The organism is Nocardia brevicatena NBRC 12119 (assembly GCF_000308495.1).
GTDB classification, from domain to species: Bacteria; Actinomycetota; Actinomycetes; order Mycobacteriales; family Mycobacteriaceae; genus Nocardia; species Nocardia brevicatena.
In genome coordinates, this window is sequence record NZ_BAFU01000017.1 from 1 (window position 1) to 57,671 (window position 57,671).

General features: G+C 66.7%; 36 protein-coding genes and 1 pseudogene (1 of these 37 running past the window's edge). 17 read left to right on the forward strand and 20 right to left on the reverse strand.

Annotation, left to right across the window (positions count from 1 at the left end; translation table 11 throughout):
• On the reverse strand, positions 1 to 2,555 hold a 2,555-nt coding region (locus ON20_RS03310), incomplete at its 3' end, for a family 78 glycoside hydrolase catalytic domain (protein WP_157228666.1).
• Positions 2,556 to 2,760: 205 nt separating this feature from the next.
• Here ON20_RS03310 and ON20_RS03315 point away from each other — a divergent pair.
• The 4 genes from ON20_RS03315 to ON20_RS03325 all read left to right on the forward strand — a co-directional run bounded on the left by ON20_RS03315 (position 2,761) and on the right by ON20_RS03325 (position 5,837).
• Positions 2,761 to 3,255 (forward strand): MarR family winged helix-turn-helix transcriptional regulator, encoded by a 495-nt coding sequence (locus tag ON20_RS03315; RefSeq protein WP_040833414.1) that lies wholly within the window; start codon positions 2,761 to 2,763, stop codon positions 3,253 to 3,255.
• Positions 3,256 to 3,602: 347 nt separating this feature from the next.
• The gene (locus tag ON20_RS36040) at positions 3,603 to 3,746 is read left to right on the forward strand and encodes a hypothetical protein (protein WP_157228667.1); all 144 of its coding nucleotides are present in this window, start codon (positions 3,603 to 3,605) and stop codon (positions 3,744 to 3,746) included.
• On the forward strand, positions 3,743 to 4,918 hold the full coding sequence (locus tag ON20_RS32770; RefSeq protein WP_051161527.1) for a hypothetical protein: 1,176 nt from the start codon (positions 3,743 to 3,745) through the stop codon (positions 4,916 to 4,918). Before ON20_RS36040 ends, ON20_RS32770 begins: the two co-directional genes overlap by 4 nt.
• Positions 4,908 to 5,837 (forward strand): tyrosine-type recombinase/integrase, encoded by a 930-nt coding sequence (locus ON20_RS03325; RefSeq protein WP_245546990.1) that lies wholly within the window; start codon positions 4,908 to 4,910, stop codon positions 5,835 to 5,837. The genes ON20_RS32770 and ON20_RS03325 overlap by 11 nt, the downstream gene beginning before the upstream one ends.
• 17 nt (positions 5,838 to 5,854) lie before the next feature.
• On the opposite strand, the gene ON20_RS03330 is transcribed toward ON20_RS03325, so the two are convergent.
• A complete protein-coding gene (locus tag ON20_RS03330; protein ID WP_245546992.1) occupies positions 5,855 to 8,224 on the reverse strand; it encodes a Tn3 family transposase in 2,370 nt (789 codons plus the stop codon).
• A complete protein-coding gene (locus ON20_RS38495; RefSeq protein WP_245546994.1) occupies positions 8,221 to 8,793 on the reverse strand; it encodes a DUF4158 domain-containing protein in 573 nt (190 codons plus the stop codon). The genes ON20_RS03330 and ON20_RS38495 overlap by 4 nt, the downstream gene beginning before the upstream one ends.
• 374 nt (positions 8,794 to 9,167) lie before the next feature.
• On the opposite strand from ON20_RS38495, the gene ON20_RS03340 reads away from it, so the two are divergent.
• Together ON20_RS03340 and ON20_RS03345 are read left to right on the forward strand one after the other, a co-directional pair.
• Complete coding sequence (locus tag ON20_RS03340; RefSeq protein ID WP_218002422.1) at positions 9,168 to 10,700, forward strand: ISL3 family transposase; 1,533 nt, start codon at positions 9,168 to 9,170, stop codon at positions 10,698 to 10,700.
• A gap of 22 nt (positions 10,701 to 10,722) precedes the next feature.
• A pseudogene (locus ON20_RS03345) lies at positions 10,723 to 11,418 on the forward strand (IS256 family transposase); the annotation flags it as partial.
• An 81-nt stretch (positions 11,419 to 11,499) separates the two neighbouring features.
• On the opposite strand, the gene ON20_RS03350 reads toward ON20_RS03345, so the two are convergent.
• Both ON20_RS03350 and ON20_RS03355 read right to left on the reverse strand, forming a co-directional pair.
• The gene (locus ON20_RS03350; RefSeq protein WP_040833415.1) at positions 11,500 to 12,702 is read right to left on the reverse strand and encodes a site-specific integrase; all 1,203 of its coding nucleotides are present in this window, start codon (positions 12,700 to 12,702) and stop codon (positions 11,500 to 11,502) included.
• A 1,029-nt stretch (positions 12,703 to 13,731) separates the two neighbouring features.
• Positions 13,732 to 14,409, reverse strand: coding sequence for a TetR family transcriptional regulator (locus ON20_RS03355; RefSeq protein WP_083864569.1), 678 nt, complete (start codon positions 14,407 to 14,409; stop codon positions 13,732 to 13,734).
• A gap of 81 nt (positions 14,410 to 14,490) precedes the next feature.
• Between ON20_RS03355 and ON20_RS03360 the strand changes: the two genes are divergently transcribed.
• Positions 14,491 to 15,006 (forward strand): GNAT family N-acetyltransferase, encoded by a 516-nt coding sequence (locus tag ON20_RS03360; protein WP_051161529.1) that lies wholly within the window; start codon positions 14,491 to 14,493, stop codon positions 15,004 to 15,006.
• A gap of 12 nt (positions 15,007 to 15,018) precedes the next feature.
• Here the strand turns inward: ON20_RS03360 and ON20_RS03365 are convergent, their stop codons facing one another.
• Positions 15,019 to 15,459 carry a hypothetical protein gene (locus ON20_RS03365; RefSeq protein WP_040833416.1) on the reverse strand — a complete coding sequence of 147 codons (441 nt, stop codon included), beginning with the start codon at positions 15,457 to 15,459 and terminating at the stop codon, positions 15,019 to 15,021.
• Positions 15,460 to 15,587: 128 nt separating this feature from the next.
• Here ON20_RS03365 and ON20_RS03370 point away from each other — a divergent pair, with 128 nt between their 5' ends.
• From ON20_RS03370 to ON20_RS03395, 5 genes are all read left to right on the forward strand, one after another.
• Positions 15,588 to 16,700 (forward strand): coiled-coil domain-containing protein, encoded by a 1,113-nt coding sequence (locus ON20_RS03370; protein ID WP_245546996.1) that lies wholly within the window; start codon positions 15,588 to 15,590, stop codon positions 16,698 to 16,700.
• A 121-nt stretch (positions 16,701 to 16,821) separates the two neighbouring features.
• A complete protein-coding gene (locus ON20_RS03375; protein ID WP_051161531.1) occupies positions 16,822 to 17,445 on the forward strand; it encodes an HdeD family acid-resistance protein in 624 nt (207 codons plus the stop codon).
• Between the two features lie 367 nt (positions 17,446 to 17,812).
• Positions 17,813 to 18,592 carry a DUF72 domain-containing protein gene (locus ON20_RS03385; RefSeq protein WP_040833419.1) on the forward strand — a complete coding sequence of 260 codons (780 nt, stop codon included), beginning with the start codon at positions 17,813 to 17,815 and terminating at the stop codon, positions 18,590 to 18,592.
• Positions 18,593 to 18,872: 280 nt separating this feature from the next.
• Positions 18,873 to 19,742, forward strand: coding sequence for an alpha/beta fold hydrolase (locus tag ON20_RS03390; RefSeq protein ID WP_040833420.1), 870 nt, complete (start codon positions 18,873 to 18,875; stop codon positions 19,740 to 19,742).
• Positions 19,743 to 19,900: 158 nt separating this feature from the next.
• Positions 19,901 to 20,872, forward strand: a complete 972-nt coding sequence (locus ON20_RS03395) for a site-specific integrase (protein ID WP_040833422.1) — start codon at positions 19,901 to 19,903, stop codon at positions 20,870 to 20,872.
• 232 nt (positions 20,873 to 21,104) lie between these two features.
• Here the strand turns inward: ON20_RS03395 and ON20_RS03400 are convergent, their stop codons facing one another.
• From ON20_RS03400 to ON20_RS03415, 5 genes are all read right to left on the reverse strand, one after another.
• Positions 21,105 to 21,791, reverse strand: a complete 687-nt coding sequence (locus tag ON20_RS03400; RefSeq protein ID WP_157228669.1) for a tetratricopeptide repeat protein — start codon at positions 21,789 to 21,791, stop codon at positions 21,105 to 21,107.
• 244 nt (positions 21,792 to 22,035) lie between these two features.
• Positions 22,036 to 22,359 carry a hypothetical protein gene (locus ON20_RS03405; RefSeq protein ID WP_040833423.1) on the reverse strand — a complete coding sequence of 108 codons (324 nt, stop codon included), beginning with the start codon at positions 22,357 to 22,359 and terminating at the stop codon, positions 22,036 to 22,038.
• Between the two features lie 66 nt (positions 22,360 to 22,425).
• Positions 22,426 to 22,905 carry an OsmC family protein gene (locus tag ON20_RS03410; protein ID WP_040833424.1) on the reverse strand — a complete coding sequence of 160 codons (480 nt, stop codon included), beginning with the start codon at positions 22,903 to 22,905 and terminating at the stop codon, positions 22,426 to 22,428.
• A gap of 49 nt (positions 22,906 to 22,954) precedes the next feature.
• On the reverse strand, positions 22,955 to 23,143 hold the full coding sequence (locus ON20_RS40910; RefSeq protein ID WP_438803373.1) for a helix-turn-helix domain-containing protein: 189 nt from the start codon (positions 23,141 to 23,143) through the stop codon (positions 22,955 to 22,957).
• 88 nt (positions 23,144 to 23,231) lie between these two features.
• Positions 23,232 to 24,119 (reverse strand): LysR family transcriptional regulator, encoded by an 888-nt coding sequence (locus tag ON20_RS03415; RefSeq protein ID WP_040833425.1) that lies wholly within the window; start codon positions 24,117 to 24,119, stop codon positions 23,232 to 23,234.
• A 71-nt stretch (positions 24,120 to 24,190) separates the two neighbouring features.
• On the opposite strand from ON20_RS03415, the gene ON20_RS36050 reads away from it, so the two are divergent.
• Together ON20_RS36050 and ON20_RS32775 are read left to right on the forward strand one after the other, a co-directional pair.
• Positions 24,191 to 24,343: a hypothetical protein gene (locus tag ON20_RS36050; RefSeq protein ID WP_157228670.1), complete on the forward strand. Its 153-nt coding sequence runs from the start codon at positions 24,191 to 24,193 to the stop codon at positions 24,341 to 24,343.
• Between the two features lie 305 nt (positions 24,344 to 24,648).
• Positions 24,649 to 25,191 (forward strand): CAP family protein, encoded by a 543-nt coding sequence (locus tag ON20_RS32775; RefSeq protein ID WP_051161535.1) that lies wholly within the window; start codon positions 24,649 to 24,651, stop codon positions 25,189 to 25,191.
• Positions 25,192 to 25,309: 118 nt separating this feature from the next.
• On the opposite strand, the gene ON20_RS03425 is transcribed toward ON20_RS32775, so the two are convergent.
• A complete protein-coding gene (locus ON20_RS03425; RefSeq protein WP_040833426.1) occupies positions 25,310 to 25,849 on the reverse strand; it encodes a hypothetical protein in 540 nt (179 codons plus the stop codon).
• A 193-nt stretch (positions 25,850 to 26,042) separates the two neighbouring features.
• Here ON20_RS03425 and ON20_RS03430 point away from each other — a divergent pair, with 193 nt between their 5' ends.
• Positions 26,043 to 26,606: a dihydrofolate reductase family protein gene (locus tag ON20_RS03430; RefSeq protein ID WP_245546998.1), complete on the forward strand. Its 564-nt coding sequence runs from the start codon at positions 26,043 to 26,045 to the stop codon at positions 26,604 to 26,606.
• Positions 26,607 to 26,697: 91 nt separating this feature from the next.
• Here the strand turns inward: ON20_RS03430 and katG are convergent, their stop codons facing one another.
• The 5 genes from katG to ON20_RS03455 form a co-directional block, all read right to left on the reverse strand.
• Complete coding sequence (gene katG, locus ON20_RS03435; protein WP_083864576.1) at positions 26,698 to 28,971, reverse strand: catalase/peroxidase HPI; 2,274 nt, start codon at positions 28,969 to 28,971, stop codon at positions 26,698 to 26,700.
• Positions 28,901 to 29,314, reverse strand: a complete 414-nt coding sequence (locus ON20_RS03440; protein WP_438803374.1) for a Fur family transcriptional regulator — start codon at positions 29,312 to 29,314, stop codon at positions 28,901 to 28,903. The genes katG and ON20_RS03440 overlap by 71 nt, the downstream gene beginning before the upstream one ends.
• A 150-nt stretch (positions 29,315 to 29,464) precedes the next feature.
• Entirely contained in the window at positions 29,465 to 30,586 is a 1,122-nt protein-coding gene (locus ON20_RS03445) for a methyltransferase (protein ID WP_040833484.1), read from the reverse strand.
• Between the two features lie 355 nt (positions 30,587 to 30,941).
• Positions 30,942 to 31,580: a TetR/AcrR family transcriptional regulator gene (locus tag ON20_RS03450; protein ID WP_245547000.1), complete on the reverse strand. Its 639-nt coding sequence runs from the start codon at positions 31,578 to 31,580 to the stop codon at positions 30,942 to 30,944.
• Positions 31,581 to 31,600: 20 nt separating this feature from the next.
• Complete coding sequence (locus tag ON20_RS03455) at positions 31,601 to 32,824, reverse strand: cytochrome P450 (protein ID WP_040833429.1); 1,224 nt, start codon at positions 32,822 to 32,824, stop codon at positions 31,601 to 31,603.
• Between the two features lie 979 nt (positions 32,825 to 33,803).
• On the opposite strand from ON20_RS03455, the gene ON20_RS03460 reads away from it, so the two are divergent.
• Positions 33,804 to 52,034, forward strand: a complete 18,231-nt coding sequence (locus tag ON20_RS03460) for a non-ribosomal peptide synthetase (RefSeq protein WP_040833430.1) — start codon at positions 33,804 to 33,806, stop codon at positions 52,032 to 52,034.
• A 1,493-nt stretch (positions 52,035 to 53,527) separates the two neighbouring features.
• Here the strand turns inward: ON20_RS03460 and ON20_RS03465 are convergent.
• The 3 genes from ON20_RS03465 to ON20_RS03475 all read right to left on the reverse strand — a co-directional run bounded on the left by ON20_RS03465 (position 53,528) and on the right by ON20_RS03475 (position 57,075).
• Complete coding sequence (locus ON20_RS03465; RefSeq protein ID WP_040833431.1) at positions 53,528 to 55,072, reverse strand: AMP-binding protein; 1,545 nt, start codon at positions 55,070 to 55,072, stop codon at positions 53,528 to 53,530.
• 8 nt (positions 55,073 to 55,080) lie between these two features.
• Complete coding sequence (locus ON20_RS03470; RefSeq protein ID WP_040833432.1) at positions 55,081 to 56,208, reverse strand: DUF5938 domain-containing protein; 1,128 nt, start codon at positions 56,206 to 56,208, stop codon at positions 55,081 to 55,083.
• A 63-nt stretch (positions 56,209 to 56,271) separates the two neighbouring features.
• Positions 56,272 to 57,075 (reverse strand): SDR family NAD(P)-dependent oxidoreductase, encoded by an 804-nt coding sequence (locus tag ON20_RS03475; RefSeq protein WP_040833486.1) that lies wholly within the window; start codon positions 57,073 to 57,075, stop codon positions 56,272 to 56,274.
• A 211-nt stretch (positions 57,076 to 57,286) separates the two neighbouring features.
• Here ON20_RS03475 and ON20_RS03480 point away from each other — a divergent pair, with 211 nt between their 5' ends.
• On the forward strand, positions 57,287 to 57,671 hold the 5' portion of the coding sequence (locus ON20_RS03480) for a TetR/AcrR family transcriptional regulator (RefSeq protein ID WP_051161558.1). It continues 284 nt past the right edge of the window; 385 of the gene's 669 nt are visible here — the first part of the coding sequence; its start codon is at positions 57,287 to 57,289; the stop codon falls past the right edge of the window.

Here is a 57,671-nt window from a genome sequence, read left to right on the forward strand (position 1 = left end):
GCCACTGTCGTGATCGAGCCGACCATCGCAGGGGCGATGCGGACCTTGTCGAAGGCGACCGCATCGGAATCTTGCTGAATTCCTGCGAGTCCGCGGGTGAACCACGAGGTCAGTCCGCCGAGGATATTCAGATCTGCTACGCCGTGGCTGCCGTCCCATTCCCAGCTCTCCGGGAGTGACGTGGCGCCGCGTTCGAGCCAGTATCCGTAGCTGGGGTAGCTGGTTTGCACAGCGACGTCGTAGAGAACGTCGTGATAACAGGCATCGGTGAGGACACGGACGATCGCGGGTAGACCGATCATCCCGGCGTTGAGGTGGTTCCCGGACCCCCTGATTCGCTCGACGAGCGTGGCCAATACCGAGTCGTGAAGTTCCTGCGGTGGTGCGCCCATGTCGAGGCCGAGCGCTATGGCGGTCTGCGTGCCCGAGGAGTAGGTGGATGTGGCGGGGTCGAAGAAGGTCCGGTGGTACGCGGCCGCGATTGCCTCGGCTTTGTGCTGGTATTCGAGTGCGTGTTCAGGGTGGTTCAAGGCTTGCGCGATGCCGGCCATGGCGGTGGTTATTTTCCAGTAGCCCCATGTCACCGTCATTTCGGGTGGGGTGAAGTGGTCATTGTCGGGATCGAACGGCTGTTGCCAGTGCTGGCCCGGGTACATCCAATCGCCGAAGTAGCCTTGCGTGAAGTCACCCGCAGGGTAGATGCCCTGCTGTTCCCGCGTCTGCAGGAGTCGAAAGTACTGCCGCATTTGCGGGTAGTGGCAGCGGAGCGACGCGGTATCACCGTAGAGGCGGTAGCTTTCATATGCTTGGACGATCGGCGCTCCGCTCCAGTTGATATCGCCGATGTACCAGAAATCGGTGGGATCGGGCACGATACCGGCAAGGTCGCCGTCGCCGCGCTGTGCGTCGAAGACCTCACGCAACATTGCTTGGTTATAGGAGGCGAAGTCGTAGCGGTGTACGCCGCCGAGCGCCACACCGCGGTCGGCCTGCCATCCGGCCTTCTCTCGGTTGGGATCGGCGGGCATGGTCGGCGCGAGCATGGCGCTGCGCATGCTGCGATCGGCTAGTGCGTCGATGGCGTTCAGGAGCGGCTCGGAGCACTCGAACTGGGCGGTGGCGCCGATTGCGGCGCGCACCACGATTCCGGTCACGCTCGAAATGAGCGGCCTGGCCGGCAGCCCGTGGATTTCGATGTACCGGAATCCATGGTAGGAGAAGCGCGGATGCCATGTTTCGATCCCGTGGCCTGCCAACGTGTAGTGATCGGCGACGACCACGTTCGAGACCCATCCGAGCATCCCGTTCTGATCTACTCTGCCGTTGTCGAGGTACCAGCCAGGGAAGAGCGTAATTCGAGTTCCGGCAGGACCTTCGACCTCGATCTCGGGCCATCCGACGAAAGACGTGCCGAAGTCGAACACGTAGATTCCGGGCTCGGGCTCGGTCATCTCGACCGCGCGCAGCCGTTCCGTCTCGGTAACCGCCGGTTCGAACTGGGCGCTGAGCGCCGCGGGGATATCTGTGGCGAGAGCGGCATGTCGCCATCGGGAGTGGTCGCCGTCCGGTTGATCCCAGCCGGGGCGAAGGCGGCGAGCGTCGTAATCCTCGCCCCCGTAATAACCGGAGAATTCGATCGGTCCGTCCTCGACCCGCCAGGTGCAGTCACTGGATACTCGCTGGACGGAACCGTCCTCGTACCGGATCTCCAGTTGCGCGATAGCCTTCGGCTGGCCGGACAGCCGGACCGTTTCCCCGGCGGCGATACCATTTTTCCAGGTCACCGACTCCCAATATCGGCCTTCCCGTTCGGGCACATTGAAGAATCCGTTGCCGACCAGCAGTGCTACGACATTGTCGCCGGGCTGCAGGTGCTCGGCGACATCGTAGGTACGGTACAGCGCCCGCTTGCGGTAGTCGGTGATACTCGGCACAAGAACATCCACACCGACTTTGTGGCCGTTGAGCCGCGCTTCGTACAGCCCGAGCCCCGATACATACAGACGCGCCTGCCCAATCCGCCGCGCGGGTGGCACGGTGAAATGCCTGGCGAAGATCGGCAGCGGAGCATCCTTCCGCGCCGCGGGGTGCGAATCGGTGATCCACTCCGCCGTCCAGTCTGCCGCGTCGAGCAAACCCATCTCCCAACGGCCCACCGGGCTCCATGCCGATACATTGTCACCGGTCGTCCATATCCGAACTTGCCAGAACACCTGTTCACGCGATGACAGGGGGCGGCCGCGGTAGGCGACGTCAACCTGTTGACCGGATGGCACCGGGCCAGAATCCCACAGGTCGGGCTGGTCCAGCGCAAGCCGTTGCGAAGTCGAGGCCGCTCTGATCTGATATGCCGTTTGCGTGATCGCGCTTTCGTCCGACACCAGCCGCCACCCCAGGGCAGGCGTGCGGTCATCGATCCCGCAAGGGTCCACGAGATAGTTCACGGTCAGGCCCGCGACTACCACTCCGGCGACCTCGATGCCGACGTCGGACGGATTATCGTCGTCACTCACCGTGGACGGGCGGTCGTGAACCCCCGCAGTAGTGCTGTCCATTTCAGTTCCTGTTCTCCCTGCGCCTATGCCGTGTTCGGGGTCTGTGTTCAGCGCGCATCGCCGACTACAGGTTCGGCTCGCCCGGCCAGCTCCTCGGCCCGCTGCCCGTCCAGCTCGGCGTCCGCCGGCGGGCAATAGGATATCATTGCGCCATGCAATATTTGCGTGACGCAATTTATTGGAGCGGTCGAAGTGGTGTCAAGCGATGACGAATGAACAGGAAATCGGTCGAGCTGCCGAGTTGCCCAGGAAGGATCTGATAGACCAGATCGTCGACACGCTGCCGGACTGGGTAGCCCAACTGATCCGGCTCAACGCGCTGATCGCCGAGCGAATCGGGGTGGTGCCGACCGATTTCCACTGCCTGCACGCCTTGCATCGCGACGGTCCGACCACCGCCGGCGCACTGGCGGTACGCGTCGGGCTGAGCCCCGGATCGACCACGCGGATGATCGACCGGCTCGCCACAGCAGGCTGCGTCGAACGAGTTCCCGACCCTCACGACCGCCGCCGGGCCCTCGTCCACCCCACCTCGGAAGGACTGGCGCGGATCGCTGCATACTACGACGGGCTTACTGCACGCACCCGCTCAGATCTCACCGGCTTCGACGGCAACGAACTTCAAACCCTTCTCCGCTTTATCGAGGCATCTCGCCGCAGCGCCAGCACTGAAGTGGACCGACTGCGCACCACACCTTGATCACATGGCTCTGATCGAAACCAAACACAGGAAGCCATCAGGATCGAGCTCCTGTCCAACTAGCCTGCCAGCTTAAGGCACCGTCGAATCGTCCGCCGGCGACCGCAACACAGGCACCTCTCGCCATTGGCCGAGAAACCAAGACATCGGACAGGCGGCCGACCGGGAGATAACACGGGTGCACATTCGAGCGGGATCCGGCGCTAACGATCTATCGCAGATAATGACTCATTATCTGCGATAGTTGGGTATTCTGGACGTGCGCGACGTGGCGCGACATCCGCACCGCGCCGGGGCGAATCGGCAAATTATCTGCGGTAGACACAGATAGGACGAGGGAGACCCCGATGGCGATCGACACAGCGAAGCTCATCGAGATCGAGGCGATGCTCGGCGAGGACATCCTCACCGACGCGGACCTGGCGACCCGGCTGCACGAGGCCGGGCTTCCCGAACTCGCCCGTGTGGTCGGGCAGCTCGCGCGGCGATGACCGCGCAGGGCAAGGCCGCGGCCGCGTGGGCGGGCTTGAATCCTCGTCAGCGGCTGTACCTGTCGACGATCCTGGATTTCGACCAGGCGGCCGAGGCCGACATCAAACGGCGGTCGGCGAACTGGGAGACGGTTCCGCCGGCGGCGGAGTGGCGGCAGATCCTCTACGACATCAAGTTGCCGAAAGAGGTGGTCGGGTACTCCTCGGTCCAGTCACGATTGCGGGAAGCCGGCCAGCATGACCCCGGCTCCGGATCGACACTGGCGGCGCTGGAGCGCCGCGATCTGGTGATCGTCACCCATGACCTGGTCTACGTGCCGCAGCTCCAGGCGATGGTGCCCCGGATTCGGGTGCGGCTGAGCACTCTCGGGCGCGCGGCCGCCCGCCACGGTGTCGGCGTCGCGGCCCCGGTGACCCCGCCTCGCGGGTTGTTGTCGCAGGTCTTGTTCAACGCCCTTGCCCTGCTGTACGCCGCCGGACACGACGGTCTGGTCCTGAACGTGAAGGGCGCCCCGAGCTGGGACACCCTCGTGCGGTTGCGCAACCGTCCCTACGATCCCTGGATCGAGGAGTTCACCGGCCCCACCGAGCACGCGGCGCGGGCGAGCCGGGTCCGGACCACCGCGAACGCGCGACGGCATTACCAGATTCACCACGCCTGCTACCGCGAGCTGTATCCCGACATCGACGCACCCGAGCCCGTCGAGGTCGCGCACGTCACCCACGCCGGGCTGGCCGACCACCGTGTCCGCACACCCAAACACTTGCTCGCCGAGGCTGACGTGCGGATCCTGTCGGAGCTGGTGCGCCTGACCGGCGAGGGTAGCTGCTGGCTGCAACGGCTGCTGTTGCGTGACTACCGTGACGAGGCCGAATCCGTGCCGGAGAGTGTGCGGGGGATGCGGCCGGGCCTGCTGCGTAACCAGGTCAAAGACCTCGCCCGCGCCGACAAACCGATCCAGCGCCTGACCGGATGGTCCTCCGGTGCTCTGGCGGAGGTCATCGAACTGACCGACGAAGCCATCACCCGACGCTGGCCCCCCGCAGTATCGCTGCTGGTGCTCACCGACCACGGTGGCGAGCACTACGCGCGCCGCCGCGAGGAATACCGGCAGCTCTATTCCGAACTGCACCTGCCGCCGAGTCTCGTGACCGCCGGTCATGATGGCTGAGCCTGGTCGGGTCCGGTCCCTGCGACCTGGGGTCCGGCTCGCCGACGCCCGCGAGGTCTACCTGAACACGATCGAATCGCCGAATACGCGCCGTGGTTACGGTATCGCGCTGGACGCGCTGGTCGCCGGGTTCGGCGCGGACTCCGATGTCGGGTTGCTGGATCCGGACCGGGTCGATGGCTGGTTCCGGTTCCGGTGGGGCGGGGTGTCGGCGCAGACGTTCAACGTCCGGCTGGCGGCGCTACGGGCGGCGTGCACGTACTGGGCCGCCCAGGGCTGGCTGGTCGGCGACCCGCTGCAACGGCTACGCCCGCGCACGGTGCCCGCCGACCGGTCTCGGGCGATGACCCGCGCCCAGGTGAGCGCGATCCTGGGCCTGGATGTGCCGCTACGCGAACGGGTGCTGTGGACGATGCTGTACGAAACCGCCGCTCGCGCAGAGGAACTGCTCGAACTCGACGTTCCCGATCTCGATACCGCGAACCGGTGCGCTCGGGTGCGGCGCAAGGGCGGGACCACCGATGTGGTGGCGTGGCAGACCGGCACCGCTCGGCTGCTGCCGCGCATGCTCGCCGGCCGCCGGACCGGGCCGTTGTTCCTGACCGATCGGAAGGCGAAACCGCATGTGGCGGTGACCGATACCGATCCGGGTACCGGGCGGGCCCGGCTGTCGTATCGGCGGGCGGCGGAATTGTTCGAGGAGAACACGACCGGGTTCACCGGCGGCCCGTTCACCCTGCATCAGTTGCGGCACTCCCGGTTGACCCACGCCGCGGAGGACGGTGCGTCGACGCCGATGCTGATGACGTTGTCCGGGCACACCTCGGTGCGGTCGCTGGCCAAGTACGCCCGGCCGGGCAAGGACGCCCTGCTGGCCTGGCAGGCCGCCACCGACCCCGCAGCCCAGCGGCGGCGCTGAAAGATCGCCACCGGCGATCAGTCGCCGTCTTCGGCGGCGTCGGGGTCGCGCAAAGGACGGTGCGATGAGCCGAAGTCGGGCAGGTGGAATGCGTAGTGCCCGTCCAAACCGATGTGGGCGCGCACGAATGGTGAGAGCCGGGCGATATCGGCGTCGAGCACCGGATACCGCTGGTCTCGCAGCTGCTCGAGGGCCCGGTTCATGTAGACGGTGTTCCACAGCACGACGCAATTGAGGACCAGGCCCAACGCGGACAACTGGTCTTCCATGCCATCGAGGTAGGCGCGGGTGATTTCGCCTTTGCGGCCGTGGAAGATTCGCCGTGCGAGATCGTGGCGGCCCTCGGTCAGGTTCGACTGTGCCTTGCCCTCGCGCCGATATGGTTCGTCATCGACCAGGCGCAGGATGTGCAGGGTCTTGAAGATCCGCCCGTAGTGGGCGATCGCCTGCCCGAGGTGGGTGGGATTGCCGTCGCGCGACAGCATCCGCGTGACCTCGTGCCCGGACACCTCGCCGGCGTGCATCGACACCGCGATCCGGCACATGTCTTCCCAGTGGGAGGCGATCCGTGCCGTGTCGATCCGGCCCCGCGCCGCCTTGTCGAGGGGCCCGTAGTCGGCAGCGGTGTCGATGCGCCACAGCCGCTGGTCGGGCAGATTCGCCAGCTGTGGCCGGTAGGTGCGGCCCAGCAAGTGCAGCAGTCCGAACACGATGTCGGAGTAGGACCCGGTATCGGAAATGATCTGATCGAGGATCTTGCCGCCGGACTGGCGCAGCACGACATCGACCGCGTGCAGCGAATCGCGTGGCGTTCCGGACAGCACCATCGCCGACAGGCCGGCGGCCTGGTCGTTGATCATGTTCAGCCAGGTCGCGCCCTTCTTGCGGCCGAAGTACTTCGGGTTCGGCCGGGCGTGGTGGGTGCGGACCGGCACCACGAACCGCAGCCCGTCCACCGACGCGACCAGCCCGCCGCCCCATACCTGGGCCAGCTCGATATCGGCCTGGGCGTCCACGAGCACCGCGTTGGCCGCGGCGAGGGTGTCGAACCGCAGGTAGTGCTGGTCGACGTGATGGAGCCGGTCGCGGGTCAGTGCCTCCACGCCCGGGGAGACAACCGGTTTGAACCCGACGTTCATCGCGTGCGCGCACAGCACGGCCGCCACGGACAACCCGAGGTCGGCGACCCGGGCCGGGTTACCGGAGACGTGGGTGAATGCCCCGGTGAATTCCGGCAGCCATGACATCACCTCCAACACCAGCTCCGGCAGATCCACCCGCGGCAGCATCGCCTCCACCCGGATCCGCAGGTCCACCAGCGACGGCGGATCCGGCACCGCGGTCAGCGCGGCCACGTGCAACCGGCCCTCGGCGTCCACGCTGGCCGGAGCGTCGTCACCGAGGCGTTGCACCAGTTCCCGGTAGGCGCCATCGAGTGCAGCGGCGTGCCCGGCCAGCACGGGGTGCGGGTTGTCCGGCAGCCCAAGCGCGTTCATGCCCGCCTCGCGCGACTGCTCCCACACCACCCCCGACAGCAGATGCGCCCGCGGATCACGCCACTTCGACGACAGCTCCGCGAAGATGCTGCGGTGCTTCAGATGCCGGTGGAACTGTTCGAGCACACACAGCGTGTACGCAGCCCGATCCACGGTCTCGGCCGGGCGGTCGCCCGGATACACCAGCCTTGACCAGCCGCCACCGACCAGGTCGTGATCGACACGGCGGGCATCGAGCCAGCGCGCGGGCACACCTCGCGGGCGCGGCTCGGTCAGCAACTCGGCGAGGGTATGCATCGCGGTCAGCACCGGCCGCCCGTCGCTGGTCGCACCGAACTCCACCGTCCGCATCAACGCAGGCAGGAACATCCGGACGGTATTCACCCGGCCGGCCAGTTCCTCGAACCTCTGACTGTCCAGCTCGGCGTCGGTCTGCGGGACCAGATCGTCGACCGTGGCCAGCGCGGCGCACAGCTCGGCGCGGGTCACGGTGTTCTCGATCAGATCCCACACCAGCTCCAGCGACAGCGCCGGATCAGTATCGGTCATCTCCAGCAGCAACCGCACCGCCGCCACGAGCTTGCCCGCGCTGCGTGAGACCCGCGGGTACCGGCGCAGCTTCTCGTCCTTGGACTGGCGTTCGGCCTTCGACATCAGATCGTTGACCATGACCTGGTCGAACAGGTCCAGCACGTCATCGGTCGCCCGCGCCCGCAACGCGACCACGGTCGCGACCAGCACCGCCAGCTGATGCTCCCGTTGCAGCCGCCGCAGTTGGCTCACCCGCCCCGACAACCCGTAGGCCGACAACCCGAGCAGGCGGCGCTGCGGCACCACCGACACGTCCACCGACGCCGGGACCAGTGCGTTCACATCCCGCAACCGGCTCACGCGGTCAGCAGACCCTTCGCCGAGGGCTTGAACACCCCACGTCGCAGCCGCTCCAGGTCGATCACCTTGCGGCGCCCCTCATCCCGCGGCACCAGCATGGCCTGCAACGCACGCCCCGAGGCCGGGTCCAGCTGCCACGCCACCGCACCGTCGAAGATCGCCTTCGGTCCGTCGCCGGTGATCCACGCCTGGTCAGCGATCCACACCGCCAACTCGGCCTCCACCTCGGAGAACGAGGCCAGCTCTTCCGCGCGCTGAATCTCCCACGCATGCTCAAGGCGGGTCTTGTCCCGCTCGACATACGCCTTCACACACGTCGGGTCCTCGATGCCCAACTGCTCGGCCAGATACTCGACCAGCTCCGGTGGCACGGCCAACGGATCGGTCAGAAACATCCCGAGATGACGCACCGTGACCAGCTGCACAGCGAATCCCAGCCGGTTGTAGTCGCGGCGCCGGGACGCGATCAGCCTGTGGTCCTCGTCGTCGAGATGGAAGAACCGCTCCAGCTCCACCCGCGACAACACCCCGAAACGGCCATACCCACCGGCTGAACCCTCATCACGCATAGCCGCCCATGAAACCACCAGCGCCGCAACACCGCTCATAGAGCGGCAAAGCCCTACAGGCTTAGCGCCGGATTTCGTCCATATGCACCACTACCCCCTGCTCCCACCCTCCCCGGCACCACCCGGATCAGGCTGCCCTCAGCTCCGCCGACCTGCTACGACAGGCCCGAGGTCAAGGTCTTTCACCTCCACTCGAATCACAGCGCCTCACGGCGCAAACTAAATTTGTGCCAGATCCAGGATTGGGCTCTGGCGCAGTCTTCGTGATGCCGGTTTCTGAGTGCGGGTCTCGGAGTGTTGGGGGTTGCGGGTAATGATGTCGGGCGTGTTCGGTTGATCTTGTTCGGAAGCTGTTGCCGCACGTGGACGCTCTGGTGATCGGTAGGGTTCGCAGCGAGGGCGATGCGGTGGTCGTCGACGCTGTGGTGGCCGCGTCGAGTGCTCGGTGTCCAGGATGCGAGTCGGTCTCGGCGCGGGTGCATTCCCGCTATCAGCGGAGACTGGCCGACGCCGCGATAGCCGGCCGCATGGTGAGCGTGCAGCTGACGGTGCGGCGGTTCTTCTGCGCGAACAGTGATTGTCCGGCGAAGACTTTCGCTGAGCAGGTGGCCGACCTGACCGTGAAGTGGTCGCGGCGCACGAACCGGTTGACGTCGATGCTGGTCGTGATCGGGTTGGCGCTGGCCGGTCGTGCCGGTGCTCGACTGGCGCGACGATTGGGGCTGCCGGCCGGTCGGGACACCCTGATCCGCCTGGTCCGCCGGTTGCCGGACCCGCCGACCGGTCCGGTCGCGGTGCTGGGTGTCGATGATTTCGCTGTCCGTCGGGGACACCGGTACGGCACCGTCATGATCGATCTCGAGACCAGCAGACCGGTCGACCTCATCGACGGCCGGGATGGTGACGCCCTGGCCGCCTGGTTGGGTGCCAGGGCCCGACCGCGGATCATCTGCCGGGACCGGGCCGGCGGTTATGCCGAAGGCGCGCGGCAGGGTGCACCGGACGCCTTGCAGGTCGCCGACAGGTTTCACCTGTGGCAGAACCTCGGCCAGGCCGTCGAGAAAGACCTCTCGGTGATCCGCCGCGATCTTGCCGCAGCGCTGGCGGCCCAGGCTGCCGCTCAGCGATCCGGCCAGGCACCTTCGGTGGTCAACCATGCCGAACTGAAGATCGTCGGACGCTTCCGGCAACATCACGCCGCAGTCCATCGGCTGCTGCGCCAAGGGCTCAGCAAAGCTGCGATCGGTCGTGAGCTGGGCCTGCACCCGGCAACGGTGCGGAAGTTCGCAAACGCCGCGACAGTCGACTCCCTGATCGCGAAGAACCAGCAGCGCTCGAGCATCCTCGACGGATATCACGAGCATCTGCACCGACGCTGGAACGACGGCATCCGAAACGCTGCCCAACTTACCCGCGAGATCGTCGAGAGGGGATACCCCGGCACCGAGCAGCAAGTGCAACGCTATCTGCGCCGCTTCCGCACCGGAACCAGCCAGATCGCCGTTCCCGCGCCACGGCCTCCGTCGGTCCGGGATATGACCCGGTGGATCATGACCGATCCTGGCAACCTCACCCGAGACGACACGACCGGCCTACGCATGCTTCGCACACGCAGCAAAGACCTGAACCGGCTCACCAACCACGTCCAAGACTTCGCGGTCATGATGACCCGACTCGAAGGCCACCGTCTCGACGCCTGGATCGACACCGCCGAGAAGGACACACTGCCCGCCATCGCCTCGTTCGCCCGCAACCTCCGCCGCGATATCGGCGCCGTCCGCAACGGCCTGACCCTTCCCTACAGCTCCGGCCCCGTCGAAGGCCACATCAACCGCATCAAAATGATCAAACGCCAGGGCCGAGCCAACCTCGATCTCCTCCGCAAACGCACACTGCTACAGAACTGATCACAAAGAGTGCGCCAGAGCCAAGATCCGCGACGGCCAGGTCGCCAACCGACCCATCTATGTCGCGTTGGCGGTCACCGTCGAGGGTACCCGCGACATTCTGGGCTTGTGGGCCGGAGACGGCGGCGAGGGTGCGAAGTACTGGCTGCACGTGTTCACCGGGCTGCGTAATCGCGGTGCCGAGGACATGTGCATGCTCGTCTGCGACGGCCTCAAAGGACTTCCCGAGGCGATCGGACAGATCTGGCCGGCCGCGGTCGTGCAGACCTGTGTGGTGCATCTGCTTACGCGGCCCGCCGGCACTGGGACGCCATCGCCAAAGCATTGAAACCGATCTACACCGCGGCGACGGAATCGGCCGCGCTGGAACGGTTCTACGAATTCATCGAGGCCTGGGGCCAGAAGCATCCGGCGATCGTCAAACTATGGAAGAACTCGTGGGCCGAGTTCGTGCCGTTCCTGGCGTTCGACACCGAGATCCGCAGGGTCGTGTGCTCGACGAATGCGATCGAGTCGGTCAACGCCCACATCCGCCGGGCCGTGCGCGCCCGCGGCCACTTCCCCAAACGAACAAGCCGCGTTGAAGTGTGTCTACCTGGCGATCATGGCCCTCGATCCCACCGGAACAGGCCAGAAACGGTGGGTCACCCGCTGGAAAGCGGCGCTGAACGCCTTCGACATCACCTTCGAAGGCCGATTCAGCGCTGGACGGAAGTAACCCAATCAAACCGGGTTACACCGTTGGCTGGACAGACCCGGCACTTCCCGCCACGGTCCGCCGGAAGGCTTCTCGGGCCGTTTAGAGGCCGAGTTTGGTGACGGCGTTGTCGGCCAGCGGATCGGCGGTGCGGATGTAGCCGTGCACGGTGCGCGGGTTGGACCAACGGCCCTGGCGCATGATCTCGCGGTCGGCGGCGCCACCGAGGGCGGCCTGGGTGGCGAAACCGGCACGCAGGGAGTGGCCGGAGAACAGGTCGGGGTCGAGTCCGGCGCGGGTGGCGTAGCGTTTGACGAGTTCGGCGACCGCGCGACCGGATATCGGGGTGGCACCGAGTCCGCCGTGTCGGGTGATGGCGGGGAATAACGGATGGTCGTGGGGGAGGTCGGGGTCGGGGATGTAGCCGTGGCAACGGTGGATGCGGGGGTTCGGTCGGGGGAGTTGGTCGAGCCAGGTTCGTAGCCTGTGGGTGTTACGGATATGGACGGTGAGCAGGCGTGTCCAGTCGGCGTAGGCACAGACGGGGCAGGTGTGCGGGGACGTGCCACGAGGGAGGGCGACTCGGTGTTCGTGGATGCCGGTGGGGTCGGTTTTGGTGGCGGGGAGGTGGATGAGCAGCATCGGTTCGCCGGTGGTGTGGTCCTGGCCGAGGTGGATATCGCCGACGCGGAGCGCGGCGAGTTCGCTGCGGCGTAGCGCGCCGGCGAAGCCGATGAGCAGGAGGAGCGCGTCGCGGCGGCGGGCGGGTTCGCCGGGATGGCCTGCAGGGGGCAGTTGCGCGAGGAGCTCGTCGAGGGTGTGCAGCAGGATGGGGCGTTTTCGGCGGGGTCGGGTGCGGCGGGCGCGGCGGATACCGCGCAGGGTGAGGCGGACGACGTCTGAGCGGGTGGGGGAGGCCAAGCCGTTGGCGGCATGGACGGCGGCGATGGCGGCCGCCTTGCGTTCGAGGGTGGTGGGCGCGAAGGCGTGGCGGCCGTCGGGTCGCCGGGTGTCGGCGGCCGCGGCGAGGTAGACGGCGATGTCGAGGGGGTCGGCGGGTAGGGCGAGCCGGCCTTCGTCGGCGCACCAGGCGGCCCAGGCGAGCCAGTCTCTGCGGTAGGCGCGGACGGTGTTGGGGGATTGGGACGCGGTGAGGTAGCGGGCGAGGGCCTCGGACTGTTCGTCGTCGAATCGCTCGCGCACCACGCGGAGTGCCGCGGTGTCGATCAGGACGCTGTGGACGCCGCGGCGGAGTTCGGTGCGGACCGCGTCGGGTAGGGCGATGGCTGGGGGGTTGTCGACCATGCGGGCCTGATCCTCTTTCCAACTTGTTTCGTAGCGTTTTCGTTTCGTATTCCGTTTCGAAACGAAAGACGTGGTGTGCGTAGCGGTTACGATTCACCGTACCGTCTGGCCTCCGATAAGGTTCACTTATCGGAGGCCAGAAATCCGGCACCCTTCTGGAGTCTCACATACCTCTTTCGCCATACTGTTTCGTTTAATTCGTTTGTATACAACGAAAAACGCTACGTTTTTCCGGCGGCGGATTGCGGGATACGGGGATCCGGTAAGCAGGCCGGCATGATGCTGCGGTCCCGCCAACGTGTATGCATTGCAACTCGGTCTGCCGTTCCGAGTGAGAGCTCGAGCCGCTTCTCCGGAGCGCGCCCCCGGCGCGAGCATCCGGCGCCGCACTCGCAGACGCAGTAGTTACCCCACCCATGCAGCCTCTCGAATGAGATGGTCACGCTCTGGCACCGAGGCACCGACCGAACGTTATGTTCACTGCGGGCTCCGGGCGTCATCGGCACGTAGCCGACGCCCCATGGCCGCCCGGTCGGTGCCGAGCGCTGAAAGTCCGGCTCGGCGGGACCTCCTCGGCGAACACGATCCCGTCGGCGCCGGCCACATGGCCGGATTCAGAGGAGTAGCCGAACCAGGGGACACGCGGGGAGCCGGCGTCACATCGACGAGGGCAAGCGGCCGAGTTGGCGGACGTCGACGACGTATCGACCCTCCGAGAGCGCGCACAGCAGCTCTTCGATGGTGTGTCGTCGAACGCACGCATCCAGCGCACAGGCCCACGGTTGGTCGCAGACGCGCCCCGTCCGTGGCCGAAGCCGCGCGCCATGACCTCGTCGAGGCCGCCCGTACCCGACGGATGTAGCCTCGGCTCATCACGCGGTCGCTCTCGATCGTGATCGGCCGGTGGCCCTCCTGGTCGACGAAAGAACAGCTGGAGTGCGCCCGAGCCCGGGTGACCACGCCGAGCTCGCAGCATTTCCCGGCCGAACTCCCATCAATTCGGGATAGATCCCGTTCAGACATTCAGCGTCACAGTTCGGGGACCGTGACATGCTCGATCGGCACCGCCACACCGGCGGGTGGGACTGCTTGCCGGTTACATTGCGCTTCGGGACGGTCCGGGCCGTTCAGATGGCGACGCACCGCCGCGCTCGTGCGGTCGAGGTCACCGGTTGCGAGCAGATCGATCAGCGCGCCCCGCAGGAGGGCCAGCACCTGTGTGCGTTGGGCACGTCCGTCGTCTGTGTGTCTGATGTGCTCGGGTTGCGCGGTGGCCAGGATATCGAGCCAGTCCTGGACGGTCTGTCGCGCGAAGCCCGCCCAGGGGCTCTCGGGTTCGACCAGCGAACGAGCATAACCCTCCAGCCATAGCTGGAGCAGAGCGCGGTGTTCGTCGGCGGCGAGCCAGGTCCACAGCCGCTCGGCGACCGGCACCAGTCGATCGGTGTCGGCCGCGGCGCCAATCGATGGCGAGAGGTCGAGGTCGGCGAGCAGGTCGAGTTCCGCGGAACGGGCGCGTGCAAGCAGGGCGCGCACCAATCCTTCTTTGCTACCGAACAGGTACAGCAGCACCCGTGGGCTGGATCCGATCGCCTTCGCCAGTGGTCGCAGCGACAACTCCGCCAGCCCGTGGGTGAGTGCGTACCGGTAGGCGGCCTCGAGCAGTTCGGTTCGGCGTGCGGAAGGGCTTGCGGACACCTCGGTCATGGGTGCATCCTTTTCTCGCTGAAACAGTTGTTTCAGTGGCAGCGTATCGCAGGGGGAAGCACCCCGGTGAGGAGGACGGCCATGACCGGTGCACACGGTGATGCGGACGACGGCCAAGCGGTGACCATCCGCGCGCTCGACCGACCGGGGGATCTGGGCTGGGTGGTGCAGGCCCACGGTGAGATATATGCCGATGAGTTCGGCTGGGATACGGGCTTTGAAGTGCTCGTGGTGAAGATTGTCGCCGAATACGCCACCGGACACGATAGGTCACGAGAAACGGCGTGGGTCGCCGAGTTGGACGGTGAGCGGGTGGGGTGTGTCTTCTGTGTGCGCACCGATGACGATACGGCCAAACTGCGTCTACTGCTGGTACATCCGAAGGCCCGTGGACGGGGTGTGGGGGAGCGCCTGGTGTCGACCTGCCTGGATTTCGCCCGCGATGTCGGCTATCGGCGAATCACGTTGTGGACCAACGATGTACTCGCCGCGGCCCGGCGAATCTATGTGGGCCATGGTTTCGAGTTGGTCGACCGGGACGAGCACTACAGCTTCGGTCGTGATCTGGTCGGCCAGAACTGGGTGCGAGGCCTGTAGGCGGTTGTTCCGTCAGTCCGATATCCAGTTCGCCGGCGCCTGTTCGGCGCGTGGGCGAGCACCGATGAAACTGTCGGCCACCCGGGTCAGCAACTCCGGTCCCGACATCAATGCCAGCTCGGAGTAGGCGATGGGCCTGGCGGCGAACACCACCAGATACTCGGCGCTGTCGGGCCAGAACCCGAATCCGATGCCGTCGGCGACCTCGGTATCCCGGTCTCTGGTGCTGAACGCCCACCGGATCTGCCCCGGTTCGGGTGGCACCAGCATTCCGATGGCATCGGCGTGGGTGACGAGCTGTACCACCGACCGCACCGTCACCGACCGTCCTGCCGCCCACGCCGCCGCGATCGGTGAGACCCGGAACCGCCATCCGTGCGTACGTGCGTCGAACTCTCGGCTCGCGATCTCGTAACGCCGTCGATTTTCCGCATAGTACGCCTTCAGATCCATGGATCCCTTCCACATGCCGCTGATCCGAGGGAGAGGGTACTCGCTGCGTTCCGGCTCGATGGATGGCGATCCGGCCGAGGACGCCCGTGCTTCCCCGATGCGCGGTGGGCGAGTATTACGATTCTGCGGTGCCGAATGTCTGCAACTATCCGGGCTGTGCCCGGCCGATCACCCGCGGCGGGGGACCCGGCCGCCCTTCGGAGTATTGCGACCTGCCCGAGCACACCCGATGGCGGGCGTGGCGGGAACGGCAACGGTTGCAGCAGGAGACTCCCACCCCCACCGACAACGTCACTGTGACGGATAGGGGGCCGGTGACGACGGCCCGGCTGCGCGCCGACGAACTATTGGCCCAGTTCCGAGGTCTGGCCGAGCAGCTCGGCGCCACCCTCGATTCCGCTGTCGCCGAGCTGTCCACCCTGGCCGACCCATCGGCGGCCGAGGCGCAGGTGCAGGCCGTGCAGGCCGATGCCGCCCGACGTATCGCCGAGGCCGAGATGGCCGCGGCCGCGGCCGAACAGGCCCGCCGGGAAGCGGTGGAATCGCGCACCGCGGCCGAGGCGGCGGCCGAGGACGCCGCGGCCACGGCGGAGGCCGCCGAAGCCAGGGTCGTCGAGGCGGAATCGCGCACCGCGGCCGCCCACACCGCCCGCGACGACGCTCTGCGCGAGGTGGAGGCGGTCACCACCCGCGCCGCCGATGATGTCTTCGCCGCCCGCAGCGCCGCCGAGGCCGAGATCCGCGAGATACGGCGCGAATCCGGCGAAGAGATGGAACGGCTACGAGCACAGTGCGCCGAGGAGATCGACCGGGCACGCCGCGGTGCGGACACCGAGATCGAGCAGGCGCGTCGCGCGGCAGACCAACAGGTGGCCGCCGCCGTGGCGGAACGTAATCTGGCCGTGCAACGCGCCGCCGATGCGGACCGCGCGGCGGAGCGGGCGGAACAGGCGGCGGCCGAACGCACCGAGGCGGCACGGGAAGCGCGTACCGAGCTGCACCGGCTGCGCGCCGAATTGGACGCGGTGCGAGCCGAGCTCGGCGACCTACGGCGCACCGCGGTGGCCGACCTGGCTGCCGCGCGGGCGCAGGCCGCCGAGCAGGTGGAGCAGGTGCGCGCGGAGGCAGCCCACCGCATAGAGGCGCTGGAGCAGGCGCGGGCGCAGACCCTGGTGCGCGCCGAACGCGCCGAACGTCAACTCGACGCCCTGGTGACCCCCGGCGACGAAGAGGCGTCCTGAGGGTTCGCCGCGCGGGACCCTCGAGACCCTTCAGCGAGCGTCGTCGACGCAGATCACGACGCCGTAGTGCCATATAGGCAATCTCCCGGCAATCGCCCGGTCTCGGTCATATCATGTCGCTATGTCGACATACGAGCAGGAGGATACGGGCCCTGCACCGGTGTTCGGTCGTGGTGTGCGGCAGGGCGTCATGGCCATGGGAATCTGTTCGGTGCTGTTGGGGATGGCGATCATCGTCTGGCCAGGGAAGACGCTGGCGACGGTCGGCACCCTGTTCGGGATGTATCTGCTGTTCGGCACGGTGACCGTGTGGACGGTGTCCTTCGGGGGGCGGCTCGGGCGCGTGTCGAGGGCGCTGCTGTTCATTGCCGGCGTGGTGTCGCTGGTGGCGTCGGTGCTCTGCTTCGGCAGCGGAAACTGGGTGCTGCTGTTGGCGATGTGGCTCGGACTGGCCTGGGCGGTCCGCGGTATCGCGCACGCCATCGCCGCCGTGTGGGAGGACGACGAGCTCACCGGACGTGGCAGGCAGGAATGGTTCGGCCTGTGGACATTGGTGGCGGGCATCCTCGTCGCCGTCGCACCGTTCGACAGTCTCGATATGCTCGCCACGCTCGCGGGCTGCGGTATGGTCGCCTTCGGCTCGTTGGAGATCTTGACCGCGGTACGGTCGCCGTTTGCGATTCCTTCCGAACCGGAACCCACCGAGGTCGGTTCCGAGACCGCCGCCCGCGTAATGGGCCCATAACCCCCGGCAGGGCGGCGCATCTTCGACCGGCTTCGGGGTATGCGCCGGATATGAACACTCTCCCTGGTCGCCCCTACGATTTCCTCGGTCTCTCCGGCGGCGACCGGCCGGGCTCGGGTGCGCCGCCGCGCCGGTCCCGCCGTGACGATCGCAGCACCGCGGTGGAACCGATTGCGGCCGTAGCGCTTTCGACCACCGGTGTGGACACCTCCCGCGGGATCATGGCCGGCCCGGCTGTCGGCGGCTGGTCGCCACCGGGTCGGTTCGCCGCAACCGAGCGCCCCGAACACCGGCGGCGCTGCCGACACCGTGACAGGCCCGGGTGGGTGCGGACGCCTTCGCCGGCCCGGAGAGATGACGACCGGCCGTGACCCTGTTCGTCGGCACATCCGGGTGGCAATACCGCGATTGGCGCGGGGTGCTGTATCCGCGCGGGGTGCCGCAGCGACTGTGGCTGGAGGAGTACGCGGCGGGATTCGCCACGGTCGAGCTCAACAACGCCTTCTATCGGCTGCCCGGCTCGGAGACCTTCGCCGCGTGGCGCGCCCGCACACCCGCGGATTTCCGGATCGCGGTGAAGGCCGGCCGCTTCTTGACCCACATCAAACGCCTGCGCGATCCGGCGGAACCGGTTCAGCGGTTGATGACCCGTGCCGCGTACCTCGGTGACCGCCTCGGCCCTGTTCTCCTGCAGTTACCGCCGACACTGCGCGCCGACCCCTCCCTGCTGGACGCCTGCCTACGCTGCTTTCCGACCGGGACGCGGGTCGCGGTCGAACCGCGCCACGATTCCTGGTGGACCGATGACATCCGCGCCGTTCTCGAGCGCAACGACGCGGCACTGTGCTGGGCCGATGCCGAGGAGCGGCCGGTGGCACCGTTGTGGCGGACCACCGACTGGGGTTATCTGCGATTGCACACCGGATCGGCCGACCCCTGGCCTCGATATCACGAGTCGACCCTGGTGACCTGGGTGCACCGACTCACCGAGACCTGGTCCGATACTTGCGATATCCATGTCTATTTCAACAACGATCCCGGTGGCGCCGCGATCCACGACGCGCTGCGCTTCGCGAGGGCCGCGGCGGTGTCGGGGGCCACGGTCACCCGGACACCGGATATCGCACCCGCGGGCGAATCGACGTGAGGCCGTGGGCGCGAGCAGGCGGTGTCGGGCGAAAAGCGGTGCGACCGACATAATTCCAGGTTGGAAGCGTAATCGTGGCGATGTTGGTGCAGGGCCATCGACACCATCTGGTGGACGCCGGGCCTGACCCGCCTGCGCGCCACCTGAACACCACACCGCCGGCGCCCACTCCGCCCCGAGGGGAACATGAGAACCGGCCCACCGTCGAGGACTCCGCTCACCGGAGAACGGCCTGTCCGCATGGCGATGAATTTCCGGCTCGAAAGGCGTCGACAAGGGTATGACGACGCATACTCTCGAGACCGCCGGCGCCGATATCGTCTACGACGTGCACGGCCCGCTACCCACCGACGGAGGACGCCCGCCGCTGTTCATGATCGGTCAGCCCATGGAGGCCGCCGGTTTCCGGGCGCTCGCCGCGCGCTTCCCCGATCGCACCGTCATCACCTACGACCCGCGGGGCATCGGCCGCAGTGTCCGCCGGGACGGTCGGGTCGACCATGCGCCCGAGGTCCAAGCAGAGGATGTTCATGCCGTTGTCGAGGCGCTCGGCGCCGGTCCGGTCGAGATGTTCGCCAGCAGTGGCGGCGCGGTGACCGCGCTGGCGCTCGTGGCGGCACATCCCGCGGACGTAGTGACACTGGTGGCACACGAGCCGCCACTGATCCCGGTACTGCCCGATGCCGCGGCCGCCGAACGTGCCCGCGCCGCCGTGCGCAAGGTATACGAGGCCAAGGGGTTCGGCGCCGGGATGGCCGCCTTCATCGCGATGACCTCATGGGAGGGCGAGTACACCGACGAGTACTTCACCCAACCCGTGCCCGACCCCGCCCAGTTCGGGATGCCGACCGAGGACGACGGTTCCCGTGACGACCCGCTGCTGTCGGACCGGTCGTGGGCGGTCAGCGGCCACCGCCCCGACGTCGCCGCGGTGACAGCGGCCCCGACCCGTATCGTCATCGCCGTGGGGGAGGAAACGGGGAATACATTCACCGGCCGCACCGCGGTGGTCACCGCCGAGTTGTTCGGTCAGCGGGCGAGTGTATTCCCGAGCCATCACGGCGGCTTCCTCGACAGCGAGTTCGGGTATGCGGGGCAGCCCGACGCCTTCGCGCACAGACTGCGCGAGGTCCTGAACGGCGACGACTGACCCCACCCGCGCTGTACTGCGGGAATCGGAGAGCCTACCCGCACGCGACACCGGAGCCGGACCCACGCCGTCGATGACACCGACACCGAGGACATATCCTCGGTGTCGGTGGCCTCTGCGATGCTGGAACGGAGCCGGTAGGGCACGGAGGTGAAACAGTGAGCAGCGAAACCCGCAAAATGGCGCAGGGCCTGTTCTCCTTCGAGGCGGCGACAGGTCCGACGCTGAGCGGTTTCGACGCCGCACTCGCCACCCGCACCGATCTGACACCCCGGTCCCGTGAAACCTACCGGGAACGGATCGGACACTATCTGCGGTGGCTCGCCGCCCACACCGGACACGACGACGCCCTGCACAGTGCCGACGGTCGGGAACGGGCGGTCGACGCCTACCTGCGGGCCACCCGGGAAAAGTACGAAATGACCGACCGCACCGTGAACCTCACCCTCGCCGCCCTGCACGTGTTCTACGACTGGCTAGGTCTCGGTGCCCCGACCGCATCCTATACCGCCGTCGACCCGGCCGGTCCGCGCCCCCTGAGCCCGCCCGAGCAGCGGCGCCTGCTCCGCGCGGCCGCCGCCCGCGGACCCCGCGCGTTCGCGCTCATCACCCTCGGCCTCGACATCGGCCCCCGCAGATGGGAGTTCGCCGCCCTCGACCTGGAAGCGCTCGATCTCACCGACTGGCCCGGAACACTGACCGTCACCAGCCCGGCCGGTCGCCGCCACGACGTCCCCCTGCAACCGGGCAGCCGCGCCGCCCTGCTGTCGTGGTTGGCCGAACGCGGGCAGCGGCTTCGCGCACACCACACCCCCGACCCCGAGGCCCTGTTCCTCACCGACACCACCCCCTACCGTCGGCTGGCTCCCCGCACCGTCGACGACGCGATACACACTATCGGTCTCGACGCCTGCCTGAACCTGTCCCCCGGCATATTGCGCGCCACCGCCGAACAGCGGATGCTGCGTGAGGGCCTGGCCCCGACCCTCGTCGCCGCGCGGCTCGGACAACAGGCCCCCGACCCCGACCGCGTCCGCGCGCTCACCGGCCGCGTCACCCCCCGACCCCGCGTCCGGATGCCGCCGACCGGTCCCGAACAACTCGATCTGTTCGGCGACACCGCCCCCTGACCGGGGGTTCGGTAGTAGTCGCGTGAAACGACGGATATGACATAGCCGCAGGTCAGGAGTGACTGCTGGGTTCGAATGTACGGGCCTGGGCGGTGGGTGCCTTGATGGCTGCCTATAGGGTCGGTCGGTGTGCTGGAGGTTGGGGTTCGTGGCGACGCGGGTGTTCGCGCAGCATCCGGCCCGACGCCCGGTAGGCCGATGGAGTCGGACGAGTTGCGGCACGAGGGCAGGATCAGCCTCGTGGTCGGTTCCGCCCAGGCAACGCTGCCCGGGCGGAGTCCTGCCGGCGCTTGGCTTCCGCTGGATCGCCTCGCCTCTCGAGGAGTATTCCCAACGCGCTCATACCCTCGACCTGGCCGGCTTCGGCGGAGGCGCGACACACCCGCTCGGCCTCGTCCCACCGGCCCCGCATGATGAGCAGCTGGGACAGGGCGAGCACGCCGATGGCGGCACCGGTCCCGATTCCTTTCCGGTACCAGTCTTCCGCGGCGATGGTGTCGCCGGACTTCTCATGCATCCTGCCCGGCTCGACCATGGCATGCCCATCACCTTCCCGGGCTGTCAGATGGAACCACCGCGCGGCTGCGGCCGTATCGCCGGCGTCCACGAGTTCTTTTCCCAGGTGGAGCATCCCGTTGGTACTGTCTGCTTCCGCGGCTTCGCGGAACCATCGGACTGCCTCCGCCCGCTCGTTCCGCTCCAGGTGCCGGATGCCGAGATTCACCATCGCGTCGGGTTCGCCGTCGGCAGGCGCCTTCCGAAGCCACGCTTCGGCCTCGACGTTCAAACCTTGGTCGGCACACATCAGTCCCAAGCATGTCCAGCCGGCCGCGTTACCCGCGTCCGCCGCCCGCTGGTACCACGAACTGGCGTGCCTCAGCTCTCCGCGCCGCTCGAGCAACGCACCGATCCTGATCATGGAACTCACCCGACCGGCACTGACGGCGGCGCGGTACCACCGCTCGGCTTCACCGGTGTCGCCGCGCCTCTCCAACAGCTCGCCCACTAGTTCGGCCGCTTGCGATTGACCCGCCTCGGCTGCCTTTCGGTACCACGATTCGGCTTCGTCGAAGGCTCCCCGGTTGTGGAGGAACGTGCCGAGGATGGTCCTCGTCTTATCTCGTGCATCGCGTGACAGCCGAAGCCCGGAGCGGGAAGGCGTGTCATCCGCAACAGAACGGATCGTCGCATGGTCTGCCGACTTCGCTGCCGTAGACGGTGAGATGCGCGATCGGGGCGAGGACGGTGCGGGCGGTGCCCGGGTCCAGGGTCGGGGCCGGTGCGGTGAGCGGACGACCCCAGGTGGGTGGGGTTTCGGTGACGTCGTAACGGGCGACGCCGTTGATGAACAGGGTCCACATATCGTGGTCGGGGAAGGGATTCAGCCGCAGCACCCACCAGTCTCCGTCGACCTCGGCGGCCATCGGGAAGTGTCGGTGGCCGGTGCGTTTCCATTCGGGGCGGGCGTGGGATTCGGGTGGGAGCATATCGAGCCGTTTCGGTGGTCGGGCGGATTCGCGCGACGAGGCTATGCGGCCCGGTCGCGAAACGGCTCACGGGGCGACGGCGGCCACCTCGATGGTTGGGGCGTGGGTCACGGGGAAGTTCACCGATGAGGCGATGAAACATCTGGCCGCCGCCTCGGCGTGCAGTTCCCGCGCCCGGTCGACCATATCGCCGGAGGCGACGGTGACAACGGGACGTAGTTCGACATTCGTGAATCGCCCACCGCCGACGCCGTTCTCCGTCATCGTTCCGCGGGCGTCGTCCCGGTAACCGAGCACCGTGACGCCGTTGACCGCGCACAGATGCAGATACCACAGCAGATGGCATTGGCCGAGAGCGGCCACGAGAAGCAGTTCCGGGTTCCACCGGGTCGGGTCGCCGCGGAACGCGGGGTCGGACGAGCCGACCAGGTCGGGGCGGCCGAGAACCCGCGAGACGTATTCGCGGTCATAGGAGCGGTAGTCGACCGTGCCGTTACCCCGTGCGCCGGTCCATTCGGTGGAGCACTCGTAGTGATGGGTTGTCATATGGTCATCGTCGCGTCCGGGGCGCACGGTTGTCGAGCGGCCCGCGTTCTCAATCGTCCCCGTCGGCTGCCTGCAGGTCGAACCCGATCGGGGTGATCCGGGGGATCTCCCCGGCCGCGATCACCGTTCGGGTGAGCGGGCGCAGGGCTTGGACCAGTTCCTCGCGTTCGTCGGGGTCCAGGATCGTGTAGGCGGATGCCGCGAGTGTGTCGGTGCGGGTTTCGATATCGGCCTTCAGCCCGCGCGAACGCCCGTAATTCGGTCATGGCGTTGTTGTACTCCGCCGAGCCGGAATGGTCTCTGTGGTGTGTCATATTCCTCCACGCTCATCGGATATCCGCTGTTCGCTGCAGCGACTTCTCGAGGCGGGTCAGCAGCAGCCGCACGGCCGGGGAGCGTTGGTCGGGTCGGCGCACGATGCCGAGGCAGGCGTGCACGGGGGCGTCGACGAAGGGGACGGTCCGCACTCCCGGCGCCGCCCCCGCGGACCGGGTGAGTACCGCGACACCCGCTCCGCGTTGGACGAGACCGATCAGGGTCTGCGGGGAATTCGCCTCGAGCGCCACCCGCGGTTCGGTTCCGGACCGCAGGCAGGACCGTTCGTAGGCGGTGCGGATCCCGGTTCCGCGTGGCAGGCAGAGCGCGGTCTCCTCATGTAGGTCCGACAGCAGCAGGGATGCCCTGTCGAGGCGGTGTCCGTGCGGCACCACGGCGGTGAGCGGTTCGTCGCTGACCACGGTGACGTCCAGGCCCGGTTCGGTGGCGCCGGCGAAGCCGATGAGCGCCAGGTCCAGCGACCGGGACAGCACCTGCGCCTGAAGGGCGGGGGAGTAGTCCTCGGTCAGGCCGACGGTGATACCGGGATGGGTGCGGGCAGTTTCGGCTATCGCGTCGAGGAAACCGGGAAGGGAACAGCCCATGATCATGCCGAGCCGGACACTGCCGCGGACCGCTTCGGCGAACTCGACGGCGGTATGGGCGATGGCGTCGAGCGATTCGAGGGCTTCCCGCGCGAGCGGCAGCACGGCCTCGCCGACAGGGGTGAGCCGCACGCTGCGGCCGGAGCGGTGCAGGAGGCGGTGTCCGAGTTCGCGTTCGAGTTTGGCGACCTGGGTGCTGACGCCGGATTGGCTGACATGCAGTCGTGCCGCCGCGTCGGTGAACGACCCTTCGTCCACCACAGCGGCCAGGTAGCGCAACTGGTGTATTTCCATAACTACAGGTGATAATTTCCATCGGATATATCTCTCGGAAGGATACTCCCTGGTGGGGGCGGGTGGGCGCTATGACCACACGGCGCGAAATCGCCGAACAGCACTTCACCGACCGACCGGCGAAAGACTCCGACACCCTGCGCGGCCCACCGGCCGGCGTTGCCTTCGGCCCGCGTCGGATCCTCACCACCGCGAACGTCATCACGAGAGACAGTCACAGGTAAGACGTACCCAGCCGCGGGGTCCGCCCACCGGCAACCGAAACGGGCCACCCGTTCTGTCTCGCCGGAGCCGGCGGGTCCGATGAGAACCGTCACCGGCTCGTCTTCGCATACCGGGCCCACACGGCACCCACGCCGATGCGGTGACGGATTCCGCGTACGGCGCAGCCCCCAGCGTGGCGGCGACCGATCGGCCGGACGATCGAGCAGAATACGAGCCGGTGACCATCCGGCCCGTCTCCAACTGGTGAGTTCATGCAGGTCGGAACCTCACTGAGGAGCCCGGGCCCTTACCGGGAAGGAACTCGATGAAGAATTCCTGCACAGCGACCGCCGGTATCGTGGCCGCCGTTGTCGCCGGGGTGATCTCGGGCGCCGGGCCGGCGCATGCCGACGCGTGGAGCGAGCAGGTCCTGGCCGCACACAACGCGGTCCGCGCGCAATACGATGCGCCGCCGCTGACATGGAACTCCGATCTGTACCCCGGTGTGCTGCGGCAAGCCCAGAGCTGCAGGTTCCCGCATTCTGAGTCGCCGGTGCGATACGGCGAAAACCTCTTCGCCACCAGACACGCGAGCGTCGGCATCGCCGAGGCGGTCGCATCCTGGATGCAGGAGATGGCCCTGTACGATTACGCCAACCCGGCCTTCTCCCCTTCGACCGGCCATTTCACCCAGGTCGTGTGGAAGTCCACCACACAGGTCGCGGCGGCCGTCATGACCTGCCCTCCCAACACCGTCATCCCCGGCTACTCCGGGAACGCCACCTATATCGTGGCCCGATACACCCCGGCCGGTAACTTCCCGGACCAATTCCGGGAAAACGTGGCCGGCCCCGCGGCATTCCGCTGACGATGGCGCGAGCCGGTGTTCGTGATATGTCGCCTTCCCCCGCCCGAGGGCGGCATACCACACGGGGCCACCTCGACCGCGGGGCCACCTCGACCGCGGGGCCACCTCGACCGCGGGGTCACCAGACAAGGGTGAGGTTCGGGATGCGGACACGGCCGAAGAAGCGTTTGGCGATATCGCTGCCGTCGCGGTTGTAGCCGTTCATGATGTCGGCGAGTTCGGTGGCCAGCTCTTGCAGGGCCGGGCTGATGGTCTCGATACCGTCGTCGTACGTCCAGCCCCAGTCGCGGGGGACGTTGTCGATGGTGATGTCGATGCAGTCGGGGTGCGGAATGTCCACAGTGATGACGATTTCGAGCGGCGCGTCGCCCAGCGGGTCGCGCAGCGCCGGTTCTCCCGGGCGGGTCGGCGCGGCGAACGCGATGCGGGCCAGGGCGATATCGGCGCGGATCATCTCGGCGACAGCCTTCAGATCGGCGTGTTTACCCACCCGATGGTGGCGGTTGCCGTAGGTGCGGTCCCCGACGGGGTGGTACCCGCCGCGGTCGAGGATCCGGTCCAGCATCCGTTGGGCGGTCGCGCGTTCCTCGGCGCCGGTGTTGGGGTGGTTGATGAGGGCGCGTAGGCGGTTGATACGGAGGCTCGCACTGATCGCCATGGATGGCAAGGATAACGTCATCGCGGCCGGTGGTCGCGCGGGTGCGACGGTTTCGACGTGGGATGGGGATGAGACGGTCCACCTCCCCCCGACGATGGTGCCGGCGGGTGGAACGCAGGCGGTCGAGGACGAAGAACCCATCCCGCACAACTGATTGCGTTATAAGATCAGTCCGGTATAGATTCCCTTCTGCTTGGCCGGCCACATCGACCCCGGCCTCCTGTTCGGCTGGGCGGGCGCCACCGCCAGTTGGGTCAACCGCACCGACCTCGGCGGTACGCGCGGCCTCGACGACTACATCACCCGCGACATGACCCACAACATCGGCGCCGAGATCATGGGCCGCAACAAATTCGGCCCCTACCGCGGAGCGTGGGAGAACTACGACTGGAAGGGCTGGTGGGGCGACGAACCCCCGTTCCGCATTCCCGTCTTCGTCCTCATCCACCACCCGCGCCCCTCCTTCACCCTCGGCGACACCACCTTTCACTTCCTCGACGCCTCCCCGAAGGACGCCCTGGAACAGGCCCTCACCGCCGCCGGCGGCCTGGACGTGCGCATCGGCGGGGGAGTCGCCACCGTTCGGCAATTCCTCGCCGCCGACCTCATCGACACCATGCACGTCGCCGTCACGCCCCACGAACTCGGCGCCGGCGAACGACTGTGGGACAGCCCCGACGAACTTCTCGACCGCTTCCACCTGGAGAAGATCCCCAGCCCGAGCGGCGTGGTCCACCACTTCTTATGGCGGCGCTGAGAAACCGACCCTGAAACGGCCGATCGGCCGGGCGCCGCACAGGCACCCGACCGATCGGGAATCACGTACCCGGGCACACCCCGGGTCGGCGTCAGCGGACCAGGTCGAACCGGTCCGCGTTCATCACCTTGTTCCACGCCGCCACGAAGTCCTGCACGAACTTCTCCCCGGCATCGTCGGCCGCGTACACCTCGGCCACGGCGCGCAGTTCGGAGTTCGAGCCGAACACCAGGTCGTAACGGCTGCCGGTCCACCTGAGCTCACCGGTGGCGCGGTCGCGGCCCTCGAAGGTCTCCTGGGACTCGTCGATCGGCTTCCACTCCACACTCATATCGAGCAGGTTCACGAAGAAGTCGTTGGTCAGCGACTCCGTCCGATCGGTGAACACACCCAGCTTCGACTGCTTGTAGTTGGCGCCCAGCACCCGCAGACCACCGATCAGCACGGTCATCTCGGGAGCCGTCACACCCAGCAGGTTCGCACGGTCGATCAGCAGGTGCTCCGAGGGTAGCCGGTGGCCCTTGCCGATGTAGTTGCGGAAACCGTCCGCCTTAGGCTCGAGCACCTCGAAGGAGTCGATATCGGTTTGCTCCTGGCCGGCGTCGGTGCGGCCCGGGGCGACCGGAACCGTGACGGCGACACCCGCGTTCGCGGCGGCCCTCTCGACACCGGCGGCGCCGGCGATCACGATCAGGTCCGCCAGTGACACCTTCTTGCCGCCGGTCTGGGCGTTGTCGAACGACTCCTGGATCTTCTCCAGGGTGCTCAGCACCGTCGACAGCTGCTCCGGCTCGTTGATGTCCCAGCTCTTCTGCGGCTCCAACCGGATCCGGGCACCGTTCGCGCCGCCGCGCTTGTCGCTGCCGCGGAAGGTCGAGGCCGAGGCCCACGCAACGGACACCAGCTGCGACACCGACAGACCCGAGGCCAGCACCTGCTGCTTGAGGGAGGCGATATCGGCGTCGTCCACCAGTTCGTACTCGACGGCCGGGATCGGGTCCTGCCAGATCAGCTCCTCGTCCGGAACCTCCGGACCCAGGTAACGGGCGAGCGGGCCCATATCGCGGTGGGTCAGTTTGAACCACGCGCGGGCGAACGCGTCCGCGAACTCGTCCGGATTGTCCTTGAAACGCCGGGAGATCGCCTCGAACTCCGGGTCGACGCGCAACGCCAGGTCGGTGGTCAGCATGGTCGGCAGCCGCTTCTTCGACGGATCGTGCGCGTCCGGGATGATGGGCTCGGCGTTCTTGGCGACCCACTGGTGCGCGCCCGCCGGGCTCGAGGTCAGCTCCCACTCGTACCCGAACAGGATCTCGAAGAAGTCGTTGGTCCACTGCGCAGGCTTGGTGGTCCAGGTGACCTCCAGACCGCTGACAATCGCGTCCCCGGCCTTACCGGAGCCGAACGAGCTCTTCCAGCCCAGCCCCATCTCCTCGATCGGAGCGGCCTCGGGCTCGGGCCCGACCAGGCTCGCGTCGCCCGCGCCGTGGGTCTTGCCGAAGGTGTGTCCGCCCGCGATCAGGGCGACCGTCTCCTCGTGGTTCATCGCCATCCGGCCGAAGGTTTCCTTGATGTCCACGGCCGCCTTCAGCGGATCCGGTTCACCGTTGGGGCCTTCCGGGTTGACATAGATCAGACCCATCTGGACGGCACCCAGCGGACTCTCCAGATCGCGTTCACCGGAGTAGCGCTCATCGCCCAGCCAGGCGGACTCCGGACCCCAGTACACGTCCTCGTCCGGTTCCCACACATCGGCACGGCCACCGGCGAAACCGAAGGTCTTGAAGCCCATCGACTCCAGCGCGACGTTGCCGGCGAAGATCAGCAGATCGGCCCAGGACAGTTTCTTGCCGTACTTCTTCTTGACCGGCCACAGCAGGCGGCGAGCCTTGTCGAGGCCGCCGTTGTCGGGCCAGCTGTTCAGCGGAGCGAAACGCTGCATACCGGCACCGGCGCCGCCACGACCGTCGATGGTGCGGTAGGTGCCGGCACTGTGCCAGGCCATCCGGACCATCAGTGGACCGTAGTGGCCGAAGTCGGCGGGCCACCAGTCCCGCGAGGTGGTCAGCACCTCGCGGATGTCCTTGCGCACCTCGTTCAGGTCGAGGGTCTGGAACTCGGCGGCGTAATCGAAGCCCTCGTCCATCGGATCCGATGCGGGGGCATGCTTGCGCAGGATCTTCAGATTGAGCTGATTGGGCCACCAATCGCGGTTACCGGCACCCGCGGTGGGGTGCTTGGCCGAGAACGGGCACCGGCCCGTGCTGGTTTCGGACACTGGAATCCTTCCGATATCACTGGTTTGGTTCTGAGGGGGTTTTCGAGCAGGAGGGGCACAGGCCCCAGTAGATGACCTCAGCTTCATCGATGGTGAAACCGTGGTCGTCGGATGCGGTCAAGCAGGGGGCGGGACCGGTGGCGCAGTCGACATCGGCGATGAGGCCGCATGAGCGACAGACGAGGTGGTGGTGGTTGTCACCGACCCGGGTCTCGTACCGCGCCACGGAACCCGGAGGCTGGATACGCCTCAGCAAACCCGCGGTCGTCAGTGCTCGCAGCACGTCGTACACAGCCTGATGGGATACTCCGCCGAGGGTTTCACGCACCAGGCCGATGATGGAGTCGGTGTCGGAGTGGGGATGGTCGTGCACCACGTTCAGCACCGCCAACCGCGGCGCCGTGACACGCAACGCGGCCCGGCGCAGCATGTTTTCGAAGTCCGAGGTTGTTGACACGACCGCAGTCTACCGGTTTTCTTGAATCATTCAAGTGTTGATTTCTCGGCTTCGGTGAACCCCCGGCAAATCAGGCTCCGTCCCCGGGGCGGCCGGCGACAGGGCGCCCGGCCGGACGATCGTTCACCCACCGGCCAGACGCCACAGCGATGTGACCTCCGCGGCGCGAGCGATATGGAGGGGGTCGGTGACATCCCGTACCCGTGCGTGTCGGGGCCGGGTGTCGATTCTGTCCACGACGTACAGGCCCGCCGACTCGATGGCGGCCGACAACTCACCGTGCGCCCTGAGTTCCAGACGCTCGGCCAGGTCCGACAGGACGAGCCATCCTTCACCGCCCGGTGCGAGGTGAGCGGTGAGCCCGTCCAGAAATCCCCGGAGCATAGCGCTTCCCGGGTCGTAGACACCCTGCTCTACGGTCGAGGTGGGACGGGCAGGAATCCAGGGCGGGTTGCAGACCACCAGGTCCGCACGGCCGGCGGGAAAGAGGGCAGGACCCAGGACGTCGACACGGTCGGCGAGGCCGAGTCGGCGGATATTGTCGCGCGCGCAGGCCAGGGCGCGCGGACCGATGTCGGTGGCCACGATGCGGTCGAATCCACGGCGCGCCAGGACGGCGGCGAGTACCCCGGTTCCCGTGCCGATGTCGAACGCGGTGCGGCAGACGGTCGACGTCGGAAGGGGCGCCCGCGCCACCAGGTCGATATACTCGCCTCGAACGGGGGAGAAAACACCGTAATGCGGGTGAATGGGGGCAGCGAGTGCCGGTACCCACACGCCGTTTCTGCGCCACTGATAGGCGCCGAGCACCCCCAGCAACTCGGTGAGCGAGACCGCTGTCGGCTCGGACGGCGGCCCGTAGGCCTGCGCGCACGCCCTGCGTACGTCAGGCGCTCTGCGCAGATCCAGGCGGTGGTCGTCCTCCAACAGCACCAGTAGCCGGCCCAGCACCCGGGCGCGATGACCGCGGGCGCGCCGATGCAGACGAAACGTCTCCGCCGGACCGCCGGCCTGTGGGCGGGGTGCGCGGGCGAGGTGACGGTCCATTGCCCGCAGGAGGTGGCGGGCATTGTGGAAGTCGCCCCGCCACAGCATGGCCGTGCCTTCGCAGGCCAGGCGGTAGGCGAGGTCGGCCCGCGTACGGTCGTCCGCAACGACCACCCGAGCGGGAGAGGGGACCGCGCTTTCGGAATGCCAGCGGGCACGGCGGTGGGAATTGCTTTCGGTCCAGCGGATCGTGGACACCGGATACTCCTCGTGATCGAACGTGCAGGGCACGAAGCGCGCTTCGACGAGGAGCGCGGGAAACGCCCGTCCGGCGACGGCCGGGCGAAAGGTGAAGGCGGACCGGGCTACCGCTCCCGCGTCGAAGCGCGAGAGGAGCAATCACCGACAACCATGCCGAGCGTCACGATCAGACCTTTCCCGAAGACGATACAAAAGCCTTGCACAGTCGGCTCCGCGCGAACAAACGGGCCTCACCCGAACCCGTCACTCGGCGGCGTCGCTGCTCAGCGTGAACGCCGAGCAGCCCTCGCAGCCGGACAGTGTCACCATCATGAGCAGCGCCGCCACGACATATCGCCCGATCGTCGTGCCGTCATGCGATCGGTAGCCGCTCGTCCAGCAGGAACGGAAGCAGGAAATCGCGGAGCAGCGCACGCTCTTCGCCCTCGTTCACGGCGGGAAGTGTCAGAAGCGAGACCATCACCCGCACGGCCCACCGCCCGAGCCGCTCGGCGGACGCGGGCGCCAGGTCCGAGCGCAACCGCCGAACAAACGCCGCGACCGAGGAATCGATCACCGTCGACGAATTCGACAGCCGCGCCAGGATTCCCGCATTGGCCGGTTCGAACCATACGGCGAGATGCGGAGTTCCGCGGGCCTCGGCCAGAGTCGCGGTCATCCCGTCCAGCAGCTGCTCGGTCCGGTCCGGCCCGTCCAGGGGGTGGTCGCGCCACACCCGTTCGATGAGCAGTCCGGCCTCACGTCCGGCGAAGGCCACATACAGCGACTGCCGGCTGTCGAAATACCGGTAGAGGGTCGCCCGGGAGCAGCCCGCCGCCTCGGCCACCTCGGCCATTCCCACCGTGGTGACCCCTTTGTCGATGAACAGGGTGCGTACGGCGTCCAGGATGCGTTCACTCGCCAGCTCGGCCCGGCCGTCGGCCAGCCAGTCTCCACCCGGGCCGGGGCGTTTCGCCGGAGGTGGTTGCCCACCGCGGTCGTTCCGTGTCACCTTCCCCGGGGTCGGAAGGCTCATGCCGCGCACCGGAACGGAACGCTCGTCGGCCGGCGCACATAGGGTCCCGGCGCGTACTCCACCGCATTGATATCGACCCGATACTCGGGGAATCGGTCCAACAGCTCCTCCAACGCCACGCGTGCCTGCATCCGCGCCGCGGCCGCGCCGAGACAGTGGTGGGGGCCGTGACCGAAGGTGAGGATGCGCTGCGGGTTCCGCTCGATGTTCAGCTCCTCGGCGTCGGCACCGAAGACTCGTTCGTCACGATTGGCCGACCCGAACACCAGCAGCACCTTACGTCCCACGGGCACGGTCCGGCCGGCGAGTTCCACATCGCGGGTCGTGGTGCGCGCCAGCCCCTGCACCGGTGAGGTGAGACGGGCGAATTCCTCCACCGCGACGCGGATCCGGTCGGGGTCGCGTGCCAGTACCGCCCGTTGGTCCGGGTGCTGCTGCAGCAGCTGCACGGCACCACCGAGCAGGCCGGTGGTGGTGTCGTTACCTCCGGCAACCATGGTCCAAGTGTAGGCCAGGATCTGCACGATCCCGTCCACGTCGGTGTCGTCGGCGGCCATACCGGCCTGCACCAGCAGCGATACCGTGTCGTCTCCGGGATCGCTGCGCCGCCGTGCGATGAGTTCGGCGAAGTAGCCCAGCATCCGCATCGACGCTTCCTGGGCGTCGGCGGTGCGCTGGGTGCTCAGCGCGACCACGGCGTCGGTCCAGCCGTCGAACCGTGCCCGGTCCTCCTCCGGCACACCGAGATAGTGGGCGATGACCATGGTGGGCAGGGGTTTGAACAGGTCCTTGACGATATCGCCGCCGCCCTGTTCGGCCAAACGGTCCAACCGCGCGCGTACGAATCGCCGAACCACGGGCTCCACCTCCGCCACCTGACGGGGTGTGAACCCGCGGGCGACGAGCTTGCGGAAATCGGTGTGTTCGGGCGGGTCCTGCATCACCATCGGCGGGTTGCCGGTGAGACCGATCTGCTCGAGTTCGCCGTACTCCACGGTCAGACCGTCGCGGGAGGAGAAGGTCCCGGTATCACGGGCGGCCGCGTAGACGTGCTCATGCCGGGTCAGCACCCAGTAGTCGTGCTCGGGCCGGTCGGGCGGCACCACCCGGTGCACCGGATCGTGCTCCCGGAGTGCGGCATACATGGTCCAGGGAGACCGCCATGTGGCGCCGGTGCGCGGTTCGAACCGGACAGTCGCGTAAGACGAGTTGGATATCATGTTCCGAATGTAAGACAGATCTCTAGTATTGTCTAGTCATGCGGTGGCGGTATGCGGACGACCGGCGGCCGTGACCGCATACCGACTCCCACTCGACAACAGAATTCGATCAATTGCCGAGAGCCGAGACCGATTATCATGGATCCCGAAGCACCGAATCCTGTGCGTGACCTCGGCACCGCCACGGAAGCCGCACCGTCAACGCCCCATTGCAGAGCTCGCTCCCACTCGTTTATCATGGCCTTCTCAGGCGGGTCGAGATCACGAATACGCGTAGCCCGCTGTCGGTCCGGTTGCACCGCTACGGACCGGCATGACAGACGAATTCCTCCATTTGTCGGGGATGCGGGGAATCCACAGCACAAATTCGACCACAGCGTGGTCGTCGAATTTGCGACGGAATGAACTGGTACAGAGGTACGCCACGTCCAGAAGGCGATCCTATGCAGCCGACGCCGATGTGTATACCAACAATGTTCGCTCCCTGCTCGCCGAGCCCGACTCGGGTCCGAGCCGCATGGATGACCTGCGTACCCTCCGTCCAGGGGACGGTGGTGACGCGGGCGTGTATCGCGAGACGCACGTGTGTCCCGAGCCCGCCGGACAGCGGCTCCGGGACAACACGCTTCGCCGCAGATGCTCTACTCCATGAAAAATTTCGATAGCTCGCGCTCGTAGTACGCCGACTTCACCGGCGGCCGCACCCACGGTATTCATAACCATCGGGTCTCGTTATTCCCACAGTCTCGTTGTTCCCACAGGTTATTTACTTCCGGTTTCGGTGCGGACTGTCGCATCACGCTGTCCACCGCGGCAAAGACGGAATGTCTCGTCTGACCGGCACTTGCTGCCATTCCAACGGAATCCACTGTGCGTTCTTCGGAGTTATTCACGGACCCTTGGGATTTCAGGGGCGGCCCGAGGTATCGACAGACGCCGTGCCAAGCGGCTCCTGAATGACGAAACCAATGGAGATCAGATGACTCAATCCAAGCGCAACCTCGATAGCGGTCGAGAGCGGTCGAGTTCATCGAAGATAAGCTCATCAGAATTTTCCGGAGACTTGGTCCCGGGTAACGGTTCGGTAGCATATTCCAACGGTGACGGACCGGAAAATCCGCTTTCGTCCGATATTCTTCGGTTGACCGCGGCGCAGCGTGGAATATGGTTCGCCCAGCACCTTGCGGGTGAATCACCGATATCTGTGGCCCAATACGTCGAGATCATCGGCGAATTGAACACGGAATTGCTTGTCAAGGCATGCAAAACCGCCGATCGCGAGTTCGGAGCGGGGTACGTGCGCCTGGTGGAGGTCGACGGAGAACCATGCCAATTCGTCGACGAAACACACATCTCCCCGGTGCCGGTCGTGGACCTGCGCCGGCATGCCGACCCCGTCGCCACCGCGCACAGGCTGATGGTCCAGGACTATTCCGCACCACTGGACCTGCTGCACGACAATCTCATGAAGAGTGTTGTGTACCAGGTCGGCCCGGCTCACTTCTTGTGGTATCAGCGTGCCCACCATATAGCGCTGGATGGATTCGCCGCGGTAACAATGCTGCGTCGGATAACCGAGTTGTACAACGCGTGGATAAACGACGAAGAGACTCCGCCGGCGACGGCGAAAGGCCTGCGGAGCATCGTCGAACAGGACCTGGCGTACCGGGATTCGGAGCGCTTCGAAAACGACCGCAAATACTGGACGGAACACCTGGCCGGCGCGCCGCCCGTCGTCAGCCTGGCCGGCCGCGTGGGCAAACCCACCATCCACCCCACGCTCATCAGCACACCCCTGCCGGACGACACCGCGCAGCTGCTGGACAGCGTCGTGCAGCAGCGCGGCACGAGCGTCACCCCGGTCATCGTCGCGGCGTTCGCCGCCTATCTCGCACGGATGACCGGAAGCGATGAAGTATTGCTGAGCCTGCCGGTTTCGGGCCGGCACTCAGCGGTGCTACGACGTTCGGGGGGAATGGTGGCAAATGTGGTCCCACTGCGGGTACGGGTCGCCTCCCACAGCGTCGGTGACCTGATCGACGCCGCGCAAAGCGAGCTGACAAGCGCCCTTCGGCGACAGCGCTACCGCCAAGAGGACATATTCCACGATATGGGGATCGCACGCGATGAGGCGGCGTCCTTCGGACCGGCCGTGAACCTCATGATGGTCGAGAACGAGGTCGTGTTCGGCAACACGACCGGACGCCTGAACGTCCTGACGTCCGGGCCTACCGCCGACCTGTTCGTCAACATCTACCCGGGAGCGGGCAAGGACAGCACCCTGATCGACTTCCAGGGGAATCCGAACATCTACAGTCCGGCCGAGCTCGCCGACCACCACAAGCGGTTCCTCACGTTCCTGCACGAGTTCCTCGCCGGAGGGACCGAATGCCAGGTAAGCAGGTTGCCACTTCTGCAAGCACAGGAACGGGCCGCGCTACTGCCCGTGCGGGGGGCCTGCGGTGTCGAACCACGACTGCTGCCGGACATTCTGACCGACAGCGCACACCGGAATCGTGATGCGAACGCCATCTCCTCGCCCGACCGGACGGTGACCTACGGTGAGCTGGACACCGCATCCTCCCAACTGGCCCGGCATCTGATAGCGCTGGGTTGCGGCCCGGACACGGCGGTGGCGATCGTGCTCCGACGCTCGGTCGAGTCGATCACCGCGGCGTGGGCGGTCGCGAAATGCGGGGCCGCGATCGTGCAGGTGGACCCGGCGTACCCGCCCAAACGTATCGAACACATGATCACCGACAGCGGGGCACGAGTGGTGATCACCATCGAGGCCCATCGCGAGCCGCTTCCGCACACGGTGCGCCACGTGGTCCTCGACGACCCCGCGACCCGGCACGCATGCGACGAGGCCGCGGGTGAGCCGGTCTCCGACGAGGAGCGGATCCGTCCGTTGCGGCCGTCCAACCTGGCCTACACGACCTACACGTCGGGCTCCACCGGGTTGCCGAAAGGCGTCCAGGTCACCCACACCGGACTGGCGAACCTCATCGCCGACCGCAGCGAAACCTACGGTATCGACACGGCCTCCCGCGTGTCCTACGCGCTCTCACCCAGCTTCGACGCCTCCCTGGAACAGTTCCTGACCTGCTTCGCGAACGGATCCACGCTGGTGATCGTGCCCCCCGACGTGATCGGCGGTGAACGACTCACCCAACTGCTGGCCGACGAGCGCGTGACCCACCTGACGCTCACGCCCGCGATGCTGGCCACCGTGGACCCGCGCCCGCTGACCGACCTGCGCGTGGTCGTGGTCGGTGGCGACGTGTGTCCACCGCATGTCATCCAGCGGTGGACACAGAACTGGTCCATGTACAACGAATACGGCCCCACCGAAACCACCGTGACCGCCGCCGGCGCCGCGATCCGACCCGACCGTGACCTCACCGCCGGCGGCCCCATCCGCGGCGTATCGGCCATGGTGTTGGACCGTGCCCTCCAACCGGTGCCGAAAGGCACCGCGGGGGAGCTGTACCTGGCCGGGCCGGGCCTGGCACGAGGCTACAGCCACCGGCTCGGCGAAACCGCGGCCCGGTTCATCGCCGACCCCTACGGCGGGTCGGGCGAGCGAATGTACCGCACCGGCGATATCGCGCGCTGGGACGGCGACAGCTCCGAGATGACGCTCGAGCTGATGGGGCGTAGCGACTTCCAGGTCAAGATCCGCGGATACCGGATCGAACCGGGCGAAATCGATGCCGCGCTCACCGGACACGAGGACGTGGACCTTTCCGTCACGGTGCCGGTGCACAACAATGCCGATGCTACTGTCCTGGCCTCCTACGTCGTCCCGGTCCACGGCCGCCGGATCGAACCGGGCGAACTGCAGCGCTTCGCCCGCGAGTCCCTGCCGCCGCATATGGTCCCGGCGGTGATCCTGCCACTGGACAGCCTCCCGGTGAACGCGTTCGGCAAGCTCGACCGCAGCGCTTTGCCCGAACCCGCTTTCGGGACCGCACCGGCCGGTCGACCGCCGACCGGCACCCGGGAAAACCTGGTGGCGGGACTGTTCACCGACGTGCTCGGCGTACCACAAGTGGGAGCCGACGACAGCTTCTTCGCCCTCGGTGGCGACAGCATCCTGTCGATTCAACTGGTGGCGCGGGCCAAGGCCGCCGGCCTGAGCTTTTCCACACAGGATGTGTTCGAGTACAAGACCGTCGCGGGCCTGGCCGCCGTGGCGACAGAGGCCGGCAGCGGCCCTCGGCTGGTCGAATTGCCCGGTGGCGGCGTCGGGCCGATGCCGCTGTCGCCGATCATGCACGCCATGCTCGCTCGCGGTCACTTCGACCGGTTCGCGCAGGCCACTCTCGTCCAGCTTCCGGAAGGGGTCGATCGAGCGGACCTGGTGCGCGCGCTGCAATCTGTGCTGGACCGCCACGACATGCTGCGCGCGGTACTGCGCGGCGCCGAGTCGGTCGACCGGTTCGTCGATGTCCTCGACCGGGGAACCGTCGATGCCGACGCGGCGCTCATGCGCGTTCGGCTCGACCGGCGTGACGCCGCCGAAGTCGACCGGCACCTCCAAGCCGCCGCGGACCGGCTGGACCCACGCAACGGTGTGCTCGTTCGGCTCGTATGGATGCAGGATCACAGCGGTGCGGGCCCCGACCTGCTGTGGCTGGTGATCCACCACCTCGCCGTCGACGCGGTGTCGTGGCGGATCATCCTCGCCGACCTCGCACGGGCCTGGGGACAGACTTCCGACGGCGGCGACCCGCACTTCGACCCGGACACCACCTCGGTCCGGCGCTGGGTCCACGGACTGGTCGAGCAGGCACCGGGCAGGTGCACGGCGGAACTCGACCTGTGGAAGGGCGTCCTCGAACGGGGCGATCGGCTTCTCGGGGAACGGCGTCTGGACCCGGAGCGCGATGTCACGGCCACGGCGGGCCGGATACGGATGCGTATCCCGGCCGATGTCGCCGAGGCGGTCCTCACGACCGTTCCGGCCCGTTTCCACGGCGGTGCCAACGACCCGCTGCTGGCGGCGCTGGCGCTGGCGCTCGGTGAGTGGCGGCGCCGGCGCGGTATGGCCGCCGACGGGGAACTGATCGCGCTGGAGGGCCACGGTCGGGAAGAACAGGCCGTGCCGGGAGCCGATCTGAGTGCCACCGTCGGCTGGTTCACTACCCGGTTCCCCGTGCGGATCGAACTGAGCGATATCGATCCCGAGGAGGCATTCGCCGGCGGCGCGGCCGCGGGACGGGCGATCAAGCAGGTGAAGGAGCAACTGCGGGCGGTGCCGGACAACGGCATCGGCTACGGAATGCTGCGCTGTCTCGATCCCCGAGGCTCCGCCGAACTCGGGAACATGCCGGAACCGCAGATCAGCTTCAACTACCTGGGACGGGTGAGGTCCCACGAACACTCGGGGGCATGGGCACCCACCACCGAATTCACCGCGCTGACCGCGACGAGCGATCCGCGAATGGCGCTGCCCGCCGTGCTCGATATCAATGCGATCGCCGAGCAGGGACCCGACGGTCTCGAACTCGACGCGACATGGGAATTCGCCTCGCTGGTGCTGGACGCCGCGGACGTCGACGAACTCGCCGGACTGTGGGTGCGGGCGCTGCGGGCGTTCGCCGGTCACATCCGCTCCGACTCCGCCGGCGGCTTCACCCCCTCGGACTTCCCGCTCGTCGCGGTGTCCCAGGACGATATCGACCGTCGGCTGCGGGAATACCCGGCGATGACCGATATGTGGCCGCTCACCGCGTTGCAGGCCGGGCTGCTGTTCCACGCGGTCTACGACCACGACGGCGCCGACGGCTACACCGTGCAGGTGGCGCTGACACTCGCCGGGCAGGTGGATGCGGAACGGATGCGGCGGGCCGCACAGGTGCTCATCGACCGGCACGACAGCCTGCGGACCGCGTTCGTCGAAAGCGCCGAGGGACCACGCCAGATCGTGCTGAGCGACACCCGGGTCGAGTGGTGCCACTCGGATATCACCCATCTCGCCGACCCCGGCGAGCGCGCACACGAACTTCGGCGACTCGCGACATCGGCGTCGGCTCCGTTCGATCCGGCCCGTCCACCGCTGATGCGTTTCCACCTCGTCCGCACCGGAACCGACGAGTGCCGGCTGCTCATCACCAACCACCACATCGTGCTGGACGGCTGGTCGATGCCCTTGCTGGTCCACGAACTGCTGTCGGTGTACACGGCCGGCGGCGATACCGGCGAACTCGCGCCCCCACGGTCGTACCGGGACTACCTGCAGTGGCTGCACGCCCAAAACCAGGACGCCGCAACAGCCGCGTGGCGACAGATGCTCGCCGGAATCGAAAGTCCGACGCGCGTCACGGGCAGACCGGACCGGACGGTCACCGCGCACAACGACGACGTCGGTCTGAATCTGGATGCCGCGACCACCGCCGCGGTCCTCGACCTCGGCCGCTCCCACGGCGTCACCGCCAATACGGCCGTGCAGGTGGCGTGGGCGTTGCTGCTCACCGCCCTGACCGGCCGGTCGGACGTGGTGTTCGGCAACACGGTGTCCCACCGCCCGCCACAGATCCCCGGTGTCGAGCACATGATCGGCCTGTTCATCAACACACTGCCCGTACGAGTCCGGCTCGACCCCCACGAAACCGTTGCCGACCTGCTCGTGCGGGTGCAATCCGAGCAGGCCGCCATGCTGGATCACCGACATATCGGCCTGGCGGAACTGCAACGGGCGACCGGGATCGTCGACATGTTCGACACGGTGACGGTGCTCGAGTCCTACCCGCTCGACCGGGACGAGCTGGCACGCAATCTCGGCGACGCCGGTTTGCGGCTCGTCGACATCCAAGCCCACGACGCCACCCCGTATCCGCTGAGCCTGCAGGTGACCCCGCCACGACCGGCCCGCGACGGGCAATCCGACATCGCCGAACCCGATACCCACACGGTGACACTGCGATTCTCCACCGACCGGTTCGATCCGGACGAGGCCCGCACGCTGCTCGAACGGTTCGAACTGATCCTGAGGCAGCTCGTCACCGACCCCACCGCGAAAGTCGCCGCGATCTCCTCGTCCGGGGATACCGAACGCACGGAAATGCTGTCGGTCCGCGGCGAACCGCCGACCGCCGAGCTCACCCTGCGCGACATCCTGTCGACCACCGCGCGAACATATCCGCAGGCGGTGGCCGTCCGGTCCGGTGAAACCGCCCTGACCTACCGTGAGCTGGAGCTTCGCGCGGACAGGCTCGCGCACCTGCTGGCCGGGCACGGCGCTCGACCCGAGACGTTCGTCGCATTGGCCCTTCCCCGTTCGGTCGAGCTGGTCGTGGCCATCTGGGCGGTCGCCACGACCGGTGCCGCCTTCGTACCGTTGGACCCCGCCAACCCCGCCGAGCGGATCGCCGACCTGCTGGCCGATTCGGGCAGCAGGCTGGGGGTGACGGTCGGCGCCGTCGCACAGCGCCTCCCGGACACGGTCGACTGGCTGGTCCTCGACGCCGACCAAGACCTACCGCTGCCGCCCGGCGCCCCCGCCGAAACCGACGGGCCGCTGGTCGACAATGCCGCCTACATGATCTACACATCCGGATCGACCGGCAAACCGAAGGCGGTACACCTCGGCCATCGTGGCCTGGCCGATATCGTCACCGCGCAGGCCGAAGCCTTCGGTGTGGACACGTCCTCGGTGGTACTGCACGTCGCGTCCCCGGGTTTCGACGCCTGTGTGTCGGAGTTGCTACTGGCGCACAGCAGTGGCGCCTGCCTCGTGGTGGCGCCGCCGGAGGTGTACGGCGGGCCCGACCTGGAGGAATTGCTGCGTTCGGAGAAGGTCACCCACGCGATCATCACCCCTTCCGCGCTGAGCACGATGGACCCGTCACGGCTGCCGTCGCTGGAAACGGTCGCGGTCGTCGGTGAAGCGACCGGACCCGACACCGTGAACCGGTGGGCGCCCGGACGCCGGCTGATGAATCACTACGGACCGACGGAATGCACCATCTGGGCAACAGGCTCGGATCTGCTCACCCCCGGCGAACCGGTGACCATCGGTGGTCCGATCCGCGGTGTGTCGGTGGCCGTGCTCGACATGTGGCTGCGGCCCGTGCCGGTTGGGGTCGCCGGCGAACTCTATATCGGCGGGCCCGGACTCGCCCGCGGATACTTCGACCGCCCGGGCCTGACCGCGTCCCGATTCATCGCGGACCCGCGGTCCACCCGCGGTGAGCGCATCTACCGCACCGGCGATTCCGTGCGCTGGGTGCGGGGCCGCACCGGGACGGCACTGGAATATCTGGGCCGCAATGACCAACAAGTCAAGGTTCACGGCCTGCGGATCGAGCCCGGGGAGATCGACGCCAACGTGGCGCGGCATGCCGCCGTGGCAAACGTCGCCACCGTCGCACAGAAAGGTCCCGCCGGGGAACCGGTCCTGGTCTCCTATGTCGTCTCCGCGCCGGACACGACTCTGGACGTGGAGGCGCTGCGCCACGAACTCGAGGGCACACTGGCCCATTACATGAACCCCGCGGCGATCGTGGAACTGGACTCGATGCCGCTCACCCCCGGAGGCAAGATCGACCGGAAAGCCTTGCGGGAGCGCGCCTTCAAGTCCGAAGACACCGGTGGCAGACCGCCGGCCACGCCCACGGAACAGGTCATGGCGGACCTGTTCGCCGAGGTGCTCCATCTCGACAGTGTTTCGGCCGAGAGCAATTTCTTCGCCCTCGGCGGCGACAGTATCGTCTCGATGCGGCTGGTGACCCTGGCGAAATCCGCCGGACTCACCATCACCCCGCGAGACGTATTCGAAGGCAAAACGGTCGCCGCCCTCGCCGCCATGGCCCGCAGCGAGCCGGCCACCGAGACACTCGAGGCACCACCCCCGCCCCCGATGGGGCACCGCGCCGAAGGACCCGAGGATTTCCCGCTCGTCGCGCTCACCCAACCGGATATCGACCGACTCGAACGGCAATATTCGAGCTTGTCCGATGTGTGGCCACTGGCGCCGATGCAATCCGGTATCCGCTTCCACTCGATCTACAACCCCGACGCCGGGGACAACTACACCGTTCAAACGGCGATCGCGTTCTCCGGCGCGGTCGACGGTGAACGGTTGCGGCGGGCCGCTCAGGCCGTGGTCGACCGGCACGACATCCTGCGCGCCGCGTTCGTGGAAACCACCACCGGACCATGCCAGATCGTGCTCGACCATGCCGATGTCCGGTTCCGGGAGGTCGACCTCACCGTCGACGACCCCGAATCCCCACCCGATGTCACCAGTATCGCCGCGGCCGACGCGGCGGCAGGTTTCGACCTGTCGGCCCCTCCGCTGATCCGCTTCACACTGATCCGCGTCGCTTCGGACGCCTTCCGGCTGCTCGTCACGAACCACCATGTGATCCTGGACGGCTGGTCGATGCCGTTGCTGATGCGAGAACTGCTCGAGTACTACGGGTCACCGTCACATATCCATGCCCTCGGACCCGCCCCCTCCTACCGCGACTACCTGGCCTGGCTGCGGCGGCAGGATATCGACGCGGCCAAAGCCGCGTGGACACAGGCCTTCTCGGATGTCGACTCACCCACCCGCGTGGCCCGCGGTGCCGGCGCGACGGGCCACGCATCGGCGGCCGAGATCTGCGCGGAACTGACCGCGGACCGCTTCGAGCGACTGCGCCGAGTGACCTCGGACACGGCCGTCACCGTCAGTACGGCCCTCGCCACGGCCTGGGCCCTGAATCTGCGCGTACTGACCGGCGAAACCGATGTGATCTTCGGCTCCGCCGTCTCCGGCAGGCCACCGGAGTTGCCGATGGTGGACCAGACACTCGGCATGTTCCTGAATACGATTCCCGTCCGAGCCCAACTCGACCCCACGGCCACAATACGGCAGTTGCTCACCCGGATTCAGGCCCAGCACGCCCGCATGCTGGACCACCACCACATCGGCCTCCCCGAGATTCACCGCAGCATCGGAGTGGCCGAACTCTTCGACACCGCCATCGCCTTCCAATCATTCCCCCTCGACCGGTCGGCACTGCAACAACTCGTCGACTCGGCGGGCCTGCGCGTCGAGGAAATCACCGGCATCGACGCCACCCCGTACCCGCTGAGCCTGGTCATCGCACCGAAACACAGCGAACACGGCGAAACGCAGGGACTGCAGATCACCCTCCGATTCCTCGAGGACGAATTCGATACCGCGCAGGCGCGCCGGATCCTCGATCGTTTCGTCGAGTTGCTGTGCACAATAGCCGACAACCCGGATATTCGACCGGCCGAGATCTCACCGGCCGACACAATGGGTGCGTCCTGGCCCGCCCCGAGTGACGAACACGGGCACCCGAAGACCTTTGCCGACATCCTCACGGCCGCCGCGGCCGCCCATCCCGACGCGATCGCGGTAAAAGACGGCGAGACCACCATCACCTACCGGCAGCTCGACGAGCGGTCCAACCGGCTCGCCCGGATCCTGCTGCGCCACACCGGCGGACCGGGCACCGTCGTCGCCGTCGCGCTCCCACGTTCCCTGAAAGCGACGGTCACGATATGGGCGGCCGCGAAAGCGGGCCTCGCGTTCGTGCCGGTCGACCCGAACCTGCCGGCCGAACGGATCGAATTCCTGCTGTCGGACTCGAACGCCTCCCTCGGAGTGACCGACACCGCCACCCTGAAGTATCTGCCCGATGACATCGACCGGCTGCTGATCCTCGACGACCGGGAAACCCTCCGCACGGTGGACGCGGAACCCGGAACGCCGATCACCGACACCGAACGCGGCGGACCGCTCCGAACGGACCAGCCGGCGTATGTGATCTACACGTCCGGATCGACAGGAACACCCAAGGGCACGGTGGTTACCCACCGCGGCCTGGCCGGCATCCTGACGGCGCAACACCGCAAACTCCACGCCGACCACACGACGACGGCCCTGCAGGTCGCCTCACCCGGCTTCGACGCCTCGGTGTTCGAGCTGCTGATGGCGCACGGCCAGGGCGGGCGGCTGGTCATATCACCACCGGATGTATACGGCGGCCGCGAACTGGCGGAACTCATCCGCCGCGAACATGTCTCCCACGCGGTTCTGACACCCTCGGCGCTGGCGACGATCCCGCACGACGGTCTCGACGGGCTGCGCGTGCTGGCAACGGCCGGCGAGTCGGTCGGGCCGGAACTGGTCGATCGATGGGCGCCGGATCGCATCATGATCAACCTCTACGGACCCACCGAATGCACCATCTGGGCCACCGGAAGCGACGGGATGGTACCCGGCGCACCGATCACGATCGGCAGGCCGGTCGGCCCCGTCGCGGCCGCCGTCCTCGACACCTGGTTGCGGCCGGTACCGTCGGGTGTCGTGGGCGAACTGTACCTGTTCGGCCCCGGACTGGCCGACGGCTACATCGACAGGCCGGGACTGAGCGCGGCACGGTTCATCGCATGCCCGTTCGGCCGGCCAGGACACCGCATGTATCGCACCGGCGATGTGGTGCGGTGGAACACCGACAGCGACCTGGAGTTCCTCGGACGTAACGACTTCCAGGTTAAGGTGCGCGGCACCCGAATCGAGTTGAACGAAATCGACGCGGTACTGGCAGCCCACGCGAACGTGACGTTCGCGGTCACCGTACCGCACAGTGACGAAGGGCGGCCGGTGACGCTGGTGTCCTATGTGGTGCCGGCAGCGGGGACGAGTATCTCCGGCGAAGAGCTGAAAACCACACTGACCGAGGTGCTGCCGACCTACATGGTGCCCACCGCGGTGATGGTACTCGACGACGTGCCGTTGACATCGAACGGGAAACTCGACCGCGAACGGCTGCCGAAACCGGTTCTCGCCGCCCGAGAGTTCAGAGCACCTTCGACATGGGCGGAAGGAGTGGTCGCGGAAGCCTTCGAACAGGTGCTCGACGTGGACCGGGTAGGGGCCGACGACGACTTCTTCACCCTGGGCGGCGACTCGCTCAGCGCGTCACTGGTAGCGGCGCGCGTGGGCGCGGCCCTGGACGTCCGCGTGCCGGTGCGATCGGTATTCGAGGCACCGACCGTCGCGGGACTGGCACAGCTCACCGGATCGCTCGGCGGCAGGCACCGAGTGGCCTTGACAGCAGTCGAACGCCCCGAACCCATTCCCTTGTCGCTGGCGCAGCAACGAATGTGGTTCCTGAACCGGTTCGAACCCGACTCGGCGGCATTCAACATCCCGGTAATGCTGCGGCTGTCGGGACGATTGAACACCGAAGCCCTCCAAGCGGCACTCCGAGACGTGGTCGACCGTCACGAGGTATTGCGCACGATCTACCCGGAAACGGCCGGTGAACCACACCAGGTGGTACTGGGCGAATCCCCGATAACGGTGGAACCGGTACCAGTGGAGGCGAACGCGGTCCCCGAGACGGTGGGCGAATTCGTGCGACGCGGATTCGACGTGACCGCACAGGTCCCGATGCGCGTGGGACTGTTCCGGACCGAATCCGAAGACGACGGTCATCCCGACGAGTTCCTACTGGTCCCGGTGGTCCATCACATCGCCGGAGACGGACAATCGATGGGGCCGCTGGCTCGCGATGTGATGACGGCGTACGCGGCGCGGGTCACCGGAACGGCACCGGTATGGGAACCCCTCGCAGTGCAATACGCGGATTTCGCGTTGTGGCAGCGACAGGTGCTGGGTTCGGCGGACGATCCCACGTCGTTGATGTCCGCGCAGCTGGAGTACTGGCGCTCGACGCTGGAAGGGGCACCGGACCGGCTCGACCTACCGGCCGACCGGGCACGCCCGGCGGTAGCATCCCTGTCGGGAGGCCGAGTGCCGGTGGAGATCGGACCGAAGCTGCACGCTCGGCTGACCGAACTGGCACGATCGCGAGGATCATCACTGTTCATGGTGCTGCATGCGGCACTGGCAGTACTGCTGGGACGGTTGAGCAGCAGCGAAGACGTGGTCATCGGCACCCCGGTCGCCGGCCGCGGCGAACCGGGCCTGGACGACCTGGTGGGAATGTTCGTGAACACGCTGGTACTACGAACCCCGGTGTATGCGGGCGACCCGTTCACGGACCTGCTGACCCGAACACGAGAGACGGACCTGCAAGCATTCGAACACGCGGATGTACCGTTCGAGCGGGTCGTGGAGGAACTGAACCCGGAGCGATCGGCGGACCGGCACCCGCTGTTCCAGGTGGCACTGGCATTCCAGAACCTGGCGAGCGCGGAAGTCGAACTGCCGGACGTCACGGTGTCCCGGGCAGACGTGGACACCGGAATGTGCCAGTTCGACCTGCAGCTGATGGTATCCGACTCGTATGAGAAAGGAGGTGGAGCACAAGGAATTTCCGGAATGATGACGTATGCGCGAGACCTGTTCGACGAGGCGACGGTGGCGGGGTTCGTCCAACGGTTGGTGCGGATACTGGAAGCGGTCGCCGAAGACCCGTCGATAACGGTCGGGGATATCGACTGGCTGGATGCGGGCGAGCGCTCGGAACTGGTGTCCCGGGTGGGAGCACGCGCCGCGAAGGCGACGACATCACCGGAGTTGTTGCCGGAAGCGTTCACCGCCGCCGTCCGCCACAACGGTCAGGGTGTGGCCGTGGTGGCCGGAGATACCGAATTGTCCTACGCCGAACTGGACCAACGATCCAACCGACTGGCGCGGCTGCTGATCCACCGCGGCGCCGGACCCGAAAAACCGGTGCTGACGGCGGTAGCACGGTCGGTGGACTCGGTAGTCGCGTGGTGGGCAGTGGTGAAGACAGGTGCAACATACGTACCGGTCGACCCCGGCTATCCCGCGAGCCGGATCGAACAGATGGTGTCGGATTCAGGTGCGACGCTAGGAGTGACGGTATCACCGGCGCGGGCCGGACTACCCGACTCGGTGGACTGGATCATGCTCGACGACACCGCCGTCGCCGCACACATCGACACGCTGGACGCCGGTCCCGTCGGCAACGAAGATCGGCTGCGTCCACTGCGGCCCTCGAACGCGGCCTACGTGGTCTTCACCTCCGGATCCACCGGAATACCGAAGGGCGTCACCATCACCCATTCCGGCATCGCCGACTTCCTCTCCGGACAGCGCGCCCACCGCGAACTCGGACACACCTCCCGGGTCCTGCATTTCGCCTCACCGTCCTTCGACGCCTCACTGCTGGAAATCCTGATGGCGGTCAGCCGGGCATCCACACTGGTGGTGGCACCCGCAGGGATGTACGGCGGGAACGAACTGGCCGAACTCCTACGCACACAACGGGTCACACACGCGTTCGTGACCCCGGCCGCGCTGGCGTCGGTAGATCCCACAGGCCTGGACGACCTGCGCGTGGTGATGTCCGGTGGGGACGTGGTGCCCCCGGACCTGGTGACCCGATGGGCGGGCACCGACACCGCCGGAAACCGCGAGTTCCGCGTACTGTACGGACCGACCGAAACCACCATGATCGCCACATCGACGGCCCCGATACAACCCGGTGACCGACCCACCATCGGCACACCACTGCCCGGCATACAGGCACTGGTGTTGGATACCCGACTACAACCGGTACCGGTAGGGGTGGCCGGAGAGCTGTACCTGGCCGGCCCCGCACTGGCACGCGGATACCTGAACAGGGCGGCCACGAACGCCACACGCTTCGTGGCATCCCCGTTCGCGCAACCGGGCCACCGCATGTACCGCACCGGCGATATCGTACGGTGGAACGCCGACGGCGATCTGGAATTCGTGGGACGAAACGACTTCCAAGTGAAAATACGCGGTTTCCGGGTCGAACTCGGCGAGATCGACACAGTGCTGGGGGCACGGGCGGATGTGGCGTTCGCCGTGACAATGCCGCGCCGTGAAGGCGAAGGACCGACGAGGCTGGTGACCTATGTGGTACCCGCAGCGCGGGCAAGCCTCTCCAGCGAGGAACTGAGCGCGGCACTGGCCGAGGTCCTGCCCCCGTACATGGTGCCCGCCGCGGTAATGATCCTCGACGAAATCCCCCTGTCGCCGAACGGAAAACTCGACCGCAAGGCGCTACCCGTACCCGTCTTCCAGACCAAACAATTCCGGGCACCGGCATCACCGGTGGAGGAGATCGTGGCCGGTGTATTCGCCCAGGTGCTCGGCGTCAACGGCACCGTGGGCGCCGACGACGACTTCTTCGAACTGGGCGGCAACAGCCTGATGGCCACCCGCGTGGCCGCCCGGATCGGCGCCGCGCTCGACATGTCCGTTCCAGTGCCGATGATCTTCGAAGCACCGACCGTCACGAAACTGGCCGCCCAGGTCGAATCACACACCGACACCGGCCGGGTGACATTGACCCAACAGCCACGCCCACAACATATCCCGTTGTCGTACGCACAACAGCGGATGTGGTTCCTGAACCGGTTCGAACCCGACTCGGCGGCCTACACCATCCCGATCGTAATCCGCCTATCCGGACAGCTCGACCTCGACGCGCTGTACACGGCGATCGGCGACGTGATGACCCGCCACGAAGTACTGCGAACCATCTACCCGCAAGTGGCGGGCGAGCCGGCGCAGATGGTCCTGCCCGCCGACGAAACAACCCCGCCAATGGTCATAACATCCATCGAAGAACCGGAACTGGCCGAAACTATCACCGACTTCATGACAACGGTGTTCGATGTGACAGTCGAAATCCCGTTCCGGGTACAACTGTTCGCACTCGGCCACAACGAATGGGTTCTGGCCGTGGCAATGCACCACATCTCCGGCGACGGATCGTCACTGACCCCCCTCGCACGCGACATGATGACCGCCTACGAGGCACGACTACACGACGAACCACCACCCTGGTCACCGCTGCGAGTCCAGTACGCCGATTACGCGATCTGGCAGCACACCGTGCTGGGAACCGAAGACAACCCCGAATCGCTGCTACGGGCGCAGATCGACTACTGGACAACCCAACTGGCCGACCTGCCCGCACTGCTGGAGCTGCCCACCGACCGACCCCGCCCACCGGCCCAGTCCTACGCGGGCGCAAACGTACCGATAACTATCGACCCCGAACTCCACGCCCGACTGGAACAGGTCGCGCGAGCACACAACACGACACTGTTCATGGTGTTCCACGCCGCACTGGCGGCCACACTGGCACGACTGGCCAACACCGACGACATAGCGATCGGCACACCGTACGCCGGACGCGGCGAAGCCGAACTCGACGAACTGATCGGCATGTTCGTCAACACCCTCGTCCTGCGGACACGGATAACCCCGGGAATATCGTTCACCCAGCTGCTCGAACATGTGCGAGGCACCGACCTGGCCGCGTTCGGACACGCCGACGTACCGTTCGAACGGTTGGTGCAAGAACTCAACCCCGTGCGATCCCACGCCCACCACCCCTTGTTCCAGGTGATGCTCGCCTTCCAGAACCTCACCACTACCGACTTCGAACTGCCCGACCTATCCGTATCGGCCGTCGAAGCCGACACCGGCACCTCACTGTTCGACCTCCAGATCACCGTATCGGACTCCTACGACCCCACCGGCGCCCCGGCGGGTATCACCGGCGGGATCACCTACGCAACCGACCTCTTCGACCCGGCGACCGCGACCACAATCGTCGACCGCCTGCTGCGGGTACTCACCGCGCTGGCAGACGACCCCACCCAACCGGTCCACGACGTGAACCTGCTCGACACCGCCGAACGGGAAGCCGCCCTGGTGCGGTGGAACTCCGCCGAACACACACTTCCCCCCGACGAAACACTCGCCTCGGTGTTCGCCCGCGCGGCACAAGAGCACGCGAACCGACCCGCGGTGACATTCGGCGACCAAACCCTGACCTACGCGGAATTCTCCGCACGCGTATCCCGGCTCGCGCGATGGTTGATCTCCCGTGGAGTGGGTCCGGAGTCGTTGGTGGCGCTGCGCATGCGGCGTTCCCTGGACCAGGTCACCGCGATGTACGCGATACACGCCGCCGGCGGTGGGTACGTGCCGATCGACCCGGACCATCCGGCCGAACGCATCGAATACATGCTGGAGACCGCCGCACCAACAGTGGTGCTGTCATCCCTCGATGGACTGGATCTGTCCGGATTCGACGACACACCCGTCACCGACAGCGACCGGCCCACACCGCTGCGACCACACAACATCGCATACGTGCTCTTCACCTCCGGATCGACCGGACGCCCGAAAGGCGTAGCCGTACCACACCGTGCGGTAATGAACCAGCTGCGCTGGATCATCAGGACATACGGCCTGGCACCGACGGACGGGGTCTTGCAAAAGACCCCCGCCACATTCGACGTATCGGTGTGGGAGCTGTTCGCGACACTGGCGGCGGGCGCACGGATGGTGATCGCACGACCCGACGGACACACCGACCCGACCTACCTCGCCGAAGCCATTGCCACCCATCAGGTCACGCTCACCTCCTTCGTACCGTCGATGCTGGCGGCGTTCGCCGACGCGACACCCGCACAAACATTGCAGTCGTTGCGGGCGCTGTTGGTGGGCGGCGAGGCATTCGGCGCCGAGGTGGTGGCCGCGACGCGGCGGGTGATGCCCGGAATCGACCTGCACAACCTGTACGGGCCGACCGAGTTCACCCTGCACGCAACCGCGCACCCCGTGCGCGAGGCCGACACAGCGAGCATCCCGATGGGCGCACCGGTATGGAACGTACGCGTCTACGTACTCGACTCCCGCTTGCAGCCGGTACCGCCCGGCGTGGCGGGGGAGCTGTACCTGGCAGGCATCCAGAGCGCGCGCGGCTACCAGGCACGCCCGGGTCTGACCGCGGAACGGTTCGTACCCGACCCCTACACCGACGGCGGCCGCATGTACCGCACCGGCGACCTGGCACGCCGGTACCGCACCGGTGAACTGGAATACCTGGGCCGCACCGACTTCCAGGTAAAACTCCGCGGCCTGCGCATCGAACTCGGTGAAATCGAGGCGGTGCTCGCCGAGCACCACACCATCGCCCGGGCGATCGTCGCGGTGCGCACCACCGGCGCCACGGACCACCTCGTCGGCTACCTCGTCCCCGCCGCGGGCGCCACGGTCGACACCGACGCGATCCTGGCACACGCCGCCACCGAACTGCCCGGATATATGGTGCCCACCACCGTGATGGTGCTCGACACGGTGCCGCTCACCGCGTCGGGCAAACTGGATCGCACCAGGCTGCCGGAGCCGGTGCTCACGGTGGGGGAGTTCAGGGAGCCGTCGTCATGGCTGGAAGGCGAGATCGCACACGCCTTCGAACAGGTACTCGGCGTGGATCGGGTAGGGGCCGACGACGACTTCTACGCATTGGGCGGTAACTCGCTGCGGTCGGTGCAAGTGGCGAGCGAGCTGAAGAAGAAACTCGACTACGAGATTCCGGTCGGTTGGATACTGTCGGACCCGCGCCCGGCCGACCTCGCGAAACGGATCGAATCGGGCATGCGCTCCGGCCACGACCACACCGACCGGACCACCTTCGGATTCAACGTACTGCTACCGATCCGAACCGGCGGCCGGCAAGCACCACTGTTCTGTATCCATCCCGCCTCGGGTCTGGCATGGTGCTATCGCACCCTTGATGAGTACATATCCGCCGACCGACCGATCTACGGTATCCAGGCACCACAGATCAGTGGCGAAGACCCCGGCCCGACGTCGATCGTAGAAATCGCCCGCCGCTACCTCGACGAGATCCGAACAGTCCAGCCACACGGCCCGTATCACCTCCTCGGCTGGTCCCTGGGCGGGCTGATCGCCCACGCTGTCGCCGTCGAGATGCGCGCGGCCGGCGAACAGGTGGCGTTGCTGGCACTACTGGATTCCGAGGCCGCCGGTGTCGACGCGTCGACCGTTTCCACGGTCACGGCCGGGGAACTGATCAGCAACCTCGGCCCGGTCGTGGGCATCGACTTCGTGAACCCCGATGCGACGGCCGAGGAGGCCGCCGACCTGATCCGACAGCGACTGGGGGACGGCCTCGACATCGATGCCGCGATGATCGAACGCATGACCGACGCCTACAACCTGTCGATCCGGGCCGCCGGCGACTGGCGCCCCCAGGTCCTGGACGGTGACATGCTGTACTTCACCGCGACAACCGACAGGCGTGCCGATGCCATGGGTCATCAGGGGTGGGCGCCGGTCGTCCGCGGGCAGATCGCGAACTTCGACATCGATGCGGCCCACCTCGCGATGACCGAGCCGGTGGCGGTCGCCCAGATCGCCCGGATTCTCAACACACAACTCGATCAGTGACCGGCGGGCGGCAGAGCCTCACTCCACAGGCGACATAGCGAATGCCCCACGGGGAGACGCACCGCCAACCAGCGCGATTACCGGAGCCGGATCGGCTCATACTGTCTAATCTCGAGGAGGATGCCGGATCGAACAGAAGGCACGGTATATGAACGAGAGACGGCGCCGAACACATTCGGGCGGGTCGCATCCGTGAAACTCGGTGGCTGCCGCCTGCACTATCCCCGATGGGGAACGAGTGCGCCGACCGCCGTCTTCGAATCAAGACTGGGATTTTCCGGCTCGACCCGAGGGCTCCTGCAGTCCGTGATCCCTCATTCGGGTGCGCATCCAGGCGGAATCTCACTTGATCATCAGGAGGATACTGAGCGACGCGTGGAAGCGACTCGGCAACTATCTCTCGGGAACGATCACAGGAGCCGCTGATGCCGCAGCGGGCGCATCCCGGAAGACCAGCAGCATCCCAGCACGTCACGCGACCAACACACTCGAACACAAAGATCACGAACTCAGGAAAATAGTCGACGCGGCCGGGAACCTCCGAGCCTCCTGGTCGGGCCGGACAGGTTCCGTGGTTCGACCTCGAGCGGTTCGGTCAACTGGGGAGTGCCACGGCGGAGCTTGTGTGCGGTCACGGCATTCTGCGGACTATGTAGTTTACATAATGTTGATTATCGGCATTTTTTTGGAAGGGTTCGCATGGGGCTCGGATCTGTGTTGCGCGGCTTCGTCCGGCGTGATTCCCGATAATGACCGCAGCCGAGCACGGCCGGGCTTCGGACTCGCGCGTGCCGATGGCGTGGAATCTGGCATTCTGTTGCAGCCGCAGCGCACCGAGCCGGATTATGTCAATTACAGGCCCGCATCCGGACTCGGCTGCGGATCGCACCTGGGTTATATTTGCCCCAATAGCGTCCCCGGGCCAACGAAGCGCAGGAGTGACCAGCGCCGTCGGGCAAGGTGCCCTCCGGTGGAGGGATCTCCAGGATCGACTGTCACCTTTGTCCGGCATCCTTTACCGCAAACCCTCTCCCCTTCTCCCCCACACCGAATGCCGGAATTTGTCACAGTGACGATAATGTCAGGCTGGTCCTACGCTACCGTGGCCACGGTGTGGCGCCGTCTTATGCGATCACAATCTTGCCAGTCCCACCGCAACCTCGGGGCGCGCTGGTCGGTTGGCTCGCGCTGGTCGGTTGACTGTTGCCGAGCGTACGGCCCGGCTACGCGAACCCTGTGAGTGGGCGCCGGGACAACCCGACTCCTACCGGCGCTCCCTCGAAGGTCGGCATCTGGTTCCAGGCACACCGGCCTACAAGCTTGCCTGTGAGCCGACCGGTTTGACGATCGGGAGAGCCGGCCATGGCGGCGTTTTCGTCTGCTCCGCGAACCCTGAACATGCGGCGCGATTCAGCTGCCGGTAGCTCCTCGATCCTGTCGTCAGGGTTGGCAACCGGGTGGCCGCCGCCGCAGCGGCCGGTCGATATCCCCGCTCAGGTTGTCTGCGTGTCCCGCATCGTTCTGCGGATCTCGTTTTTGAGAATCTTGCCGATCTTGGAGCGGGGCAGTTCGGTCCAGATCTCGATGTCCTTGGGTGCCTTCACACTTCCGATCCGTTCTTTGACAAAGGCGATGATGTCCTCGCCCGCGACCTCTTGACCGGCGCGCAGTTCAACTGCTGCTGTGACGCGTTCGCCCCACTTGGGATCGGGGAGCCCGACGACCGCCGAGTCTTTGACGGCGGGATGTGCGAGCAGGGCTTGCTCCACCTCCGCCGAGTACACGTTGAATCCACCGGTGATGATCATGTCCTTCGCACGGTCGACCACGAACAGCAATCCCTCGTCGTTCAGGTAGCCGATGTCGCCCGTGTGGTGCCAACCGAAGGCACCGACCTCGGCCGTCGCCTCGGGGTTGTCGTGGTAGCCGTCCATTACCAGTGGTCCGCGGACGACGATCTCGCCGCGCTCTCCTCGAGGAAGCAGCGCGCCTTTCTCGTCCATGATGGCGACCGTGGTCAGCGGTGTGGGCCGTCCCGCCGACGCGAGACGCTCGGTCGCCACCGACCCGTCCGGGCGGAAGTGGTCGGCCGGTGCCAGCGTGGCGATCATATTCGGGGCCTCGGTCTGTCCGAACAGTTGGCCGAGAACGGGTCCGATCCGATGAAGTGCCTCCTCCAGTCGGGTCGGCGACATCGGGGCCGCCCCGTACCAAAGACATCGCAGTGAACCGAGGTCACGGTCGTCGAGGTCCGGGTGATCGAGGATGCCGTAGATCACCGTCGGTGGGAGGAACGCGTGCGTGATGCGGTGCCGCTCGATCAACGCGAGGAATTCGCCGATATCGGGAGCCGGCATGATCACGACCTCGCCGCCGAGGCTGAGGATCGGAAAGGTCAGCACACCCGCCGAATGGGTCAGCGGCGCGAGCGCGAGATATCTCGGCCGTTTGCCGAACGGATAGCTCATCAGCGCGAGCGCCGTCGAGGTCATTATGTTGTCCTCGGTGAGCCGCACACCCTTCGGTCGCCCGGTGGTGCCACCGGTGCCGGCCAACATGCACAAGCCGCCTTCCGGCCGACGCGTCTCGTCGGGTTCCGCGGGATGCTCGGCGACCCAGTCGTCGAAGCGCACCGCCCACTCGATGTCACCGTCGAGGCAGACGAGCCATTCGAGGCGTGGCAGGTCACCGCGAATCCGGTCGACCAGCCCGGTGAACTTCTCTTGGAAGAACAGCAGCCGACATCCGTAGAGGTCGAACAGCTGTCGGTTCTCGTCGGCCTCGTTGCGAGGGTTGACCGGGCACCACACCGCACCCGCCCGCGAGATGCCGAACACGCAGGTGAGTGCGAGGGGGTCGTTGGCCGCCAGAATCGCTACTCGATCACCCGCCTCGATGCCGGTGTGTTGTAGCGCGCCGCCGATCCGGATGGATTGATGCCGGACTTCGCCGTAGGTGGTGGTCACGCCGCCGGTTGTGAGGCAGGGTGCATCACAACCGAGCGACGCGCCTTTGTCGAGATAATCTGTGAGGCGCATCGTCGAACTCAGCGGTGGACCGTGACGATCGGGTCCAGCACGAGGCCGAACGCTCGCAGCGTCCCGAGCAGTTCGCGGTGTCCGAATGCCTGGCAGCTGGAAGCGAAGCCGACGCGTCGCGGTGGGCTCTGCAGCAGCTCGGCGGCGGCGTGCGCGTTGAGCAGGGCGGTCTGCTTGTAGTTGCAGTTACCGTGAATCACACAGTGCGCGCGCCCGAGCGGACCGGAGGCGTACACCGAGTCCAGGGAGGTGTTGATCCGGGGGTTTTCCCGCGGGGGCATCTCGCTGCGGATTGCCGCCGACTGCTCGTCGATGATCCGGTACTTCTCTTCCTCCGACTTGCCCTCCATCTGCTCGAGCGCTGCGGCCACCAGCACCGGCACGCCCTGCATCAGCGGACGGTTGAACACGCCACCCAGCGCGCGGGCGTTGGCGACGCGCGGATCGTTTTTGAACCACACCGGGTGTGAGGTGCCGCCCCACGGCAGCGCCAGGCCGAGATCGTGCTGACCCGGCACGCTGACCGTGTAGAGCCCATTCTCGGGAGGCCATTCGACGTACTCGTTCTGTTCGAGGTAGTACGCCTTGGCGAAGGCCGCGTTGGTGAGGATGGTGTTGGTCGACGCGACGGTGGGATGGCCCTTCCAGAACACCTGGATGTCGAGGGTGTCGAGTCCGGGGTTCTCCAGGCAGATGTTCGCGGCGATCTCACCGATCGAGTACATCTGCGCGAGCCCGGGCGTGAGAAGCAATCCGCGTGAGGCGAAGTCGGCGCCGTACCGGGCCTCCACGTCGATCATCCAGTTCTGTTCACCGTTGGTGTCGGTGTAGTGTGCCCCGATTTCCAGGCAGGCCTGCACGACCTCGTGACCGTAGCGGGCGAAGGGGCCGACGGTGTTGAGTACGACGTCCGCGCCTCGGAACGCCTCGGTCAGCGCGGCGGTGGTGTGCTCGACCTCGACGATTTCGTGGTCGATGGTATCGATGCCGGGGACGGCGTCGACCGCATTTTTTACTCGCCCGTGGTTACGGCCGGCGGCCAGGAAGGGAATGTTGTACTCGCGTAGGTACTCGCAGATGAGACGGCCGGTGTATCCGGAGGCTCCGTAAACGACGACGCGCTTGTCGGTGGGCATGACTGAACTCCTCGAATGTTGGGGCGTCGGTGGCAGGTTGCGATGGCCGGGGATGGTCGGGGGCTACATGCCCATGCCGCCGTCGACGGCGAGGCCGGCTCCGGTGATGAATTTCGCCGCGTCGGAGGCGAGGAAGACGACGGCATCGGCCATGTCGTCGATCTGGCCGAGGCGGCCGAGCGGGGTCAACTCGGCGACCGCCTGCGCGGCGGCCTCGGGGGACGGGAACAGGCCGAGTTCGGCGCAGTCGACGGCGAGCTTGTTGCCCATGGCGGTCGGGGTCAGTGCGGGATAGATGGAGTTGACCCGCACGCCGTAGCCGAGTTTGCCGGATTCGGCCGCGGCGACCCGGGTGAGGCGGTCGATGCCGGACTTGGTCGCCGAGTAGACGCTGATGCCTGGGAACGCGATCGTCGCGGCGACCGACGCGATGTTGACCACTGCTCCGCCGTTTCCGGCCGCGCCGCCAGGACGCATGGCGCGAAAGGCGTGCTTGATGCCGAGGGCCGTACCGAGCACATTGACCTCCAACATCCTCGACGCTGCGGCGGGGTCGAGATCGATCAGCAGATTCGTGACCTCGATGCCGGCGTTGTTGACGATGATGTCCAGTCCGCCCAATGCCTGCACCGTTGTGGCGACCGCCGACTCCCAGGCGGCGTCGTCGGTGACGTCGAAGGTGATGAACTCGGCTCTGGCCCCTGTCTTCCGGAGGGCTTCGACGGTCTGCTGTCCGCCGTCGGAGTTGACATCACCGATCGCCACCGAGGCGCCTGCCGCCGCGAGCGCTTCTGCCATACCCGCCCCCAGCCCCTGTGCACCGCCGGTCACCAGGGCGGTGCGTCCGGACAGGTCGTAGCTCGTCATATCCATACCTCTTCGTTGAGATCCGCAAGTGTCGAGAACTTGCGAGTGTGATGTGGGACACGGCGGGCGAGTGCTGTGTCGGAGGCCACACTAGATGGAAAACTTGACACTCGTCAAGATTTTTCTTGACACTCGTCAAGGGTGCCCGATGCGGGGGCCGCTACACTTACCGAACAGACATGACGTGACCCAGCCGACAGGATTCGACAACGTGACACAGGTCGCCGACTCCAAAGCCCGCGTGGAAGAACGCGCTCGTGACAAGTTCGAGGCGCGGCGTACCGAGCTGGCGCTGGCGACCCTGCACACGCTGGCGGAGCTCGGCTACGCGCGCACCAGCCTGCGCGAGATCGCACAGAACTCCGAGTACTCGCATGGCGTGCTGCACTATTACTTCTCCGACAAGCTCGACCTGATAACCCACGCCGTGCGCCAGTACGAGGCCATCTGTGTCACCCGATACGACGAGGTCGTCGCCTCGGCCGAGAGCGCCGAGGATTTGCGCACCGAGTTCGCCGCCACCTTTTTCGGCACCATGCAGACCGACGCCGCCATCCACCGACTCTGGTACGACCTGCGCAACCAGAGCCTCTTCG

Bases quoted from the DNA above. Each gene is read 5' to 3' on its own strand.
- ON20_RS03455 (WP_040833429.1), bottom strand. From the start codon at position 32,824: ATGATATCCAACTCGTCTTACGCGACTGTCCGGTTCGAACCGCGCACC.
- ON20_RS03325 (WP_245546990.1), top strand. From the start codon at position 4,908: ATGATGGCTGAGCCTGGTCGGGTCCGGTCCCTGCGACCTGGGGTCCGG.
- ON20_RS03410 (WP_040833424.1), bottom strand. From the start codon at position 22,905: ATGACAACCCATCACTACGAGTGCTCCACCGAATGGACCGGCGCACGG.
- ON20_RS03405 (WP_040833423.1), bottom strand. From the start codon at position 22,359: ATGCTCCCACCCGAATCCCACGCCCGCCCCGAATGGAAACGCACCGGC.
- ON20_RS32775 (WP_051161535.1), top strand. From the start codon at position 24,649: ATGAAGAATTCCTGCACAGCGACCGCCGGTATCGTGGCCGCCGTTGTC.
- ON20_RS36050 (WP_157228670.1), top strand. From the start codon at position 24,191: ATGACCACACGGCGCGAAATCGCCGAACAGCACTTCACCGACCGACCG.
- ON20_RS03400 (WP_157228669.1), bottom strand. From the start codon at position 21,791: ATGATCAGGATCGGTGCGTTGCTCGAGCGGCGCGGAGAGCTGAGGCAC.
- ON20_RS03315 (WP_040833414.1), top strand. From the start codon at position 2,761: ATGACGAATGAACAGGAAATCGGTCGAGCTGCCGAGTTGCCCAGGAAG.
- ON20_RS03360 (WP_051161529.1), top strand. From the start codon at position 14,491: ATGACCGGTGCACACGGTGATGCGGACGACGGCCAAGCGGTGACCATC.
- ON20_RS32770 (WP_051161527.1), top strand. From the start codon at position 3,743: ATGACCGCGCAGGGCAAGGCCGCGGCCGCGTGGGCGGGCTTGAATCCT.
- ON20_RS03470 (WP_040833432.1), bottom strand. From the start codon at position 56,208: ATGCCCACCGACAAGCGCGTCGTCGTTTACGGAGCCTCCGGATACACC.
- ON20_RS03390 (WP_040833420.1), top strand. From the start codon at position 18,873: ATGACGACGCATACTCTCGAGACCGCCGGCGCCGATATCGTCTACGAC.
- ON20_RS03415 (WP_040833425.1), bottom strand. From the start codon at position 24,119: ATGGAAATACACCAGTTGCGCTACCTGGCCGCTGTGGTGGACGAAGGG.
- ON20_RS03355 (WP_083864569.1), bottom strand. From the start codon at position 14,409: ATGACCGAGGTGTCCGCAAGCCCTTCCGCACGCCGAACCGAACTGCTC.
- ON20_RS03375 (WP_051161531.1), top strand. From the start codon at position 16,822: ATGTCGACATACGAGCAGGAGGATACGGGCCCTGCACCGGTGTTCGGT.
- ON20_RS38495 (WP_245546994.1), bottom strand. From the start codon at position 8,793: ATGCGTGATGAGGGTTCAGCCGGTGGGTATGGCCGTTTCGGGGTGTTG.
- ON20_RS03475 (WP_040833486.1), bottom strand. From the start codon at position 57,075: ATGACGAGCTACGACCTGTCCGGACGCACCGCCCTGGTGACCGGCGGT.
- ON20_RS03350 (WP_040833415.1), bottom strand. From the start codon at position 12,702: ATGGTCGACAACCCCCCAGCCATCGCCCTACCCGACGCGGTCCGCACC.
- ON20_RS03425 (WP_040833426.1), bottom strand. From the start codon at position 25,849: ATGGCGATCAGTGCGAGCCTCCGTATCAACCGCCTACGCGCCCTCATC.
- katG (WP_083864576.1), bottom strand. From the start codon at position 28,971: ATGAAGCTGAGGTCATCTACTGGGGCCTGTGCCCCTCCTGCTCGAAAA.
- ON20_RS03365 (WP_040833416.1), bottom strand. From the start codon at position 15,459: ATGGATCTGAAGGCGTACTATGCGGAAAATCGACGGCGTTACGAGATC.
- ON20_RS36040 (WP_157228667.1), top strand. From the start codon at position 3,603: ATGGCGATCGACACAGCGAAGCTCATCGAGATCGAGGCGATGCTCGGC.
- ON20_RS03440 (WP_438803374.1), bottom strand. From the start codon at position 29,314: ATGCTGCGCCGGGCCGCGTTGCGTGTCACGGCGCCGCGGTTGGCGGTG.
- ON20_RS03465 (WP_040833431.1), bottom strand. From the start codon at position 55,072: ATGCGCCTCACAGATTATCTCGACAAAGGCGCGTCGCTCGGTTGTGAT.
- ON20_RS03460 (WP_040833430.1), top strand. From the start codon at position 33,804: ATGACTCAATCCAAGCGCAACCTCGATAGCGGTCGAGAGCGGTCGAGT.